The sequence below is a fragment of the Pseudomonas sp. Z8(2022) genome (assembly GCF_025837155.1).
Lineage (GTDB): Bacteria > Pseudomonadota > Gammaproteobacteria > Pseudomonadales > Pseudomonadaceae > Aquipseudomonas.
Genome location: NZ_CP107549.1, coordinates 170748 through 227136 on the forward strand (window position 1 = coordinate 170748; position 56389 = coordinate 227136).

The 56389-nt window shown below is 63.0% G+C and carries 50 protein-coding genes, 2 tRNA genes and 3 rRNA genes (2 of these 55 only partly in view); 26 read left to right on the plus strand and 29 right to left on the minus strand.

The genetic code is table 11. From position 1 onward, the window contains the following. A protein-coding gene (locus OEG79_RS00730) for a bile acid:sodium symporter family protein (protein WP_264146994.1) crosses the window boundary here: on the minus strand, positions 1 to 961 show its 5' portion. It extends 35 nt beyond the left edge of the window; 961 of the gene's 996 nt are visible here — the first part of the coding sequence; the start codon lies at positions 959 to 961; its stop codon lies off the left edge, out of view. A gap of 81 nt (positions 962 to 1042) precedes the next feature. Here OEG79_RS00730 and OEG79_RS00735 point away from each other — a divergent pair, with 81 nt between their 5' ends. Further along, positions 1043 to 1834, plus strand: coding sequence for an AraC family transcriptional regulator (locus tag OEG79_RS00735; RefSeq protein WP_264146995.1), 792 nt, complete (start codon positions 1043 to 1045; stop codon positions 1832 to 1834). Positions 1835 to 1857: 23 nt separating this feature from the next. On the opposite strand, the gene OEG79_RS00740 is transcribed toward OEG79_RS00735, so the two are convergent. Genes OEG79_RS00740 through prlC form a run of 3 tightly spaced genes read right to left on the minus strand, consistent with a single transcriptional unit; the run spans position 1858 to position 5281 of the window. Next, a complete protein-coding gene (locus tag OEG79_RS00740; protein ID WP_264146996.1) occupies positions 1858 to 2922 on the minus strand; it encodes a hypothetical protein in 1065 nt (354 codons plus the stop codon). Between the two features lie 26 nt (positions 2923 to 2948). Then, positions 2949 to 3236 (minus strand): YheV family putative zinc ribbon protein, encoded by a 288-nt coding sequence (locus OEG79_RS00745; RefSeq protein ID WP_264146997.1) that lies wholly within the window; start codon positions 3234 to 3236, stop codon positions 2949 to 2951. Next, complete coding sequence (gene prlC / locus OEG79_RS00750; RefSeq protein WP_264146998.1) at positions 3233 to 5281, minus strand: oligopeptidase A; 2049 nt, start codon at positions 5279 to 5281, stop codon at positions 3233 to 3235. The genes OEG79_RS00745 and prlC overlap by 4 nt, the downstream gene beginning before the upstream one ends. A gap of 133 nt (positions 5282 to 5414) precedes the next feature. On the opposite strand from prlC, the gene OEG79_RS00755 reads away from it, so the two are divergent. Both OEG79_RS00755 and OEG79_RS00760 read left to right on the plus strand, forming a co-directional pair. Continuing rightward, complete coding sequence (locus OEG79_RS00755) at positions 5415 to 5960, plus strand: gamma carbonic anhydrase family protein (RefSeq protein ID WP_264146999.1); 546 nt, start codon at positions 5415 to 5417, stop codon at positions 5958 to 5960. Between the two features lie 149 nt (positions 5961 to 6109). After that, positions 6110 to 6763: an HAD family hydrolase gene (locus OEG79_RS00760; RefSeq protein ID WP_264147000.1), complete on the plus strand. Its 654-nt coding sequence runs from the start codon at positions 6110 to 6112 to the stop codon at positions 6761 to 6763. Positions 6764 to 6772: 9 nt separating this feature from the next. On the opposite strand, the gene OEG79_RS00765 is transcribed toward OEG79_RS00760, so the two are convergent. Both OEG79_RS00765 and OEG79_RS00770 read right to left on the minus strand, forming a co-directional pair. Further along, positions 6773 to 7003: a DUF1161 domain-containing protein gene (locus OEG79_RS00765; protein WP_264147001.1), complete on the minus strand. Its 231-nt coding sequence runs from the start codon at positions 7001 to 7003 to the stop codon at positions 6773 to 6775. A gap of 63 nt (positions 7004 to 7066) precedes the next feature. Further along, positions 7067 to 8128 (minus strand): aminopeptidase, encoded by a 1062-nt coding sequence (locus OEG79_RS00770; RefSeq protein ID WP_264147002.1) that lies wholly within the window; start codon positions 8126 to 8128, stop codon positions 7067 to 7069. A gap of 104 nt (positions 8129 to 8232) precedes the next feature. Between OEG79_RS00770 and OEG79_RS00775 the strand changes: the two genes are divergently transcribed. Then, the gene (locus OEG79_RS00775) at positions 8233 to 8655 is read left to right on the plus strand and encodes a hypothetical protein (protein WP_264147003.1); all 423 of its coding nucleotides are present in this window, start codon (positions 8233 to 8235) and stop codon (positions 8653 to 8655) included. Positions 8656 to 8709: 54 nt separating this feature from the next. Here the strand turns inward: OEG79_RS00775 and OEG79_RS00780 are convergent, their stop codons facing one another. The 5 genes from OEG79_RS00780 to OEG79_RS00800 form a co-directional block, all read right to left on the minus strand. Further along, positions 8710 to 9135, minus strand: a complete 426-nt coding sequence (locus OEG79_RS00780; protein WP_264147004.1) for an OsmC family protein — start codon at positions 9133 to 9135, stop codon at positions 8710 to 8712. Between the two features lie 83 nt (positions 9136 to 9218). Beyond that, on the minus strand, positions 9219 to 10220 hold the full coding sequence (locus tag OEG79_RS00785; RefSeq protein ID WP_264147005.1) for an LLM class flavin-dependent oxidoreductase: 1002 nt from the start codon (positions 10218 to 10220) through the stop codon (positions 9219 to 9221). A 115-nt stretch (positions 10221 to 10335) separates the two neighbouring features. Further along, positions 10336 to 12576: a putative bifunctional diguanylate cyclase/phosphodiesterase gene (locus OEG79_RS00790; RefSeq protein ID WP_264147006.1), complete on the minus strand. Its 2241-nt coding sequence runs from the start codon at positions 12574 to 12576 to the stop codon at positions 10336 to 10338. A 144-nt stretch (positions 12577 to 12720) separates the two neighbouring features. Further along, on the minus strand, positions 12721 to 13038 hold the full coding sequence (locus tag OEG79_RS00795) for a hypothetical protein (protein WP_264147007.1): 318 nt from the start codon (positions 13036 to 13038) through the stop codon (positions 12721 to 12723). A gap of 112 nt (positions 13039 to 13150) precedes the next feature. Further along, a complete protein-coding gene (locus OEG79_RS00800) occupies positions 13151 to 14179 on the minus strand; it encodes an AraC family transcriptional regulator (RefSeq protein ID WP_264147008.1) in 1029 nt (342 codons plus the stop codon). 168 nt (positions 14180 to 14347) lie between these two features. Here OEG79_RS00800 and OEG79_RS00805 point away from each other — a divergent pair, with 168 nt between their 5' ends. The 3 genes from OEG79_RS00805 to OEG79_RS00815 all read left to right on the plus strand — a co-directional run bounded on the left by OEG79_RS00805 (position 14348) and on the right by OEG79_RS00815 (position 19631). Continuing rightward, positions 14348 to 15319 carry a TAXI family TRAP transporter solute-binding subunit gene (locus tag OEG79_RS00805; RefSeq protein ID WP_264147009.1) on the plus strand — a complete coding sequence of 324 codons (972 nt, stop codon included), beginning with the start codon at positions 14348 to 14350 and terminating at the stop codon, positions 15317 to 15319. A 127-nt stretch (positions 15320 to 15446) separates the two neighbouring features. After that, entirely contained in the window at positions 15447 to 18005 is a 2559-nt protein-coding gene (locus OEG79_RS00810) for a TRAP transporter permease (RefSeq protein ID WP_264147010.1), read from the plus strand. A 117-nt stretch (positions 18006 to 18122) separates the two neighbouring features. Then, complete coding sequence (locus OEG79_RS00815) at positions 18123 to 19631, plus strand: NCS2 family permease (protein ID WP_264147011.1); 1509 nt, start codon at positions 18123 to 18125, stop codon at positions 19629 to 19631. A 1-nt stretch (position 19632) separates the two neighbouring features. Here OEG79_RS00815 and OEG79_RS00820 read toward each other — a convergent pair whose 3' ends face one another. Both OEG79_RS00820 and OEG79_RS00825 read right to left on the minus strand, forming a co-directional pair. Next, a complete protein-coding gene (locus tag OEG79_RS00820; protein WP_264148763.1) occupies positions 19633 to 21273 on the minus strand; it encodes a Na/Pi cotransporter family protein in 1641 nt (546 codons plus the stop codon). A gap of 85 nt (positions 21274 to 21358) precedes the next feature. Continuing rightward, a complete protein-coding gene (locus OEG79_RS00825; RefSeq protein WP_264147012.1) occupies positions 21359 to 22489 on the minus strand; it encodes a PilT/PilU family type 4a pilus ATPase in 1131 nt (376 codons plus the stop codon). 191 nt (positions 22490 to 22680) lie between these two features. Between OEG79_RS00825 and OEG79_RS00830 the strand changes: the two genes are divergently transcribed. Beyond that, positions 22681 to 23418: a substrate-binding periplasmic protein gene (locus OEG79_RS00830; protein WP_264147013.1), complete on the plus strand. Its 738-nt coding sequence runs from the start codon at positions 22681 to 22683 to the stop codon at positions 23416 to 23418. A 14-nt stretch (positions 23419 to 23432) separates the two neighbouring features. Here OEG79_RS00830 and OEG79_RS00835 read toward each other — a convergent pair whose 3' ends face one another. The 9 genes from OEG79_RS00835 to OEG79_RS00875 form a co-directional block, all read right to left on the minus strand. Beyond that, the gene (locus OEG79_RS00835) at positions 23433 to 24299 is read right to left on the minus strand and encodes an AEC family transporter (protein WP_264148764.1); all 867 of its coding nucleotides are present in this window, start codon (positions 24297 to 24299) and stop codon (positions 23433 to 23435) included. A gap of 168 nt (positions 24300 to 24467) precedes the next feature. After that, a complete protein-coding gene (locus tag OEG79_RS00840; protein WP_264147014.1) occupies positions 24468 to 26423 on the minus strand; it encodes a DUF4105 domain-containing protein in 1956 nt (651 codons plus the stop codon). Continuing rightward, positions 26420 to 26740, minus strand: a complete 321-nt coding sequence (locus tag OEG79_RS00845) for a DUF2388 domain-containing protein (protein WP_264147015.1) — start codon at positions 26738 to 26740, stop codon at positions 26420 to 26422. The genes OEG79_RS00840 and OEG79_RS00845 overlap by 4 nt, the downstream gene beginning before the upstream one ends. Positions 26741 to 26874: 134 nt before the next feature. Then, positions 26875 to 27198: a DUF2388 domain-containing protein gene (locus OEG79_RS00850; RefSeq protein WP_264147016.1), complete on the minus strand. Its 324-nt coding sequence runs from the start codon at positions 27196 to 27198 to the stop codon at positions 26875 to 26877. Positions 27199 to 27534: 336 nt separating this feature from the next. Further along, entirely contained in the window at positions 27535 to 27750 is a 216-nt protein-coding gene (locus OEG79_RS00855; RefSeq protein ID WP_264147017.1) for a DUF1127 domain-containing protein, read from the minus strand. Positions 27751 to 28110: 360 nt separating this feature from the next. After that, positions 28111 to 29547, minus strand: a complete 1437-nt coding sequence (locus tag OEG79_RS00860; RefSeq protein WP_264147018.1) for an NAD(P)(+) transhydrogenase (Re/Si-specific) subunit beta — start codon at positions 29545 to 29547, stop codon at positions 28111 to 28113. Between the two features lie 2 nt (positions 29548 to 29549). Continuing rightward, complete coding sequence (locus OEG79_RS00865; RefSeq protein WP_016490057.1) at positions 29550 to 29864, minus strand: NAD(P) transhydrogenase subunit alpha; 315 nt, start codon at positions 29862 to 29864, stop codon at positions 29550 to 29552. An 11-nt stretch (positions 29865 to 29875) separates the two neighbouring features. Continuing rightward, positions 29876 to 30997, minus strand: coding sequence for a Re/Si-specific NAD(P)(+) transhydrogenase subunit alpha (locus OEG79_RS00870; RefSeq protein ID WP_264147019.1), 1122 nt, complete (start codon positions 30995 to 30997; stop codon positions 29876 to 29878). A 467-nt stretch (positions 30998 to 31464) separates the two neighbouring features. Continuing rightward, positions 31465 to 32361 (minus strand): LysR family transcriptional regulator, encoded by an 897-nt coding sequence (locus OEG79_RS00875; RefSeq protein ID WP_264147020.1) that lies wholly within the window; start codon positions 32359 to 32361, stop codon positions 31465 to 31467. Between the two features lie 181 nt (positions 32362 to 32542). Between OEG79_RS00875 and OEG79_RS00880 the strand changes: the two genes are divergently transcribed. From OEG79_RS00880 to OEG79_RS00915, 8 genes are all read left to right on the plus strand, one after another. Then, the gene (locus OEG79_RS00880) at positions 32543 to 33721 is read left to right on the plus strand and encodes an acyl-CoA dehydrogenase (protein WP_264147021.1); all 1179 of its coding nucleotides are present in this window, start codon (positions 32543 to 32545) and stop codon (positions 33719 to 33721) included. A gap of 56 nt (positions 33722 to 33777) precedes the next feature. Continuing rightward, a complete protein-coding gene (locus tag OEG79_RS00885; protein ID WP_264147022.1) occupies positions 33778 to 35001 on the plus strand; it encodes a CaiB/BaiF CoA transferase family protein in 1224 nt (407 codons plus the stop codon). A 528-nt stretch (positions 35002 to 35529) separates the two neighbouring features. Continuing rightward, positions 35530 to 37065: ribosomal RNA gene (locus OEG79_RS00890) — 16S ribosomal RNA — on the plus strand. Between the two features lie 88 nt (positions 37066 to 37153). Then, positions 37154 to 37230, plus strand: a tRNA-Ile gene (locus OEG79_RS00895). Positions 37231 to 37250: 20 nt separating this feature from the next. Then, positions 37251 to 37326, plus strand: a tRNA-Ala gene (locus tag OEG79_RS00900). Positions 37327 to 37566: 240 nt separating this feature from the next. After that, positions 37567 to 40459, plus strand: a 23S ribosomal RNA gene (locus OEG79_RS00905). 137 nt (positions 40460 to 40596) lie between these two features. Continuing rightward, positions 40597 to 40712 (plus strand): 5S ribosomal RNA (gene rrf, locus OEG79_RS00910). Together the 16S, 23S and 5S rRNA genes with 2 tRNA genes alongside form the textbook arrangement of a ribosomal RNA operon. Before the next feature lie 412 nt (positions 40713 to 41124). After that, positions 41125 to 41466 (plus strand): PilZ domain-containing protein, encoded by a 342-nt coding sequence (locus tag OEG79_RS00915; RefSeq protein WP_264147023.1) that lies wholly within the window; start codon positions 41125 to 41127, stop codon positions 41464 to 41466. A 91-nt stretch (positions 41467 to 41557) separates the two neighbouring features. On the opposite strand, the gene flhA is transcribed toward OEG79_RS00915, so the two are convergent. From flhA to OEG79_RS00950, 7 genes are read right to left on the minus strand one after another with little or no spacing between them, the layout of a single operon-like run. Continuing rightward, entirely contained in the window at positions 41558 to 43654 is a 2097-nt protein-coding gene (gene flhA, locus OEG79_RS00920; protein ID WP_264147024.1) for a flagellar biosynthesis protein FlhA, read from the minus strand. A 3-nt stretch (positions 43655 to 43657) separates the two neighbouring features. Then, positions 43658 to 44791 (minus strand): flagellar biosynthesis protein FlhB, encoded by a 1134-nt coding sequence (flhB, locus tag OEG79_RS00925; RefSeq protein WP_264147025.1) that lies wholly within the window; start codon positions 44789 to 44791, stop codon positions 43658 to 43660. After that, positions 44784 to 45578 carry a flagellar biosynthetic protein FliR gene (gene fliR, locus OEG79_RS00930; RefSeq protein WP_264147026.1) on the minus strand — a complete coding sequence of 265 codons (795 nt, stop codon included), beginning with the start codon at positions 45576 to 45578 and terminating at the stop codon, positions 44784 to 44786. Before fliR ends, flhB begins: the two co-directional genes overlap by 8 nt. A 3-nt stretch (positions 45579 to 45581) precedes the next feature. Next, positions 45582 to 45854 (minus strand): flagellar biosynthetic protein FliQ, encoded by a 273-nt coding sequence (locus OEG79_RS00935; RefSeq protein ID WP_037051071.1) that lies wholly within the window; start codon positions 45852 to 45854, stop codon positions 45582 to 45584. Positions 45855 to 45866: 12 nt separating this feature from the next. After that, positions 45867 to 46619 carry a flagellar type III secretion system pore protein FliP gene (gene fliP / locus OEG79_RS00940; RefSeq protein ID WP_264147027.1) on the minus strand — a complete coding sequence of 251 codons (753 nt, stop codon included), beginning with the start codon at positions 46617 to 46619 and terminating at the stop codon, positions 45867 to 45869. After that, a complete protein-coding gene (gene fliN, locus OEG79_RS00945) occupies positions 46619 to 46990 on the minus strand; it encodes a flagellar motor switch protein FliN (protein ID WP_264147028.1) in 372 nt (123 codons plus the stop codon). The genes fliP and fliN overlap by 1 nt, the downstream gene beginning before the upstream one ends. Beyond that, positions 46987 to 47826 (minus strand): FliM/FliN family flagellar motor switch protein, encoded by an 840-nt coding sequence (locus OEG79_RS00950; protein WP_264147029.1) that lies wholly within the window; start codon positions 47824 to 47826, stop codon positions 46987 to 46989. Before OEG79_RS00950 ends, fliN begins: the two co-directional genes overlap by 4 nt. Before the next feature lie 479 nt (positions 47827 to 48305). Here OEG79_RS00950 and OEG79_RS00955 point away from each other — a divergent pair, with 479 nt between their 5' ends. From OEG79_RS00955 to OEG79_RS01000, 10 genes are all read left to right on the plus strand, one after another. Further along, complete coding sequence (locus tag OEG79_RS00955; RefSeq protein WP_264147030.1) at positions 48306 to 49715, plus strand: sigma-54 interaction domain-containing protein; 1410 nt, start codon at positions 48306 to 48308, stop codon at positions 49713 to 49715. Between the two features lie 12 nt (positions 49716 to 49727). Beyond that, a complete protein-coding gene (gene fliE / locus OEG79_RS00960) occupies positions 49728 to 50063 on the plus strand; it encodes a flagellar hook-basal body complex protein FliE (protein WP_264147031.1) in 336 nt (111 codons plus the stop codon). A gap of 19 nt (positions 50064 to 50082) precedes the next feature. After that, a complete protein-coding gene (gene fliF / locus OEG79_RS00965) occupies positions 50083 to 51774 on the plus strand; it encodes a flagellar basal-body MS-ring/collar protein FliF (RefSeq protein ID WP_264147032.1) in 1692 nt (563 codons plus the stop codon). Continuing rightward, a complete protein-coding gene (locus OEG79_RS00970) occupies positions 51749 to 52813 on the plus strand; it encodes a FliG C-terminal domain-containing protein (protein ID WP_264147033.1) in 1065 nt (354 codons plus the stop codon). Before fliF ends, OEG79_RS00970 begins: the two co-directional genes overlap by 26 nt. Position 52814: 1 nt before the next feature. Further along, positions 52815 to 53507: a flagellar assembly protein FliH gene (gene fliH / locus OEG79_RS00975; protein WP_264147034.1), complete on the plus strand. Its 693-nt coding sequence runs from the start codon at positions 52815 to 52817 to the stop codon at positions 53505 to 53507. Positions 53508 to 53523: 16 nt separating this feature from the next. Beyond that, on the plus strand, positions 53524 to 54840 hold the full coding sequence (gene fliI, locus OEG79_RS00980) for a flagellar protein export ATPase FliI (protein ID WP_264147035.1): 1317 nt from the start codon (positions 53524 to 53526) through the stop codon (positions 54838 to 54840). Beyond that, positions 54837 to 55262, plus strand: a complete 426-nt coding sequence (locus tag OEG79_RS00985; RefSeq protein ID WP_264147036.1) for a flagellar FliJ family protein — start codon at positions 54837 to 54839, stop codon at positions 55260 to 55262. The genes fliI and OEG79_RS00985 overlap by 4 nt, the downstream gene beginning before the upstream one ends. Positions 55263 to 55338: 76 nt before the next feature. Further along, positions 55339 to 55617, plus strand: coding sequence for a flagellar biosynthesis anti-sigma factor FlgM (gene flgM, locus OEG79_RS00990; protein ID WP_264147037.1), 279 nt, complete (start codon positions 55339 to 55341; stop codon positions 55615 to 55617). Next, positions 55614 to 56060, plus strand: coding sequence for a flagellar protein FlgN (locus tag OEG79_RS00995; protein ID WP_264147038.1), 447 nt, complete (start codon positions 55614 to 55616; stop codon positions 56058 to 56060). Before flgM ends, OEG79_RS00995 begins: the two co-directional genes overlap by 4 nt. 78 nt (positions 56061 to 56138) lie before the next feature. Continuing rightward, positions 56139 to 56389: the beginning of a chorismate--pyruvate lyase family protein gene (locus tag OEG79_RS01000; RefSeq protein ID WP_264147039.1), read on the plus strand. Its footprint extends 301 nt past the window's final position; 251 of the gene's 552 nt are visible here — the first part of the coding sequence; the start codon lies at positions 56139 to 56141; its stop codon lies beyond the right edge, outside the window.

Here is a 56389-nt window from a genome sequence, read left to right on the forward strand (position 1 = left end):
CCGGGCGACGCGAATAACGCTGCGCCAGCACCGCGCAGACCATCAGCTGAATCTGATGGAACAGCATCAGCGGCAGGATCAGTACGCCGATGGCGCCGCCGGCGAACAGCACCTGGGCCATGGGCACGCCGGTGGCCAGGCTCTTCTTCGAGCCGCAGAAGATGATGGTGATACGGTCTTCCAGATTGAAACCCAGCCACTTGCCGAGCAGGTGAGTGGACAGCAGTGTGAGGGTCAGCAACACGCAGCAGGCAGCAATCACCAGCAGCAGGGTGGTCATCGGCACCTGCTGCCACAGACCGCCAATCACTGCGGCGCTGAAGGCGGTGTAGACCACCAGCAGGATCGAACTCTGATCGACGTATTTCAGCCAGCTCTTGTTCCTGTTGACCCAGCCGCCGATCCAGCGCTGGGCGATCTGGCCAAGAACGAACGGCAACAGCAGCTGCAGGCTGATCTTGCCGATGGCATCGAGGGTCGAACCATTGTCGCCGTGCACGCCCATCAGCAAGGCCACCAGCAGCGGGGTGACGAAGATGCCGAGCAGGCTGGAGGCCGCCGCGCTGCAGATCGCTGCCGGGATGTTGCCGCGTGCCAGCGAGGTGAAGGCGATGGCCGACTGCACCGTGGCCGGCAGGGCGCACAGGTAGAGCATGCCCAGATACAGCTCCTTGCCCAGCAATGGCTCCAGCGCCGGCTTGAGCGCCAGGCCGAGCAGAGGGAAGAGAATGAAGGTGCAAGCGAATACCAGCAGGTGCAGGCGCCAGTGCCCAGCGCCGGCGAGGATCGCCTGGCGTGACAGCTTGGCGCCGTGCATGAAAAACAGCAGGGCGATGGCCAGATTGGTGATCCACTCGAAGATCGTCGCGATCTGGCCGCTGGCAGGCAGCAGCGTGGCGGCGAGTACCACGGCGATCAGGGTCATGGTGAAGGCATCGGGCAACAGGCGGCGCAGAAACATGGCGAATCTCGGGCTTGCGGTACGGGAAGGCGCCAGGCTATCGTCAGCAAAGATTTCCGGCTAACGCCAAAGAGCCAGCAAGTGTCGCCAAACAGACATCCCGCCACGGTCTACCGCAGCCTGCCCGAACTGGCGAGCCTGCCCAGGCCGCTCTACGGCCGCGTCGAGTCGCTGACCAACCGCGCGCTGACCTTTCGCCACACCCATCCCTGGGTGCAGTTGTCCTATGCCATTGCCGGAGTGCTCGAGGTGCAGACCGCCGGTGCGCGTTTCGTCGCCCCGCCGCAGCGTGCGGTATGGGTGCCGGCTGGCGTCGAGCACCGCGTATTCAGCTCGCCGCGCACCGAGATGCGCAGCCTGTACATCGATGGCAGCGCGGTAGCCTGGGGGCCGGATGCATGTCGGGTGCTGGCGGTCAGTCCATTGCTGCGCGAGCTGATCCGCCGCTTCAGCGATCTGCCAGCCGAGTACGACGAGCAGGGCGCGCCGGGCAGATTGGCGACGGTGCTGCTGGATGAACTGCGCGCCGCGCCGGAAGTGGCGCTGGTGCTGCCGCTGCCGCAGGACGCGCGGCTGCGCGAGGTGTGCCGGGGGCTGGAGGATGCCAACCTGCGCCAGCTCGGCCTGGGTGAATGGGGCCAGCGCCTGGGCGTTTCGGAAAAGACCCTGAGTCGGCTGTTCCTGCGCGAGACGGGCTTGAGCTTTCGTGCCTGGCGCCAGCGCCAGCGCCTGCTCGATGCGCTGACGCCACTGGAGCAGGGCGAGCGTGTCACCGATGTGGCGCTGGCATGCGGCTATGACTCGCTATCGGCCTTTATCGCCGCCTTTCGTCGCCAGTTCGGCGCAACGCCCGGGGAGTTCTTTCGCGAGTAGCGTGCAACCGTGGACTGAGCGGGTCAGCGAAGTTCCACGGCCAGCGCCTTGCCGCCTTCCTGTTGCCAGGTGCCGATCAGCGAGCCGTCTGGCTGCAGGTGCAGGTCGAAAACGGCCGGAGTGTCGCCGCCTTCGAGCAGGCGCACCCGGTCGGCGCTGACGTTCTGCGCGCTCAGTTCGATTTGCCGGGCGTATCGGTCGTAGAAGTAGCTGCTGGAGGCATAGACGTTGCCCCCGAGTACCAGGCTGATGGCATAGCGGCTATCGATCTTGCCGTGATAGGCGCCACCGGCGCGCAGATCGGCTGGGTACTGGCAGTCGCTGCGTTGTTCCAGCAGCAGGCAGCGGCCGTAGGGGCTGAAATCATAGGCCAGTTGCGCATAGGGGATGGCGTTGCGGTATTCGCCGAGATCGTCCAGGGCACGCACGACGTGTGCCGCGCAGCCCTCGGCAATCAGGGCGAGAGCATTGCCGCGCAATTCCACGCGGTTGTACTGCAGGTCGGCGCTGTGCCGTCGGGGCAGGCAATCCTTGTACATCTCGCGCTGAGTTTCGAGGCGCTCGTCGTGTTCGTCCAGCTCGGCCGTGGCGTCGACCGGAGGTGGTAGTTCGGCAAGAAATGCCTCGATGCGCTTGCCGCGCTCAAGGCCCACGCTTTCGCCCAGCCGTTGCAGGCCGGCCGCCGTGAACAACTGTTCGAGAGCGATGGGACGGCCGCTGCTCAGGTCGAACGGGTAGGTAAAGGTGCCGGTACTGGTATAGGCGCCTGTGTACTCGCCGGTCACGCTCAGGGACAGGTAGCCAGGCCCCCGGCCATCGATCATGTAGTCGATGTTGTTGGTCCCCCGGATTTCGCCGTCCTTGGGCCAGATGCGTTCGAACGGTGAACGCTCGAAGCGTCCTGGCAGGCCGTTCAGTACGACCGCGTGCAGGTAGGTATTGATACGCCCGATGGCAGCGCTGTCGCCCTTGAACAGGGGGAAGCGATACGTCTCCCATTCGCTGCGTTTGGCTTCCAGGTTTTCGACGCGCAACTCGGCTGCCACCGGCAATGCGGCGCTGAGCAGCAACAGGGAAAGAAAACGCATACGGCCCTCCATGGCCAGAAGTGGGGTTATTCGCTGGGTTTTTTCAGCTTGGGATTGGGGAAGAACTGTACCGCCTGCACATTGGGATTGGCGGCCTTGGGTTTAAGGCCGCTGACGTTGACCCGTGTCGGCAGCTCCCTGGGCACCGAGTTGCCGCGTGCGTCGAGGGTGTCGGCATAGCCACACTTGACGCATTCGCGGTGCGGCACGCCGTCGACGTTCCACATCTTGATGCTGTCGGTTTCGCTGCACGCCGGGCATACGGCGCCGGCGATGAAGCGTTTCGGTGTGCTGTTCACAGGATCATCGCTCATGCTGCCTCCTGACTCAGGCCGAGGTGGCGTAACAGGGCGTCGATGCTCGGCTCACGACCACGGAAGTCTACGAACAGCATCATCGGCTCCTGCGAGCCGCCGCGGGCGAGGATGGCCTCGCGGAACGCGCGGCCGGTGTCGGCGTTGAACACGCCTTCTTCCTCGAATTTCGAGAAGGCATCGGCGCTCAGCACCTCGGCCCATTTGTAGCTGTAGTAACCGGCCGCATAGCCACCGGCGAAGATATGCGCGAAGCCGTTGGCGAAGCGGTTGTAGGCTGGCGGGCGCAGCACCGAGACCTCGTCGCGCACGCTTTCGAGCACATCCAGCACACTGCGGCCGTCGCCGTGGGTGGCATGCAGTTCGAAGTCGAACAGGGAGAATTCCAGCTGGCGCACCATCATCAGGCCGGACTGGAAGTTCTTCGCGGCCAGCATCTTGTCCAGCATGGCCTGCGGCAGCGCTTCGCCCGTCTCGTAGTGACCGGAGATCAGCGCCAGGCCTTCCGGCTCCCAGCACCAGTTCTCCATGAACTGGCTGGGCAGCTCGACGGCGTCCCAGGCCACACCGTTGATGCCGGAGGCGCCGGCGTGCTCGACGCGGGTCAGCAGGTGATGCAGACCATGGCCGAACTCGTGGAACAGGGTGGTGACCTCGTCGTGGGTGAGCAGCGCCGGCTTGCCGCCTACCGGCGGGGTGAAGTTGCACACCAGGTTGGCTACCGGGGCGATCAGCTTGCCCTGAACGTCGCGGCGCTTGTCGCGCGCGCCGTCCATCCAGGCGCCGCCGCGCTTGTTGGCGCGGGCGTAGAGGTCGAAGAAGAAGCGGCCGACGTGCTGGCCGTTCTCCTGAATCTCGAACAGGCGTACGTCCGGGTGCCAGGTGTCGAAGTCCTTCAGCTCGCGAATCTCGATGCCATAGAGCTTCTGCACGATGGCGAACAGGCCGGTCAGTACCTTGTCGATGGGGAACCAGGCGCGAACCTCTTCCTGGGAAATGCTGTAGCGCTGCTGACGCAGTTTCTCGCTGTAGTAGCCGACATCCCAACTTTGCAGGTCATCCAGGCCCTGCTCGGCGGCAAAGGCTTTCAGCTCGGCCAGGTCCTGCTCGGCGAAGGGTTTGCTGCGCACGGCGAGGTCGCGCAGGAAGCTCAGCACCTGATCGGTGCTTTCGGCCATCTTGCTGGCCAGGCTCAGCTCGCTGTAGTTGGCGAAACCGAGCAGGCGCGCCAGCTCCTGGCGCAGGTCGAGGATTTCGGCCATCAGCGGGCCGTTGTCGTTCTGTCCGGCGTTCGGCCCCTGGTCGGAGGCGCGGGTGCAGTAGGCGGCGTAGACCTCTTCACGCAGGGCGCGGTCGTCGGCGTAGGTCATCACCGCGTAGTAGCTGGGGAATTCCAGGGTGATCAGCCAGCCGTCCAGGCCCTTGGCCTCGGCCGCCTGCTTCATCTGCGCCTTGGCCGAGTCGGTCAGGCCGGCCAGGCGCGCTTCGTCGCTGATGTGCCTGGTCCAGGCCTGGGTGGCGTCGAGCAGCTGGTTGGAAAACTTGCTGGTCAGCTCCGACAGGCGCATCTGGATCTCGCCGTAGCGCTTCTGCTGCTCGGTCGGCAGATCGATGCCGGAGAGACGGAAATCGCGCAGCGCGTGTTCGAGAATGGTCTTCTGCGCCACGTCGAAATCGGCGGCCGCCGGGCTCTTGGCCAGTTGGTCATAGGCCTCGAACAGCGGCTTGTTCTGGCCCATTTCGGTCCAGTATTCCGACAGCTTGGGCAGGCAGGCCTCGTAGGCGGCGCGCAGCTCGGGGCTGTTGCACACGGCGTTGAGGTGGCTGACCGGGCTCCAGGCACGGCCCAGGCGCGCGCCCAGTTCGTCCAGTGCCAGCACCAGGCCGTCCCAGCTCGGATTGGCCTGCTGCTGCTCGAGCAGCTCGGCGATGGCGGCGCGGCTGTCCGCGAGGATCTGGTCGACGGCGGGCTCAACGTGTTCCGGTTTGATCTGCGAGTAGGGCGGCAGATCGAAGTCTTGCAGCAGGGGGTTGTTCGCGGTCACGACGAGGCACCTGTAACGAAGGGAGATTGGGCTGAGACGCCGGATCGGCACAAACGATCCCGGCGCGATAACAACCGACATGGGGGCCATCTTAATTACAATCAAGTTTTCCCGCAGCTCAGGAGTCTCTATCGTGGCCATTCGCAGTTACCAGCAACACCGCCCTCAATTGGGCGCGCGTGCCTTCGTTGACGCCTCCGCAGTGGTCATCGGCGACGTGGTACTGGGTGATGACAGCTCGGTCTGGCCGATGACCGTGATCCGCGGCGACATGCACCGCATCCGCATCGGCGCGCGCACCAGCGTGCAGGACGGCAGCGTGCTGCACATCACCCACGCCGGACCCTTCAACCCGGAAGGCTATCCGCTGATCATCGGTGACGATGTTACCGTCGGGCACAAGGTCACCCTGCACGGCTGCACCCTGGGCAACCGCATCCTGGTCGGCATGGGCAGCATCGTCATGGACGGCGCGGTGGTCGAGGACGAGGTGATCATCGGCGCCGGCTCCCTGGTGCCGCCGGGCAAGCGCCTGGAAAGTGGCTACCTGTACGTCGGCAGCCCGGTAAAACAGGCACGGGCACTGACCGACAAGGAGCGCAGCTTCTTCAGCTACACGGCCGGCAACTACGTGAAACTCAAGGATCTGCATCTGGTCGAGGGCTATGCCGACGTCTGACTGTCAGCAAGGGGCTTGATGGCGCCTTTTTCAATTCTGGGGCGAAGCCGCTGCGCCAGTTACGGCCGGCCTCTGTCGCATCGGCCGTGAAGCTGCCGGCCAGGAGGGGTATCCTTCGTCCCCGTTGTGTTCAACCACGGGCTCCTGCTATGCACCATAGCGTCATTCTCTTCGACCTCGACGGCACACTCACCGACCCGCGTGAGGGCATCACCCGTTCGGTGCAGTATGCGCTGGCCAAGCTGGGCATCGATGAGCCCGATCTGACCGCGCTGGAGCATTTCATTGGCCCGCCGCTGCTGCAGTGTTTCATGGCGACCTATGCGCTGGACGAGGCTACCGGCTGGCAGGCGGTCAATCATTATCGCGAGCGCTTCCGGGTAACCGGCCTGTACGAGAATCGCGTGTTCGAGGGTGTCGAGGCGCTGCTCGGGGCGCTGGTGGCGCAGGGGCGTACGCTGTATATCGCGACCAGCAAACCGACGGTATTTGCCGAGGAAATCGCCCGGCACTTCGGTTTCAACCGCTACTTCAAGCGCATCTATGGCAGCGAGCTGGACGGCACCCGTACCAACAAGGTGGAGCTGCTGGCGCATCTGCTGGAGTCGGAGAAATTGCAGCCGGATTCGGCGCTGATGATCGGCGATCGCAAGCACGACCTGATCGGCGCACGCAGCAATGGCATGCAGGCGGTAGCGGTGGGTTACGGTTTCGGTAGCCGCGAGGAATTGCTCGGCGAGGCGCCGGCCTTTCATTTCGAGACGCTGGAGGAGATGCGCCGGGCATTTCTGCCCGGCGTCTAGTGCGGTGTATCAGTCGTTGCGCTGATAGATGATCTTCCTGGTGCCGCCGTCGCAGCTGCCGACGACCATGCTCTGATCCTGAACTTCGTCGGTGGGCACGATTTCCAGGGTGTAGCTGGGCACGTTGTTGGCCTGAATCTTCACTTCGATTTCCTGCTTGAGTTCCTCGCAGGGCTTGGGCGCAGCCAGTGCGCCGCCGGCCAGGAGCATCAGGGCCAGGGCGGGAATCAGTCGTTGCATCGCTTGTACCTCCGGTGTTGGGCGAAACCTGAGTAGCTTGGACTGGCATTTTGCCCGGCAGTTCTAGTTGCCCTGCATCAGGCTTTCCAACCGGCTCAGGCGATCGGCTTCCGGCAGCCGACCGAGCGCGGCCACGGCAGCGTAGAACGCCTGCCAGTCACTTCCCTCCCGCCTGAACAGTGCCGCGAACGCCGGCACCCATTGATCGTAGAGCCCGAAGGGCAGCAGCTTGGCGTTGTTCAGCGGGCCTTCGATCCAGGCGTCATAGCGGCCCTGGCCGCCCCATTGGCGCTGGCGCAGGGTGCGGTAGTCGCGGCGCAGGCGCTCGAACTCGGCCTGCTTGGCTGAGCGCATGGCGTGCTCCGGCAGGTTGCTGGCATAGAGCTGCTGCAGGCGCTCGCGGCTGGCCAGCACCAGTTCGACGAACTGCTGGCGCTGGCGGTCGTCGCCGGCCGGCGCGGTTTCCCCGCGTGCGGCATGCCACTGACGCAGGCCTTCGCGCTCGACGAAGGTGGCGAAGGATTCGTTGAAGGCGGTATCGCCCGGCAGGTAGTACTGCTGGTGCGCCAGCTCGTGGAAGATCACCGCGATGAAGCGCTCGTCACTCCAGCGCAGCATGGTGTTGAGCAGCGGATCGTCGAACCAGCCCAGCGTCGAATAGGCCTCCACGCCGCCGATGTAGGTATCCAGGCCTTGCTGGCGCAGCAATGCGGCAGCGCCGCGTGCTCGGCCCTGTTGGTAGTAGCCGCGATAGGCGACGCAGCCGGCGACGGGAAAGCAGTGCAGTTCCGGGTCGAGGGAGAACTCCGGTGTGGCGAACACGTTCCACACCACGAAGGGGCGACCGAGGTCGGCGTACAGCCGGTAGCTGCGATTCTCAGGGAGGTGCAATTGCGTGCTGGCGAAGTCCCGCGCCTGCTGGCTCAGCGCCAGGCGTCTGGCCAGATCGGCATCGGTGGCAGGGTCTTCGAGCAGCTGTGTGATTGGCTGGCGAGCACTCAGCAACTGCCACTGGCCCTGGCCGAGATGGGCGTAGTAATCCATCGTCGAACAGCCGCCCAGCAGCAGAACGAGCAGGGGAACCGCAAAGCGGCGCAGCAGGTCGACAGGGCAGGCGTTGGGCATCTCGCCACGCTAGCCTATCGCGTGGCTTGTCTCCAGCCTTTTGCGCCTCGGTTTTGCCCGCCTGCCGGTGTAGGCTGGTATTCGAATCCCTGTCGGAGGCCGCCATGCGTGCCCTGTTTCTCGCTCCCGCCCTGATGCTGCTCGGGGCCTGCGCTTCGCCCCTGCCCACGCCTGACCCGCAGCAGGCCTGGGTCGAGCTGTACTCCACGGCTGATAGCCTGCTGATGGCGGACCGCCTGGATCGCAAACGCTGGCCTGATGGCCGCTACTTTCAGGTGACGCCCGGCCGGCACGAGCTGCAAACGCGCTTTCAGTTCGAGGTGCGCGGCGGCGGGGGGCTGGGCATGATGAGCGAGCCGCTGCGCATGACCTGCGAGATTCGTCTGCGTTATGACGACTTCGCGGCGGGACAGCGTTATCGCATCGAGGCGCGCCAGCAGCTGATGAAGGCGCAGGCCTGGCTCTATGACGAGCAGAGAAACGTGCTCGTGTGGGGTGAGGTGTTGCGCTGCGGGACGACCATCTAGGCACCAAATGCACGGCGCACCCCACGCGATGTCGGGTGCGTCGCAGCCGTCGCCTCAGTTTTCCAGCACCGCTTCCAGGGTGATCGTGGCGTTGAGCACCTTCGACACCGGGCAGCCGGTCTTGGCGGTTTCCACGGCCTTCTCGAAGGCGGCGCGGTCGGCGCCGGGGATCTTCGCCCGCAGCGACAGATGCACCGCACTGATCTCGAAACCACCCTCGACCTTGTCCAGAGTCACTTGCGCCTGGGTGTCGATGCTCTCGGCGGTCATTCCGGCCTCGCCCAGCTCCTTGGACAGGGCCATGGAGAAACAGCCGGCATGGGCTGCGCCGATCAGCTCTTCGGGGTTGGTGCCGGGCTTGTCCTCGAAGCGGGTATTGAAGCCGTAAGGGGAGTCCTTGAGCACGCCGCTCTGGGTGGAGATGGTGCCCTTGCCGTCCTTGATGCCGCCCTGCCAGTGGGCCGAAGCTGTCTTCTTCATATGCGTCTCCCATTGAATCAACGAGGCTGCCGGGCTGGCAGCCTGTTCTGATTCAGAGGGTTGTCACGCCGACAAGTTCGCCCTCAGTTGCGCTGCAACTCGGCAAGGATGTCGAAGGCATGCAGGCGGTCGGCGAAGTCATACAGATCGCAGGTGAAGATCAGTTCGTCCGCCTCGGTTTGTTCCAGCAGCTGCTCGAGACGCTGGCGTACGGTCTCTGGCCCGCCGATGGCGGCCAGGCCGAGAAACTCGCTGACGGCCTGGCGTTCATGAGGCAGCCACAGACCTTCCATGCTGGGTACGGGCGGGCGCTGCACCAGGCTCTGGCCGCGGACCAGTGCGAGAATGCGCTGGAACGCCGAGGTGGCCAGATACTGCGCCTGCTCGTCGCTGTCGGCCGCCAGCAGCGGTACGCCGAGCATCACATAGGGCTTGTCCAGCACCTCCGAGGGACGGAAGTGATTGCGGTAGATGCGGATCGCCTCGTGCATATAGCGCGGTGCGAAGTGCGAGGCGAAGGCGTAGGGCAGCCCCTTCATTCCAGCGAGCCGTGCGCTGAACAGGCTGGAGCCGAGCAGCCAGATCGGCACGTTGGTGCCGGTGCCGGGCATGGCGATCACCCGCTGGTTTTCCTGGCGTGGGCCGAGGTAGGCCTGCAGTTCCTCGACGTCATTGGGGAAGTCGTCGGCGCTACCATCGCGGCTGCGGCGCAGGGCGTGGGCGGTGTACTGGTCGGCACCGGGCGCGCGCCCAAGGCCCAGCTCGATTCGCCCTGGATAAAGGGTGGCGAGGGTGCCGAACTGTTCGGCGATCACCAGTGGGGCATGGTTGGGCAGCATCACGCCGCCGGCGCCGAGGCGGATCGTCGAGGTGCCGGCGGCGAGGTAGCCGATCAGCACGGAGGTGGCGGAACTGGCGATGCCGTCCATGTTGTGGTGCTCGGCAACCCAGAAGCGCTCGAAACCGAGGCTTTCGACGTGTCGTGCCAGTGCCAGCGAATTGTGCAGGGCCTGGGCGGCGTCGCCGTCATCGCGGATCGGCGCCAGGTCGAGGGTGGAGAGCTTGATGGAGGCCAGTCGGCTCATGGGGAGTCTCCTCATTGCATGGCCGGCTACTCTAACCCCATGGGTCGCGGCGACGCACGCGATGCGCAGACATAGTCTTCATCGATGCGAATAATTCGCCGGCCCGAGCAGCACCTCATGCCGGCACGTCTTCCGTGCGCAACTGGCACCAGAGACCATCGAAGCAGTCCTCGCCGCTGAGCAGGCGTTGCAATCCGTGCGGAGCGCGCGGCCGGCTGAACCAGTAACCCTGGGCGTAGTGACAGCCTTCGCTGTTGAGAAAATCGAGCTGCGCCTGTTTCTCCACGCCTTCGGCCACCACTGCCAGGCCCAGGCTGTGGCCAAGGCCGATGATCGCCCGGCTGATGGCCAGCGACTCGCTGTCCTGCGGAGCGCTGGTGATGAAGCTCTTGTCCACCTTGATGATGTGCAATGGAAAGCGCTTGAGGTAGCCAAGCGACGAGTAACCCGTACCGAAGTCGTCGAGTGCCAGCTGGATGCCGAGGCTGGCCAGCTCGCGCAGGCAGGCCAGGTTCTGGGCGCTGTCGGCCATCAGCTGGCTTTCGGTGATTTCCAGCACCAGGCTCGATGGCGGCAAACCGCTGTGCTGGAGGATGTCGGCGACCCGCGCGGCGAAGTCGCTCTGCTGCAACTGTCGGCTGGACAGGTTGACCGAGCAGCGCAGGTGCGGCTGCCCGCCCAGTTGCCAGGCGCGCACCTGGCTGCAGGCCTGCTGCAGGACCCAGTCACCGACGGCAAGGATCTCACCGGACTCCTCCAGGCACGGGATGAACTCCAGCGGCGATATCTCGCGCCCCTGATGGTGCCAGCGCAGCAAGGCCTCCACCCCTATCAGGCGTGGCTGATTGTCCTCCAGCTGGCAGATCGGCTGGTACACCAGGCGCAGTTCGCCGCGGGCGTTGGCCTGGGCCAGGGCGCTTTGCAGTTCCAGCTGGCGTTGCGCCTGCTGCTGCAGTTCATTGCTGTAGCGGGCGAACTGCGCCTTGCCCGCACTCTTGGCGCGGTACAGGGCCAGGTCGGCGGCCTGCAACGGATCGAGTGGCTGGTCGCTCTCCTGCAAGCCGGCAATGCCGATGCTGGCGCTGACCGACAAGGTCTGCTCCGGCAGCCGCAGCGGCATGTGCAGGCTGTCGAGCATGCGTTGGGCGACCCGTTCGGCGTCGCTCATGCAGGCCAGGTCGTCGAGCAGCGCGACGAACTCGTCGCCGCCGAAGCGCACCAGGTGATCTCCCGGGCGCAGGCAGTGACGCAGGCGCTCGGCCACCTCCACCAGCACGCGGTCGCCGGTCTGGTGGCCGAGGCTGTCGTTGATCAGCTTGAAGCGATCGAGGTCGATGAACAGCAGGGCAGACTCGCGTGCCCCCGGGCGCTGCCGGCGCTGCACGGCCTGCTGCAGCAGCTCGCCGAGGCGTGCGCGGTTGGCCAGGCCGGTCAGCGGATCGTGGCGCGCGGCATGGTGCAGTTGCTCTTCGGCGGCGCGACGCTGGCTGATGTCGCTCTGCGAGCCGGCCATGCGTCGCAGGCCGCTGCTGCAGGTATCGGCGACACCGCGTACCAGCACCCAGAGGTAGCTGCCGTCGCGGCGGCGGATGCGGTATTCGTGGTTGAGAAAGGGCGTGAGCCCCTGCAGGTGGTTGTCGATGGCCTGGCGCAGGCCGGGCAGGTCGTCACTGTGGACGCGGCTGAACCAGCTCTGGCTGGTGGGCGAAAGACTGTCACGGTCGAGGTCGAGCATGCGGATCCAGCGCTCGGAGAGGTACAGCTGATCCTGCTCCAGCTGCCACTCCCAGAGCCCGTCGTTGGCACCGCGCATGGCCCGTGCATAGCGTGCCTCGCTGTCCTGTAACGCCTTGCGCTGGGCGGCGCCGTAGCTGTCCAGAGCCAGGCCGATGTCGAAGAACATCTTCTTGATCAGGCTGGAGAAACAGTCGCTGGCCGCCGAGGAGCCGAGCAGTTCACCGAGCAGACGGTCCAGATACAGGCGATAGGCACCGAGATACCACTTCAGGTCGACTCCCACCCGCTGGTGGACCCAGCCGATACGCAGCCGTTCCAGCACGTAGGCCTCGTCCAGCGGGCTGTGCCAGAGGCTGTGGTAATAGCCGGTCTGGCGCTGCTTGAGGCGTTCGATGACGGCCCTGTTGCCGAGAATGGCCGCAGGTGTCGGGTAATCGGCCAGTTCCTGATAGAGGGTGTCGACGAAGTGCTGGTTGGCGTGTTCGACTCGCTGTGCGCACTGCGCCAGGCGCTCGTGGTCGGCCTGGCTCCAGTCGAGAAAGCGCAGGCGCTGGCGCAGCTCTTCCAGATCTGGAGCGATGTGTTGGAGCAGGTCCTGGAATTCTTGTTCGTTGCCCATTTCGATCTCGTGCTTTATTCAGCGCAAAAAAAAGCGCCGCTGGCCGCGCTTCCTCGAAGGAAGGCGGCCAGCGGCGCTCTGTCTTGCAGGCCCTGTGTCCTGCCCGGCAAAGCCGGTCTCCGCAAGGGGCGGAACCTACTGCGTTTAGCTTTTACCGCATTGCCCCAGCGCGGACAACTCCTCACGCAGCTGGCTCAGGCGCTTGCGCAGCTCGGCCAGTTGCCCCGACTTGAAGGCGTGCCGGGTGCGTTCCAGAACCTCGATGGCGTCGTCAAGACTGCTTTGCACATCACCGAGGCTGCCCTGCGGCAAACGCTGCAGCCAGCGACACAGCGGTTGCTGCTGGCAGCTGTCGAGGCTGTCGATGACCTGGCAATGAGGTGCCTGCTGGCGCAGCAGATGGGCGATCTGCCGGCTGGACGCCGGGTCCGGCAGGCTTAGCAGCAGGTGGGTACGAGGCATGACGATCGCGCTATGTGTCAAAAGGCCATCAATGCTAGTGCGCGACCGCTGGTGATTTATTGACCGGGATCAGTCCGGGCCGCAGTCAGCCATCGTCAGATGACCGATACGACTAGCTTGCGTCCTGTCGGGCGCGGTATTCGCCCGGAGTCAGGCCCGTCCACTGGCGGAAGGCGCGGAAGAACACGCTGGGTTCGGAGTAGCCGAGCAGCAGGGCGATTTCCGCCGCGGGCAGGCGTCCATCACGCAGGTGCTGTTCGGCCAGTTGCCGGCGCGTGTCGGTCAGCAGTTGCTGGTAACTGCTGTCCTCCTCGGCCAGGCGTCGCTGCAGGGTGCGTTCGCTGAGGTTGAGCGCTCGCGCCAGTTCGGCGCGATCCGGTTCGCCATGTGCCAGCTGTTCGCCGAGCAGGCCGATGACCCGGGCGCTGAGGCTGGCACTGGGCAGGCGGGCGAGCAGGGTTTCGGCATGCTGGCGCAGCAGTTGCTGCAACGGCGGGTTGGCCTGGATCAGCGGCAGCTGGCACAGCGCACGCGGCAGGACGATGGCGTATTCGTCGCTGGCGAACTGCAGCGGGCAGGCGAACACCTCCTGATAGGGCGCAAGATCGGCCGGTTGCGCATGACGGAACTGCGCGCCGAGCAGGTGGAAGCCGTTCACCAGAGGGGCGGTCATCTGCACCCAGCAGGCCATCATCGCCAGTACGCGGATGCGTGTTGCCGGATGCTGGGGATGCAGCGGGCGATACAGCACCGCCAGGCGGTCGTCACGCTCTTCCACCTGGAGTTCGCCGCCTTCGCCGCCAAGGCGCTGGTAGCGCAGCGCGGCGTTCAGTGCATCCTTCAGCGTGGCACTGCTCTGCAGCAGGTAGCTGAGTACGCTGAAGGGGCCGGGGGTCAGATTGCGGCCGAGGAGCAGGCCGGGCTCCGGATGCTGCAGGCGTGCATCCAGCTCGTGCCACAAGGCCTCCTGAGCCGCGAAGGGAATGCGCGCATCGGGGTCGGCCAGCTGTTCGTCACGCAGCCCGCAGGCGTTCAGCAGGGCCTGGCGATCGAGGTCGAGACGAGTGGCAGCATGCAGCACCGCCTGGGTCAGGCTGGCGCTGACCGAGGCCTGTGCGGATTCGTGAGAGGCGTTGGACATTCGTCGATTTTGCCCAATGTCGGGTATGGGCGATAGCCCGCGCCTCACACAAGCCGTTACGACCGATCGGTCAACAAGGCGTGCATATTCGCCCTGAGCGGTTAGACTCCCACCCGGACGTCGCTCACAAGGCGCGCTCGCTCAAACAACAGAAAAAGGAGATATCCCATGAAAGGCAAATCCTTGGCATGGGTCCTGTCCGCCGCGCTCGCGGGCACTGCCCTGAGTGGCATGGCACAGGCCGAAGAAAAATTCGTGACCATCGGCACCGGCGGCCAGACCGGCGTCTATTACGTGGCCGGTCAGTCCATCTGCCGCTTCCTCAACCGCGGCTCGGCCGAGCACGGCATCAAGTGCAACGCCCCGGCCAGCGGCGGCGGCGTGGCCAACGTGAATGGCATTCGCAGCGGCGAATTCAACTTCGGCATCATGCAGTCCGACCACCAGTTCAAGGCCCTCAACGGCGCCGCGCCGTTCGAAGCCGAAGGTGCGATGAGCGATATCCGCGCGGTGTTCTCGCTGCAGAGCGAAGTGTTCACCATCCTCGCCCGCCGCAGCGCCAATATCAGCGGCTTCGACGATCTCAAGGGCAAGCGCGTCAACATCGGCAACCCGGGTTCTGGTCAGCGCGACACCCTGGAAGAGATCATGGCCGTCAAGGGCTGGAATCGTTCCGCCTTCGCCCTGGCCGCCGAGCTGAAACCGGCCGAGCAGGCCAGCGCGCTGAGCGACAACAACATCGACGCCATGACCTACTTCGTCGGTCATCCCAACGGCGCGATCCAGGAAGCCACCACCACCGTCGACGCCGTTCTGGTGCCGGTGACCGGCGCCGAGATCGACCAGCTGCTGGCCGAGAAGAGCTACTACACCAAGGCCGACATCCCTGGCGGCCTGTACAAGGGCAACGACCAGCCGACCCCGTCCATCGGCGGCAAGGCCGTGCTGTCCACCAGCGCCAAGGCCGACCCGGAAATGGTCTACCAGCTGGTCAAGTCGGTGTTCGACAACATCGAGCGCTTCAAGCGCCTGCACCCGGCGTTTGCCGACCTGAAGGAAGCCGACATGATCAAGGTCGGCCTGACTGCCCCGCTGCACGAGGGCGCCGAGCGTTACTACAAGGAACGCGGCTGGCTGTAAGCCTCGGGCCCTGGCGGCCGACCGTCGCCAGGCGCATCGCTCGATTCGCTTCTAGTGTTAGACAAACCCGCAGGCGCAGGTCTGCGGGTTTTGCCGTTTTCCGATTACTCGAATGCAGGTTCGCCCCATGCATGACAAGCAACTTTCCACCGAGGAACTGATCGCCCAGGATGTCGGCGCGCGCCTGCCCGTCGGCGCCATGGCCCAGGTGATCACCGGCCTTGCCCTGCTCTGGTCGCTGTTCCAGCTGTGGATCGCCTCGCCACTGCCGTTCATCTTCGGCGTTGGCGTATTCAACGATACCCAGACCCGCGCCATTCACCTGGCGTTCGCCCTGCTGCTGGCCTTTCTCGCCTACCCGGCGTTCAAGAAGTCTCCGCGCGACCACGTGCCGCTGCTGGATATCGGCCTCGGTCTGGTGGCTGCCGCCACTGCCGCCTATCTGTTCATCTTCTACCAGCAACTGGCGCTGCGCCCCGGCAGCCTGACCACGGGTGACCTGGTCACCGCCTGCATCGGCATCCCGCTGCTGCTGGAGGCCACGCGTCGCGCGCTCGGCCCGCCGTTGGCGATCATCGCCCTGATGTTTCTCGTCTACAGCCTGGCCGGCCCCTATATGCCGGGGATATTGGCGCACCGTGGGGTCAGCTTCAACGCGCTGGCCAACCATCAGTGGATCACCACCGAAGGCGTGTTCGGTATCGCCCTGGGGGTTTCCACCAGCTTCGTGTTCCTCTTCGTACTGTTCGGCGCGCTGCTCGAGCGGGCCGGCGCCGGGCACTACTTCATCCAGCTGGCGTTCAGCCTGCTCGGTCACTTCCGCGGTGGCCCGGCCAAGGCGGCGGTGCTGGCCTCCGGCCTGACCGGGATGATCTCCGGCTCGTCGATCGCCAACGTGGTCACCACCGGCACCTTCACCATTCCGATGATGAAGCGCACCGGCTTCTCCTCGGAGAAGGCCGGCGCGGTGGAGGTGGCGGCCTCGGTCAACGGCCAGATCATGCCGCCGGTGATGGGGGCTGCGGCCTTCCTGATGGTCGAGTACATCGGCATGCCCTATGTCGAGATCATCAAGCACGCCTTCCTGCCCGCCGCGATTTCCTACATCGCGCTGCTCTACATCGTGCACCTGGAGGCGCTCAAGCTCGGCATGCAGCCCATCGGCGGCCACCAGCCCAAGCCCTGGCTACGCCGCCTGACCGGCTTCGCCTTCGGTGCGGCGCTGATCAGCGGCCTGTCGCTGGCGGTGTACTACGGCCTCGGCTGGCTCAAGCCGGCGCTCGGCGAGTATGCCCTGCCGGGGATCGGCGCGATCCTCGCCGTGGTCTACCTGGGCCTGCTCAAGGTGGCCGCCAGCGTGCCGGTACTGCCGCCGGAAGACCCCAATGCGCCGCTGGAGGAATTGCCGCAGACCCGCGCCGTGCTGCTGTCCGGCCTGCACTTCCTGCTGCCGGTGGTGGTGCTGGTCTGGTGCCTGATGATCGAGCGCCTGTCTCCCGGCCTGTCGGCCTTCTGGGGCAGCGTGATGCTGATCATCATCCTGCTCACCCAGCGCCCGTTGCTGAGCTGGATGCGCCACGATGGCAGCCATGACCATGGCACTTTCATCGACGGCGTGATCGACCTGCGCGAAGGCCTGATCGCCGGTGCGCGCAACATGATCGGCATCGGTATCGCCACGGCGGCGGCGGGCATCATCGTCGGCGCGGTGTCGCAGACCGGCGTGGGCCTGGTGCTGGCCGATCTGGTCGAGCTGCTGTCGATGGGCAACCTGCTGCTGATGTTGGTGCTGGTGGCGGTGTTCAGCCTGATTCTCGGCATGGGCCTGCCGACCACCGCCAACTACATCGTGGTGTCCAGCCTGCTGGCGCCGGTGGTGGTGGCGCTGGGGCAGCAGAGCGGGTTGATCGTGCCGCTGATCGCGGTGCATCTGTTCGTCTTCTACTTCGGCATCATGGCCGACGTGACGCCGCCGGTGGGGCTGGCCTCGTTCGCCGCGGCGGCGGTGTCCAAGGGCGACCCGATCAAGACCGGTATCGTGGCGTTCTTCTACAGCCTGCGTACCGCCGCGCTGCCGTTTTTGTTCATCTTCAACACCGACCTGCTGCTGATCGATGTCGACTTCTGGCATGGCGTGCTCATCTTCATCGTGGCGACGGTGGCGATGCTGATCTTCGCCGCCGGCACCCAGGGCTTCTTCCTGGTGCGCAGCCGCTGGTACGAGAGCCTGCTGCTGCTGCTGGTGGCCTTCACCCTGTTCCGTCCGGGCTTCTGGATGGACATGCTGCACGATCCCTACCAGGAGGTGGCGCCGGCCGAGATGGCGCAGGCGCTCGATGGCGTGGAAGATGGCAGCTCGCTGCGCCTGCGCATCCTCGGCGAAAACGCCGTGGGCGATCCGCGCGAGTTCACCGTGCTGCTGCCGGTGCCGGCCGGCGCCTCGGGCGAGGAGCGCCTGGAGAAGCTTGGCCTGAACCTCTACGAAGAGGGCGACAGGGTACTGGTCGACAGCGTCACCTTCGGCAGCCTGGCTGCCGACGCCGGCCTGGAGTTCGACCAGCAGATCCTCAGCGTGCGGGCACCGACCGACCGCTGGCTGAAGGAGCTGATGTGGCTTCCGGGCCTGGCGCTGTTCGGCCTGATCGTGCTGCTGCAGCGCCGCCGCCAGGCGGCGCAAGGCGCCTAGCGCACGCTGGCAAGCGACGACAAGGCAGCTTCGGCTGCCTTGTTCGTTTATGCCCTGGCGGCGGGTTGCTAGACTCGCCGGCCTGACCGTTCAGACAACAACAAGGACTCAGCCAGCATGTCGACGCCGCGCGTGCATTACCCCTGGTACAAGAAGGAAGACACCGACGCCTTTTTCGCCCTGTTCCAGAACAACATCGCCAACTTCGTGATCATCGCCATCAGCATGCTCGGCATGGGCTTTCCCGCCGAGATCGTGTTCGGCCAGGTGCTGCCCGGCGCGGCGGTGGCGGTGATGGTCGGCAACTTCTACTACGCCTGGAGCGCCGCGCGCCTGGCGCGCAAGGAGAACCGCGCGGATGTCACCGCGCTGTCCTACGGCATCAGCACGCCGGTGATGTTCGTCTTCCTGTTCGGCGTGCTGCTGCCGGCGAAGAACCTCACCGGCGACGCCGAGATGGCCTGGAAGGTGGCGGTGGCCGCCTGCTTCATCAGTGGCCTGATCGAAGCGGCCTGCGGCCTGTTCGGCGGCTGGATGCAGCGCCACCTGCCGCGCCCGGCGTTGCTTGGCGCGGTGGCCGGCGTGGCGCTGACCTTCATCGCCGGCGAGATGCTGTTCAAGGCGCTGGAGATCCCGATGATCGGCCTGCTGGTGCTGGCCATCACCATCGTCGGCCTGGTGGCGCGGGTGAGCATGCCGTTTCGCCTGCCGGCCTCGCTGTTCGCCATCGTCATCGGCACCGCCATGGCCTACATGATCGGCGCCACCGACGACAGCAAGTTCAGCGATGCCTTCACCCACCTGGGTTTCTATCCGCTGCTGCCGAACCTGGCCTGGTTCGAGGGCATGGGCCTGCTGTTCACCAGCCTGCTGGCGCTGGTGACGGTGATCCTGCCGATCACCCTGTACAACGCCATCGAGACGATCAACAACGTCGAGGCCATGAGCGCGGTCGGCGACCGCTACAATGTCGGTGAGTGCCAGGCGGTGGATGGCTTCGGCACGGTGCTCGGCGCCGTGTTCGGCGGAGTGTTCCCGACCACCGTGTATATCGCCACCGTGGGCTCGAAGTGGATGGGCGCCGGGCGCGGCTACAGCCTGCTCAACGGCGCGGTATACGGCCTGGCGACCATGTTCGGCCTGATCGCCTTCATCGCCGCACTGATCCCGGTGTCGGTGGTGGCGCCGATTCTGGTGTTCGTCGGCATGTCGATGATCGCCACGGCGTTCAACAGCAACCACGCGCGCTACTACCCGGCGGTGGCGCTGGCGATGCTGCCGTACTTCGCCAACTACCTGATGACCCGTTTCAACCGCGGCGCCGCCGAGGTGGTCGAGGGCATTTCCAGCGCCATCGGCGCGCTGGGGCAGGGCGCCATGTTCAGCGCCATCCTGCTCGGGGCCATGTGCGTGGCGGTGATCGACCGGCAGTTCCGCCAGGCCACCGTCTTCGCCCTGGTGGCGGCCGGCATGGCCTTCGTCGGCCTGATGCACGCACCGAAGCTGGCCTGGTACGCGGCGCCGGACTTCGTCCACGGCTATCTGCTGATGGCGCTGTTCTTCGCCTGGTATGCCTGGCGCGGCGTGGCGCCGGCCGCGCCGCAGCGCCTGGGCGGCGCGGACTGAGTCACTCGCCGCCGTCGAGCTTGAGGGCGCCGGTCTCGCCGTCCTCCAGCACCACGTAGGCGCTGGCGCAGAGCAGCGAGTTGAGCCGCTTCATGTCGGCGATCAGCTCCAGGTGCAGGGAGCTGGTCTCGATGCTCTGCACCACCTGGCGCTGCAGGCGGCCGATATGCGCATGGGCCAGGCGCCGCTCCTGGGCGCGGAAGCGGCGCTTCTCGCGCAGCAGCTGGCTGGCGCTGGCGTGGTCGGCGCTGAGGAACACGTTTAGCCCCAGGCGCAGGTTGGCCGTCAGCTGTCCATGCAGGCTGCTCAGTTCCTCCAGTCCCTTCTCGGAGAAGGCCCGGCGTTGCGCGGTCTTCTCGTTCTGGATCTTGCCGAGCATGCGCTCGATCAGCTCGCCGGCCTGCTCCAGGTTCACCGCCAGTTCGAGAATCTCCGCCCAGCGCCGGCTCTCGTGGTCGCTCAGCGCCTCACGCGGGATCTGCGCGAGGTACAGCTTGACCGCGTGGCACAGGCTGGCGACATCGTCATTGAGGCTGCGCAGCTCCTTGTTCAAGGCCGGCTGGTTCTGTGCCAGCGCCGGTAGCAGACGGCCGAGCATCGCCTCGATCTTGTCGCCCACGCGCAGGGTTTCGCGCACCGCGTTGGCCAGCGCCAGGCTGGGCGTGGCCAGGGCCGTCGGGTCCAGGTGGCGCGGGCGGGCGATGCCGGCGTCGTCGGCGCGGTCCGGCAGCAGCCAGTTGCAGAAGCGCGCCATCAAGCCGACGCTGGGCAGCATCAGCACGGCGCGCAGGCTGTTGTAGAGCAGGTGGAAGAAGATCACCAGCTCCGCCGGCCGCCAGTGCAGGCTGTCCAGCCAGTCGGCCAGCGGCTGCAGCACGGGCAGCACCAGCAGCAGGCCGATCAGCTTGTAGATCAGGCTGCCCAGCGCCACGCGGCGCCCGGCCGGGTTCTGCAGGCTGCTGGTGAGAAAGGCCAGCAGGCCGCTGCCGATGTTGGCGCCGATCACCAGGCCGATGGCCACCGGCAGGCTGATCAGCCCGGCGCCGGCCAGGGTCGCGGTGAGCAGCACCGCCGCCAGGCTGGAGTAGGTGAGCAGGGCGAACAGCGCGCCGACCAGGGCGTCGAGCAGCAGGTCGCCAGTCAAGGATGCGAACAGCACGCGAATGCCGCGCGCCTCGGTGATCGGCGTGGCGGCGGCGACGATCAGCTCCAGCGCCAGCAGCATCAGCCCGAGGCCGATGGCCACGCGGCCGAGCTGGCCGGCGCGGGTCTGGCGCCGCGAAAGAAAGAAGATCACCCCGAGAAAGATCAGCAGCGGGCTCAGCCAGCTCAGGTCGAGGGTAAGCACGCGCGCCATCAGCGCGGTACCGACGTCGGCACCGAGCATGATCGCCAGGCCTGGCGCCAGCGCCATCAGCCCCTGGGCGACGAAGGAAGTGACCAGCAGAGCGGTGGCGTTGCTGCTCTGCACCAGGGCCGTGACGCCGATGCCGGCGACGAAAGCCAGCGGCCGACGGCCGATGTTGTGGCTGAGCACCTTGCGCAGTTGTGATCCGAACACGCGCAGGATGCCGGTACGTACGATGTGTGTGCCCCAGACCAACAGGGCAATGGCTGACAGCAAATGCAGCAGGGTCAGAATGGATCGGCCCCCTGAAAGACGGCCGATTGGACGTTATGGTTCGGCCTGATGGGTGAGCATCGGCCGAAACCGTTCAGAAATCCAGTTAGCCGTCGCGCAGCACCTTGAGTTCGGCTTCATCGGCGGAGAAACCTCGCTCGAGCTTGAACTTGAGGCTGAGGTCGGTACGCGAGTCGGCGAACTTGAGCGCTTCGGCCAGAGTGATGCGTCCGGCTTCGAGCAGGGCGAACAGGTGTTGATCGAAGGTCTGCAGGCCCTGTTCGGAAGCCCGCGCAGTGGCCTCGCGCAGCTCCTCCAGTTCATCCCGCTGGATCAGGTCGCGGATATAGGGCGTGCCCAGCATCAGCTCCACCGCCGCCACGCGCTTCTGTTCGATGCCGGGCACCAGGCGCTGGCCGACCACCGCGAGCAGGTTGTGCGCGACGTCGGCCAGCACCTGCTTGCGGGCGTCGTCGGGGAAGAAGCGGGCGATACGTTCGATGGCGTGGCTGCTGCTTGTGGCATGCAGGGTGGCGACGCACAGATGGCCGGTTTCGGCATAGTGCAGGGCATGCTGCATGGTCGGGGCGTCGCGGATCTCGCCGAGCATGATCACGTCCGGCGCCTCGCGCAGCACGTTGCGCAGGGCGTCGTCGAAACTGTGGGTGTCGAGGCCGACCTCGCGCTGGTCGATGATCGAGCGCTGATGGCTGTGGAGAAACTCGATGGGGTCTTCGATGCAGACGATATGCCCGCTCTTGTGGCGATTGCGGAAATCCAGCATCGCCGCCAGCGTGGTGGACTTGCCCGAGCCGGCCGCGCCGGTGACCAGGATCAGCCCGCGGTCCTGCATGGCCAGTTTCTCCAGCAGCCTGGGTAGCCCAAGTGCCTCGAAGCTGGGGATCTCACTCTTGATCAGGCGTACCACCATGGCCACTTCGCCACGCTGGTAGTAGACGTTGACCCGATAACGGCCGGCACCCTGCAGGCTGACGGCCAGGTTCATCTCCAGGTCGCGTTCGAATTCGGCGATCTGCTTCTGGGTCATCAGCTGATAGGCCAGTTGCTGCACTTCCCCGGCTTTCATGATGCGCTGGCCGACCGGCTGGCTATGGCCTTCGACCTTCATGTGCGGCGGTGCGCCGACGCTGAAGAACAGATCCGAGCCGGCATGTTGGTGCATCAGCTGCAGGTAGGGGAAAACATCTGGCTGGTCGTTGGCACTGGTGTCGTTCATCGGCTTGCCGCAGGTGGTTCGTGATGTCGCAAGAATAGCTGGCGTCTAGCCAATGCTGTTGTCTCGCATCAAGAGATCGGGGCAAATGGTCGCCCCTTTGCTCTATCGCACTGGACAGCCTCGCTCGGGGGGACAAGAGTCAATGTTCAGGGACGCGAAGGCGTTTGCAAGCCAGTGAAGGGAGATTGAAGGTGGGACTTTGGGGAGTCGCTCTGCTGGGCTTGCTGCTGTGTGTCTCGGTGCGCGCCGAAGTGCTGCACCTGGCCACCGGCGACGATTATGCGCCCTTCACCGGTACCGCCCTGCCCGGTCAGGGCATGCTTACCCAGGTGGTGCGTGCGGCGCTGGCGGAGCAGGGCATGGCGATGACGCTGGACTGGCTGCCCTGGAACCGTGGTTACCTGAAAACCAGGCTCGGCGAGTACGATGCCACCTTTCCTTACGTCCGCTCGGCCGAGCGTGAGGCGGAGTTTCTCTATTCGGCCCCCATCTACCAGGCCGAGCAGTACCTCTTCAGCCGCGCGGAAGACGCCCTCGAAGTCGCTGATCTGACGGTCAAGGCTGGCCGCCGGCTCTGTCATCCGCTGGGCTGGCAGCCTGCGACTATGGTCCAGCAGCTGATCGACGACGGCATACTGGTCCGTCATTCTCCGCTGGGGCTGCGCGAGTGCGCGCAGCTATTGCTGTTGCAGCGTGACGATCTGTTCATTGCCGATCTGCAACTGGGCAACAGCGCCCTGCGTTCCACTGGCGCCGAGCCGAGCGCATTTCATCGTTCGCAGACTGCGTTTCGCGGCAATACGCTGCACTTCATCGTGCCGCGACAGCATCCGCGCGCGGCGGAACTGATCGAGCGCTTCAATCGCGGTCTCGAGGCGCTCAAGGCGCGCGGTGACTATCAGCGGCTGATCGAGCGCTACGTGGAGTAGCGCCTCGCCGCGAGTCAGGCCAGCAACATCATGATCGCTACCAGGCTACCCGCGGCCAGCAGCGTCTGCAGGGTGATGATGCCCGCCATCAGTTGACTGTCGCCGCCAAGCTGGCGGGTTAGCACGTAGGCGGTAGGGGCCGTGGGCAGGGCGAAGAACAGCACCAGAACTGCGGTTTCCATGGCCGGTAGCGCCAGAGTCCAGGCTACGCCCCAGGCCAGTAACGGCATCGCCAGCAGGCGCAATGCGCTGTTGCTGGTCAGTGCAGGAATTTCTCCACCCAGTTGTTCCGGCTTGAGTGCCGCACCGACGCAGAGCAGGCCCAGTGGCAGGCTGGCTGCGGCGAGCAGGCTGAGCAGGCGATCAGTGCCGCCCGGCAGGCCGATGCCCGTCAGGTTGAACAGTGCGCCACCGACGCAGGCGAGAATCAGCGGGTTCTTCAGGATCGGCAGCAGCAGGCTGCGTGCGCTGACACCGCGCTCGGCTGTGAGCGACCATACCGACAGCACGTTCACCGTCGGCACCATCAGGGCCAGCATCAGCGCGGCGAGCGTCAGGCCTTCCTGACCGAACAGGCTGCCGACCGCAGCCAGACCCAGGTAGGTGTTGAAGCGCAGGATGCCCTGGGTAAAGGCGCCAAAACGCCCCGCCGGCCAGCCGCGCAGGCGACGGACCAGCAGCAGCGCCAGCCAGGCGATGCCCAGGCCGAGCAGTACCGCCAGCGCCAGGCGCGGCAGCGCCGGGTTGTTCAGCGGTGCACGGGCCAGGCTGGAGAACAGCAGCGCAGGGAACAGGATGAAATAGTTGAGGCGCTCGGCGCCCGGCCAGAAAGCCTCGCTCGGGAACTCACGCAGGCGCAGCCAGTAGCCGGCAACGATCATGGCGAACAGAGGCCACAAGGCCAGCAACAGGTCTATCACGGGAACCCCCGGTGGTGGTGAGCGCTTATCTTGGTCAGCAGCGCCGGGCAATGCAAGGCGAAGGGGGCGCAAGATCGACGCGCATATGCCGGGGCAGAGTCGGAAAGACTATTGCCTGGGCTCCCGAGGCTAGGGCAGTTCCAGCCCGCCGTTGGCCTTGTGCAGCGCACGCAGGTGCTCGCCCAGCGCGACCAGGTTGGCCTCGTTGGCCTGCAGTTCGGCCAGGCGCTCGGGTTGCAGCAGCTTGCGTACCTCGCCATCGAGTTCGTCGCTGAGCTGGCGCAACTGCTGCTGCCGCTCGCGGCTGCGATCTTCCAGCCCCTGCCATTCGCTGCCTTGCGGCAGGCCGTAGCCGCCGTCGAGCAACTCAGCCGGGCGGCTGAGAAAGCCGCTGTTGGCGAGGATCTGCTCCAGCGCGGCGCCGGCCTTGTTCAGGCTCGGGTCACCGGCGGCGCGACCGGTGAGGTAGCGGCGTTTCAGTTCATCCTGGGCCAGCAGCAATTGCCGGCGCAACGCCGCCTGTTCCAGTAGCAAGAGGGCTGCGCTGGCGCGCAGATCGGCCTTGGCGAACCATTGGCTGCGAACCTGTGCGGGTTGTTCCAGCCAGGTTTCGACGCTGTTCTGGGTGATTGGCAGACGCTCGCGCAGAACGCGGAACATCGCCTGGTAGCGTTCGCGGAAGGAGTCGAAGCGATAACCCAGGCGCAGCGCCTCGCGCGGGTCGGCGAGCACGCTGGTGTCAGCCAGGCCGCGGGCATCCATCAGCTCCAGCAGGCCATTGGGCAGGATGCTGTCCAGTGCATGCAGGCGCGGGTTGGCGGTGCCGCTGCGCAGCAACTTGAGGGTTTCCACCGCGCAGTTGTTGGAAACGAAGTAGTAATCGCCGTCATAGCTCCAGTGCTGCTCGGCAGCGCGTACCACCAGCTGTTCGACCTCATCGCGCGACAGGCGCAGCGGCACCGAGGCCAGGCTGCGCAGTTCGACCTTGGTGTATTCGTCGATCACCTGCTCCAGCGGCAGGACGAACAGGCGCGAGGGATAGACGCCGGTCAGACCGTCCCAGCTCGATAGCTGCACATCGCCGACGAAGGCACGGTAGGAGAGCACCAAGTGATGGTCGAGATCCAGGCGGCAGTCCGGGCCGCGCGGCCGGTCAGGTGCGCAGACCACCAGACGCAACATGCTGTGGCCCCAGCGGCTCATCCAGGCATCGTTGGCCTCGGCGAGCAGGTAATCGACTTCGTAAACACGCTCGGGATCGAGCCGGCCCAGGGGCTGAACGGCAAAATCACGTCCGGCGTTGAGGTAGGGGTAGTCGCTGGCGCAGGGCTCACTGGGCGGCGTCCAGTCGAAGTGTTCGCGCAAGTAGCGCGCCAGTGAGGGGCGGCGGCAGGCGTAGCTGGGGTCGAGCAGAAAGTATTCGAGGTTGACCGCGACGAACTCCAGCGGATTGCTCAGTTCGTAGCTGTCCGGGCTGCGTGCGACCTGACCATTGTCCAGGTCGCGCGCGCCGCGCTGGCCGACTCGCTGCTGCCAGCCGGCCAGATCCAGCAGGCGTGGGTCGTCGCTGAGGGTGAAGCGTCGTTCGGTCTGGCCACGGCAGTCGTCGGGCAGCCCGACCAGACCCAGCACGTTGGCGCGTTGTCGACAGTGGCTGATATGGCGGCGCTCGGCTGCAGACCAGAGGCGGGCACGATCGTAGAGGTGGGTCAGCTCATGCAGCAGCGTGGCCAGCAGTTCCTGGCGCTGTGTACCGTGCGGGCGACCTGTCGGGTTGCGTGCCGCCGAGCCATCGACCAGAGCGGGCAGCAGTCCGGCATTCAGTTCGATACCGCTGAATCGCCCGACCTGGCCGTAAACCTCCGCGGGCAGCCCCCTGCGCCAGCTGACCTTTACCTCGCGATCCAGACGCTGAACGAAGCGAGGTGGCAAGGCGGCCAACGCCTCGTCCAGCAGGTTTTGGCTCGCCTGGCGCTGCGCTGCATCCAGAGCGCTGTCGTCCAGCGTCAGACGCAACTGCGCCTGGGTGGCGCCTGCGGTCAGTGCCAGCAGTGCACCGCAGCACCAGGCGAGAAGGTGGGTCACAGAGCGAGAATGGCTTCGGCCAGTTGCAGATCGCTGGCCGCCTGCGCTTCGGGCAGTTGCTGACGAATGGTCTGCAGTGCCGCTTCCAGTTGCGCGCCGCGAATCTTGCCGGCGCTGGCGACGAAGCTGGCAGCGTCGTCACGCGCCTGTACCACGGCCTTCATATCGCGCAGCGACGTGGTGGTGTCGGATGTGAAGTTGATGCTGCGATCCAGTGCGCGTACCACGATGTTGCTGGTGGCAACCACGGTTTGCGCCTGGGCGATACCGCTGAACAGGGCGCAAGCGGTGAAGGCAATGGCGAACGAACGACGCATGATAATAGGCTCCGAGAACGGCAGACGGACGGTTTGACGTAGACAGGCCGGCGCGGTTCCCCCGCGCCAGGCAGGTGGCGAAGTTTACGGGGTGCGGCGCCAGCGGTCAGCAGCGCGTCACGTGTACAGGGTTTTCACAGTGTGAGGATGGCCCTGGCCAGTGCGAGGTCATCGGCCTTGGCCAGTTCGGCGTCGTGGCCACGAATCTGCAGCAGGGCGGCTTCGAGCAGGGCGCTGCGAATGGCGCCGTCGCTGGCAACGAAGCTGGCGGCATCCTCGCGGGCTGCGCGCAACTGTTTCATGTCGCGCAACGAGCTGGTTGCGTCCGAGGTCGTCTCGGCGCTGCCGGCCAGGGCGCTGCCCAGGGTATCGGTTGTTGCGACCAGGCTGCTGGCGCAGGCGCTGCCCGCCAGCCCGAGCGATAACAGGGCTGCAACCAGGGATTTGTTCAGATGCATTGGGATAACTCCGGTGGGGCGGGTCGATGTTCTGCCTGCTCGCGAAGCTTAGCCCAACGTCCCGGGCAGCTCCATTGCAGGCCGGGGTATTGAGAGGTGTTGACAACGCGATCCATGGCCTTCTGCCGATGATGGAGAGATGGCAGTGTCTGGCCTGGCGGGCGCCAGGAGAGGGCTGATGGAAGCGGAGGGAATTGTGCAGGGCAGCAGAGGCGTTTGGGAAACTGTACCGCTCGCATGAACGATGACTGCCCCAGATAAAACGAAAGCCCCACCGCAGCAGAGACGGTGGAGCTCTCAGAAGATCCCGATTAGGGGATGGAGCAAAGCAGGGTGTTAGCGCCAGAACGGCTTACGCAGTTCGACGTAGCGCTGATTTTCGGTGATGCCGGCGTCGGCGAGCAGGCGGGCATCCAGTCGAGCCAGTTGACGACGGCTGACGATGCGACGCCGCCACATTGCGAGGGTGGCAAGCACACGGAGCGGCCAGGCGGATTTGTCGCTGGCAACGCTGTGAGTTTGAAGCAGGGCGGAACTGAGGGTACGTTCCATGGTGGTCATCCTTCCGCTTGTGGCGGGACTGGTGTTTGCTTTCGATGAGCAAATTATCCCGAGCGCTGCCGGGACTCAGTAGTCACAGCTGGATGAAATTGTTGTGCTATTAGATAGGTTGCTTTGTAACTGTTCGGTCAGGAATCGATGGAACTGTACTGGCCATAAGTGGAAAAACTGGGTGCAACCGTTTTATGCGAGATTTTTAACTGGGTGCAACCCGGTTTGTTTGGTTTTTAGAGCGGTACAGTTTGGAATTGATCGGCTGTAATAGCTGACCTGAAAATCAGATTCTTCTCCCTGTGCCATAAATGAGAAACCCGGCACGTGGCCGGGTTTCCTGTCTGGCTGGTCAGGCTTTTATTCCACTGCCTTGACCATGTCCTCGATGACCTTCTTGGCGTCGCCGAAGACCATCATGGTCTTGTCCATATAGAACAGTTCGTTGTCCAGGCCGGCGTAGCCGCTGGCCATCGAGCGCTTGTTGACGATCACGGTCTTGGCCTTGTACGCCTCGAGGATCGGCATGCCGGCGATCGGCGACTTCGGATCGTTCTTCGCGGCCGGGTTGACCACGTCGTTGGCGCCGAGCACCAGCACCACGTCGGTCTGGCCGAACTCGGAGTTGATGTCCTCCATTTCGAACACCTGCTCGTACGGTACCTCGGCCTCGGCCAGCAGCACGTTCATATGGCCCGGCATACGACCGGCCACCGGGTGGATCGCGTACTTCACGGTCACGCCACGGTGGGTCAGCTTTTCCGCCAGCTCCATCAGTGCGTGCTGGGCACGGGCTACTGCCAGACCGTAACCGGGCACGATGACCACGGTGTCGGCGTTGGTCAGGAGGAAGGCGGCGTCGTCGGAAGAGCCGGACTTCACGCTGCGCTGCTCCTGGCTGCCGCCGGCGGCACCCGCGTCGGCATCGGCGCCGAAGCCACCGAGGATGACGTTGAAGAACGAGCGGTTCATCGCCTTGCACATGATGTACGAGAGGATGGCGCCCGAAGAGCCCACCAGCGAACCGGCGACGATCAGCATCGAGTTGTTCAGCGAGAAGCCGATACCGGCGGCCGCCCAGCCCGAATAGGAGTTGAGCATCGAGACCACCACCGGCATGTCGGCACCGCCGATGGGGATGATGATCAGCACACCGATGACGAAGGCCAGGGCTACCAGTGCGGCGAAGGCGGTGATGTCGCCGGTGAAGGTGTAGTACAGGCCGAGGCCGAGAATCGCCAGGCCGATCACCAGGTTGACCAGATGCTGGCCCTTGAACACCACAGGTGCGCCCTGGAACAGGCGGAACTTGTACTTGCCCGACAGCTTGCCGAAGGCGATCACCGAACCGGAGAAGGTGATGGCGCCGATGGCTGCGCCGAGGAACAGCTCCAGGCGGTTACCGGCCGGAATCGGATCGAGCATGCTGGCGACGATGCCCAGCGACTGCGGCTCGACCACCGCGGCGATGGCGATGAACACGGCGGCCAGGCCGATCATGCTGTGCATGAAGGCGACCAGCTCCGGCATCTTGGTCATCTCGACGCGCTTGGCCATGATGGTGCCAACGCTGCCGCCGACCAGCAGGCCGACGATGACGAAGCCCAGGCCCTGAATGGCCAGCTCGCTGCCCAGCTTGTGGATCAGGCCTACGGTGGTCAGTACGGCGATGGCCATGCCGACCATGCCGAACAGGTTGCCGCGCCGCGACGTGGTCGGGTGCGACAGGCCCTTGAGCGCCTGGATGAAGCACACCGAGGCGACGAGGTAGAGAACAGTGATCAGGTTCATGCTCATGGTCAGTGCTTCTCCGCCTGCGCTTTCGGCGCCTTCTTCTTGAACATTTCCAGCATGCGTCGGGTGACCAGGAAACCACCGAACACGTTGACCGCGGCCAGTGCCACGGCCAGGGTGCCCATGGCCTTGCCCAGCGGGGTGACGGTCAGCGCGGCGGCCAGCATGGCGCCGACGATGACGATGGCGGAAATCGCGTTGGTCACGGCCATCAGCGGCGTGTGCAGGGCCGGGGTGACGTTCCACACCACGTGGTAGCCGACATAGATGGCCAGCACGAAGATGATCAGGTTGTAGATGCCGTCGGAAATCAGATCCATGTCCCTACTCCTTAGCCGTTCTTGCGCACGACTTCGCCGGCGTTGCACATCAGGCAGGCCGCGACGATGTCGTCTTCGAGGTTGAGCTGGAACTGGCCTTCCTTGTCGATCACGAGCTTGAGGAAGTCCAGCAGGTTGCGTGCGTAAAGCGCGGAAGCATCCGCCGGCACCAGTGCGGCCAGGTTGGTGTGGCCGACGATGGTCACGCCGTGCTTGACCACCACCTGATCCGCCTCGGTCAGCGGGCAGTTGCCGCCCTGGGCGGCCGCCAGGTCGATGACCACCGAGCCCGGCTTCATTTCCGCAACGGTGGCCTCGTGCAGCAGCGTCGGCGCCTTGCGGCCCGGGATCAGCGCAGTGGTGATGACGATATCGGCCTGCTTGGCGCGCTCGTGCACGGCCTTGGCCTGGCGCTCCATCCACGAGGCCGGCATCGGCCGGGCATAGCCGCCAACGCCCTGTGCGCATTCGCGCTCTTCATCGGTCTCGAACGGCACGTCGACGAACTTGGCGCCGAGCGACTCGATCTGCTCCTTCACCGCCGGACGCACGTCGGAGGCCTCGATCACCGCACCCAGGCGCTTGGCGGTGGCGATGGCCTGCAGACCCGCAACACCTGCACCAAGGATCAGGATGCGCGCGGCCTTTACGGTGCCGGCAGCGGTCATCAGCATCGGCATGAAGCGCGGGTAGTGGTGCGCAGCCAGCAACACGGCCTTGTAGCCGGCGATGTTGGCCTGCGAACTCAGCACGTCCAGGCTCTGCGCACGGGAGGTACGCGGCGCGGCCTCCAGAGCGAAGGCGGTAATGCCACGGGCGTTCATGCGCGCGATGGTCTCGTTGCAGAACGGGTTGAGCATGCCCACCAACACGGCGCCGGCCTTCATGTGGGCAAGCTCGGCTTCGGTTGGTGCGACCACCTTCAGCACGAGGTCGGCGCCGAATGCGTCGGACTCATTGCCAATGGTCGCGCCAGCGGCCTGGTAAGCGCTGTCCGGAATGCTGGCGCTGATGCCGGCTCCAGCCTGTACGGTTACCTGATGACCTTGGCCGACCAGCTTCTTGATGGTCTCTGGGGTCGCGGCAACCCGCGTCTCCCCGGCATGGGTTTCGAGAGGAACACCGATGTGCACTTCTAATCTCCTGCGTGATCTTTTTGGTGAACCGGTGCACTGCGCTGGCACGCCGGCGATTGGGGATCAGCACATAACCCGCCGGAAGCGGCGAGCGCGGCGATTGTGCAATCGAACGTAACCCCTTACAAGAAGTTATGGAGCAAAAAAAATGGATTACTACAAGTAATAGGTCCATGAGGGATTTTTATATGGCGCGCAGGCCGCGCCATTCCTGATCAGACGCAGATCTGACAAGCCTTGCGCAGTCTTTCTACCATTCAGAAAGCGAATGACCGTTGGTCGCATTGGCCATTGTGTGAAAAGTGGCGAACACCACCGTTCAAAATAGTGGAATAGCCCGAAAGTACTGGCCTCGGTGCGAATGGATTCAAATATGGTCTTGTAGTGTGACTGATTTACCGCTACTCGTATTGCATTCGGTCGTGTTCGTCGATGTTGAGTGAATCAGGGTCGCTGCACGAGAATTATTCCTGCCGATAGCTGGCGGCCTGTGCGAGCAGCCAGTCGCGGAAGGCTTTGAGTGCCGAGGATTCAGCCTTGCGCTCGGGCACCATCAGGTAATAGGCGCGATCGTTGTTGGGCACGCTCCGATCGAGCGCGATGACCAGGCTGCCATCCTTCAATTCGCGCTGAATCAGAAATGGCGGGATGAGGGCGACACCCATTTCATGCTGCGCCGCCTGGGCCAACATGGAGAACAGCTCCAGTCGTGGGCCGGTCATGTCGCGGGCCACGCTCATGCCCTGGGCGGCAAACCACTGGCGCCAGGCGTAGGGGCGAGTGGTCTGCTGCAGTAAGGGCAGCGCAGCGATGCGCTCGGCATTCACCGGGGCGTCGCCGAGCAGCGCCGGGCTGCAGACCGGCAGCAGGTGTTCATGCATCAGGAAGTGCGCCTGTGTACCCGACCACTCGGCATCCCCGTAATAGATGGCGGCGTCGAAGTGGGTGTCGGCAAACAGGAATGGGCGCGTGCGGTTGGTCAGGTGGACCGTCACCTCCGGGTGCAGTTGTTGGAAGGCACGCAGGCGTGGCAGCAGCCACTGGGTGCCGAAGGTCGGGACCACGGCCAGCTCGATGCTGGTAGTACCCCGGTTACCCATCAGTGCCAGGGTGTCGCGCTCCACTGCATCGAGCTGCGCCGCGACCTTGCGGGCGTAGGCAATGCCGGCCTCGGTCAGCACTACGCCGCGTCTTGAGCGGCGAAACAGTTCGACATTGAGAAAGCTTTCCAGCCCGCCGATCTGCCGGCAGATCGCGCTCTGCGTAAGGCTCAGCTCCTCTGCAGCCTTGGTGAAACTCTGATGGCGAGCGGCCGACTCGAAGGCGACCAGTGCGGCAGTGCTGGGAATCTTGCGACGCATTTATGCGAAAGCCTCACTCATAAGCGACTTATTTGGCTGATTAAGCTATCTCGAAGTGAGTAAAAAGCACAGGACTGTGCGAAATCTGCGTTTGTCGTTCACGCCGAGCCGGCCTAGGATCAATGCCATTCAGGGTCGGCAGAAGCCGGCCGCTCACTTCACTGCTTCGAGGTTTCTCGCGATGGCCAAGGCAAGCTTCAACTGGATCGACCCGCTGCTGCTGGATCAGCAACTGACTGAAGAAGAGCGCATGGTGCGTGACAGTGCGCAGCAGTTTGCCAATGACAAGCTGGCTCCGCGCGTGCTGGAAGCTTTCCGCCATGAGCAGACCGACCCGAAGATCTTCCGCGAGATGGGCGAAACCGGCCTGCTCGGTGCGACCATTCCTGAAGCATACGGCGGCAGTGGTCTGAACTACGTTTGCTACGGTCTGATTGCCCGTGAGGTGGAGCGTATCGACTCCGGCTACCGTTCGATGATGAGCGTGCAGTCTTCTCTGGTGATGGTGCCAATCAACGAATTCGGCAATGAGGCGACCAAGCAGAAGTACCTGCCCAAGCTGGCCAGTGGCGAATACATCGGTTGCTTCGGTCTGACCGAGCCGAACCACGGTTCCGATCCGGGCTCCATGGTGACGCGCGCCAAGAAGGTCGAGGGCGGCTACCGCCTGACCGGCAGCAAGATGTGGATCACCAACAGCCCGATCGCCGACGTCTTCGTGGTCTGGGCCAAGGACGATGTTGGCGAGATTCGCGGTTTTGTGCTGGAAAAGGGCTGGGAAGGACTTTCCGCCCCGGCCATCCATGGCAAGGTCGGCCTGCGCGCCTCGATCACCGGCGAGATCGTCATGGACAACGTATTCTGCCCGGAAGAGAACGCCTTCCCGGATGTGCGCGGCCTGCGTGGTCCGTTCACCTGTCTGAACTCCGCTCGCTATGGCATCAGCTGGGGTGCGCTGGGCGCCGCCGAGTTCTGCTGGCATACCGCGCGCCAGTACGTGCTGGACCGCAACCAGTTCGGCCGGCCGCTGGCGGCCAATCAGCTGATCCAGAAGAAACTGGCCGACATGCAGACCGAGATCACCCTGGCGCTGCAAGGCTGCCTGCGCCTCGGCCGTATGAAGGACGAAGGCACCGCCGCCGTGGAAATCACCTCGATCATGAAGCGCAACAGCTGCGGCAAGGCGCTGGATATCGCACGCATGGCGCGTGACATGCTGGGTGGCAATGGCATCAGCGACGAGTTCGGCATCGCCCGCCATCTGGTTAACCTCGAAGTGGTCAACACTTATGAGGGCACGCATGACGTGCATGCGCTGATCCTCGGTCGTGCGCAGACCGGCATTCAGGCGTTCTTCTAACGCACGCAGCCCTCAACGATCCCCGGTGCGCGTGGCGCACCCTACGGAGAAGTCTCATGTCCGGTGCTCTGTCTCATATCCGCGTGCTCGATCTGTCGCGCGTACTGGCCGGCCCCTGGTGCGGGCAGATCCTGGGCGACCTCGGCGCCGAGGTGATCAAGGTCGAGCGTCCGGGCAGTGGAGATGACACCCGGCATTGGGGCCCTCCTTATATAAAGGACGCTGAGGGCAATGATTCGCGTGAGGCGGCCTACTTTCAGAGCGCCAATCGCAACAAGCAGTCGCTGACTCTGGATTTCACCAAGCCCGAGGGGCAGCGCCTGGTGCGTGAGCTGGTCGCACAGTGCGATGTGTTGCTGGAGAACTTCAAGGTCGGCGGGTTGGCAGCCTACGGACTGGATTATGAATCGCTGAAAGCGATCAACCCGCGGCTGATCTACTGCTCCATCACCGGATTCGGTCAGACCGGCCCCTATGCCAGGCGTGCCGGCTACGACTTCATGATCCAGGGGCTCGGTGGTCTGATGAGTCTGACCGGGCGTCCGGAGGGTGAAGAGGGCGCCGGTCCGATGAAGGTGGGGGTGGCATTGACCGATATCCTCACCGGTCTTTATGCCACCGTAGGCGTGTTGGCGGCGTTGAATCAGCGCGATCAGTCGGGTATCGGCCAGCATATAGATGTGGCGTTGCTCGATGTACAGGTCGCCTGCCTGGCCAACCAGGCCATGAACTATCTGTCTACCGGTGTATCGCCCAAGCGTCTGGGTAATGCACACCCCAACATCGTCCCCTATCAGGACTTCCCCAGCGCTGATGGCAACTTCATCCTGGCGGTGGGTAACGACGGTCAGTTCCGCAAGTTCTGTGAGGTCGCGGGTATTGCGCAGCTTGCAGATGATCCGCGCTTTGCCAGCAACAAGGCGCGGGTGGCGCATCGTGCCGAACTGATTCCGCTGCTGCGCCAGGCCACGGTGTTCAAGACCACGGCCCAGTGGATCGAATTGCTGGAGAAGGCCGGCGTGCCCTGCGGCCCTATCAACGACCTGGAGCAGGTATTCGCCGATCCGCAGGTCAAGGCCCGTGGTCTGCGCCTGGAATTGCCCAATGCCATGGGTAGCTCCACACCGCAGGTAGCCAGCCCGCTGCGCCTTTCGGTCACGCCGGTGGACTATCGCTCGGCGCCCCCTTTGCTGGGCCAGCATACCGAGTCGCTGCTGCAGGGGCTGCTCGGCCTGAACGAGGAACAGGTAACTGCGCTGCGCGAGGCCGGGGTGGTCTGAGTCGAATCTGCTGTTTAGGGCTGCAAGCACAGCGACTTCGACTTGTTCTGACCGTTCGCTCAGATATTTTTGGTTTTTTCCGCTTTTGGGGTTTACAGGCGTCCGGGGTGATGTAGAATGCGCGCCTCGCTGAGACGAACAGGGTTCGACGAGGCGCTAAGTTGTTGAAATAGAAAGAAATTTCTTAAAAACAACTTGACGAAGTAAAGAGATGCTGTAGAATGCGCGCCTCACCGAAGCGGAAGAAATGAAGCCGAGGTTGTTGCAAGTCGTTGAGTAGAAAGAAAAAATTCTTCGAAAAACAGCTTGACAGATTGAGAGGCTGCTGTAGAATGCGCGGCCTCGGTTGAGACGAAAGGCTTGACCAACTGCTCTTTAACAACTGAATCAAGCAATTCGTGTGGGTGCTTGTGAGGTAAGACTGATAGTCGACTGATTATCAGCATCACAAGTAACACTCGTGAATTCGAGAGTTTATTTGCGATTGCTGAGCCAAGTTTAGGGTTTTCTCAAAACCCAAGCAGTATTGAACTGAAGAGTTTGATCATGGCTCAGATTGAACGCTGGCGGCAGGCCTAACACATGCAAGTCGAGCGGATGAAGGGAGCTTGCTCCTGGATTTAGCGGCGGACGGGTGAGTAATGCCTAGGAATCTGCCTGGTAGTGGGGGATAACGTTCCGAAAGGAACGCTAATACCGCGTACGTCCTACGGGAGAAAGCAGGGGACCTTCGGGCCTTGCGCTATCAGATGAGCCTAGGTCGGATTAGCTAGTTGGTGAGGTAATGGCTCACCAAGGCGACGATCCGTAACTGGTCTGAGAGGATGATCAGTCACACTGGAACTGAGACACGGTCCAGACTCCTACGGGAGGCAGCAGTGGGGAATATTGGACAATGGGCGAAAGCCTGATCCAGCCATGCCGCGTGTGTGAAGAAGGTCTTCGGATTGTAAAGCACTTTAAGTTGGGAGGAAGGGTTGTACGTTAATACCGTGCAATTTTGACGTTACCGACAGAATAAGCACCGGCTAACTTCGTGCCAGCAGCCGCGGTAATACGAAGGGTGCAAGCGTTAATCGGAATTACTGGGCGTAAAGCGCGCGTAGGTGGTTCAGTAAGTTGGAAGTGAAATCCCCGGGCTCAACCTGGGAACTGCTTTCAAAACTGCTGAGCTAGAGTACGGTAGAGGGTAGTGGAATTTCCTGTGTAGCGGTGAAATGCGTAGATATAGGAAGGAACACCAGTGGCGAAGGCGACTACCTGGACTGATACTGACACTGAGGTGCGAAAGCGTGGGGAGCAAACAGGATTAGATACCCTGGTAGTCCACGCCGTAAACGATGTCAACTAGCCGTTGGGATCCTTGAGATCTTAGTGGCGCAGCTAACGCATTAAGTTGACCGCCTGGGGAGTACGGCCGCAAGGTTAAAACTCAAATGAATTGACGGGGGCCCGCACAAGCGGTGGAGCATGTGGTTTAATTCGAAGCAACGCGAAGAACCTTACCTGGCCTTGACATGCTGAGAACTTTCCAGAGATGGATTGGTGCCTTCGGGAGCTCAGACACAGGTGCTGCATGGCTGTCGTCAGCTCGTGTCGTGAGATGTTGGGTTAAGTCCCGTAACGAGCGCAACCCTTGTCCTTAGTTACCAGCACCTCGGGTGGGCACTCTAAGGAGACTGCCGGTGACAAACCGGAGGAAGGTGGGGATGACGTCAAGTCATCATGGCCCTTACGGCCAGGGCTACACACGTGCTACAATGGTCGGTACAAAGGGTTGCCAAGCCGCGAGGTGGAGCTAATCCCATAAAACCGATCGTAGTCCGGATCGCAGTCTGCAACTCGACTGCGTGAAGTCGGAATCGCTAGTAATCGTGAATCAGAATGTCACGGTGAATACGTTCCCGGGCCTTGTACACACCGCCCGTCACACCATGGGAGTGGGTTGCTCCAGAAGTAGCTAGTCTAACCTTCGGGGGGACGGTTACCACGGAGTGATTCATGACTGGGGTGAAGTCGTAACAAGGTAGCCGTAGGGGAACCTGCGGCTGGATCACCTCCTTAATCGAAGACATCAGCTTCTTCATAAGTTCCCACACGAATTGCTTGATTCACTGTAGAAGACGATGCTGTAACGCGGCGACCCTGTTATAGGTCTGTAGCTCAGTTGGTTAGAGCGCACCCCTGATAAGGGTGAGGTCGGCAGTTCAAATCTGCCCAGACCTACCAATTCAGGTGCAGATGCTTACGGGGCCATAGCTCAGCTGGGAGAGCGCCTGCTTTGCACGCAGGAGGTCAGCGGTTCGATCCCGCTTGGCTCCACCATTACAGCATGATCGTAGAGAGTTCAGAAATGAGCGCTTCAGGGTTGCCTGTTGAGTGCTGATTTCTGGTCTTTTGACCGGTACTCGTTCTTTAAAAATTTGGATATGTGATAGAAGTGACTAACGACGTGTTTCACTGCACGTTGTTAATCAAGGCAAAATTTGTAGTTCTCAAGACGCAAATTTTCGGCGAATGTCGTCTTCACGATTGAGACAGTAACCAGATTGCTTGGGGTTATATGGTCAAGTGAAGAAGCGCATACGGTGGATGCCTTGGCAGTCAGAGGCGATGAAAGACGTGGTAGCCTGCGAAAAGCTTTGGGGAGTCGGCAAACAGACTGTGATCCAGAGATCTCTGAATGGGGGAACCCACCTAGGATAACCTAGGTATCTTGTACTGAATCCATAGGTGCAAGAGGCGAACCAGGGGAACTGAAACATCTAAGTACCCTGAGGAAAAGAAATCAACCGAGATTCCCTAAGTAGTGGCGAGCGAACGGGGACTAGCCCTTAAGTTGATTTGAGTGTAGTGGAAGGCTCTGGAAAGTGCCGCCGTAGTGGGTGATAGCCCCGTACACGAAACGCTCTTATCAATGAAATCGAGTAGGACGGGGCACGAGAAACCTTGTCTGAACATGGGGGGACCATCCTCCAAGGCTAAATACTACTGACTGACCGATAGTGAACCAGTACCGTGAGGGAAAGGCGAAAAGAACCCCGGAGAGGGGAGTGAAATAGAACCTGAAACCGTATGCGTACAAGCAGTGGGAGCCCACTTTGTTGGGTGACTGCGTACCTTTTGTATAATGGGTCAGCGACTTATATTCAGTGGCGAGCTTAACCGAATAGGGGAGGCGTAGCGAAAGCGAGTCTTAATAGGGCGCTTTAGTCGCTGGGTATAGACCCGAAACCGGGCGATCTATCCATGGGCAGGTTGAAGGTTAGGTAACACTGACTGGAGGACCGAACCGACTACCGTTGAAAAGTTAGCGGATGACCTGTGGATCGGAGTGAAAGGCTAATCAAGCTCGGAGATAGCTGGTTCTCCTCGAAAGCTATTTAGGTAGCGCCTCGTGTATCACTGCTGGGGGTAGAGCACTGTTTCGGCTAGGGGGTCATCCCGACTTACCAAACCGATGCAAACTCCGAATACCAGCAAGTGTCAGCACGGGAGACACACGGCGGGTGCTAACGTCCGTCGTGAAAAGGGAAACAACCCAGACCGTCAGCTAAGGTCCCAAAGTTATGGTTAAGTGGGAAACGATGTGGGAAGGCTTAGACAGCTAGGAGGTTGGCTTAGAAGCAGCCATCCTTTAAAGAAAGCGTAATAGCTCACTAGTCGAGTCGGCCTGCGCGGAAGATGTAACGGGGCTCAAACCATACACCGAAGCTACGGGTTCACACTTTGTGTGAGCGGTAGAGGAGCGTTCTGTAAGCCTGTGAAGGTGAGTTGAGAAGCTTGCTGGAGGTATCAGAAGTGCGAATGCTGACATGAGTAACGACAATGCGAGTGAAAAACTCGCACGCCGAAAGACCAAGGTTTCCTGCGCAACGTTAATCGACGCAGGGTTAGTCGGCCCCTAAGGCGAGGCAGAAATGCGTAGTCGATGGGAAACGGGTTAATATTCCCGTACTTCTAGTTACTGCGATGGAGGGACGGAGAAGGCTAGGCCAGCACGGCGTTGGTTGTCCGTGTTTAAGGTTGTAGGCTGGTTTCTTAGGTAAATCCGGGAGATCAAGGCCGAGAGCTGATGACGAGCGTTCTTTTAGAATGCGAAGTGGTTGATGCCATGCTTCCAGGAAAAGCTTCTAAGCTTCAGGTAACTAGGAACCGTACCCCAAACCGACACAGGTGGTTAGGTAGAGAATACCAAGGCGCTTGAGAGAACTCGGGTGAAGGAACTAGGCAAAATGGCACCGTAACTTCGGGAGAAGGTGCGCCGGTGAGGGTGAAGTATTTACTACGTAAGCCCATGCCGGTCGAAGATACCAGGCCGCTGCGACTGTTTATTAAAAACACAGCACTCTGCAAACACGAAAGTGGACGTATAGGGTGTGACGCCTGCCCGGTGCCGGAAGGTTAATTGATGGGGTTAGCGCAAGCGAAGCTCTTGATCGAAGCCCCGGTAAACGGCGGCCGTAACTATAACGGTCCTAAGGTAGCGAAATTCCTTGTCGGGTAAGTTCCGACCTGCACGAATGGCGTAACGATGGCGGCGCTGTCTCCACCCGAGACTCAGTGAAATTGAAATCGCTGTGAAGATGCAGTGTATCCGCGGCTAGACGGAAAGACCCCGTGAACCTTTACTATAGCTTTGCACTGGACTTTGAGCTTGCTTGTGTAGGATAGGTGGGAGGCTTTGAAGTGGGGACGCCAGTTCTCATGGAGCCATCCTTGAAATACCACCCTGGCAACCTTGAGGTTCTAACTCTGGTCCGTCATCCGGATCGAGGACAGTGTATGGTGGGTAGTTTGACTGGGGCGGTCTCCTCCCAAAGAGTAACGGAGGAGTACGAAGGTGCGCTCAGACCGGTCGGAAATCGGTCGTAGAGTATAAAGGCAAAAGCGCGCTTGACTGCGAGACAGACACGTCGAGCAGGTACGAAAGTAGGTCTTAGTGATCCGGTGGTTCTGTATGGAAGGGCCATCGCTCAACGGATAAAAGGTACTCCGGGGATAACAGGCTGATACCGCCCAAGAGTTCATATCGACGGCGGTGTTTGGCACCTCGATGTCGGCTCATCACATCCTGGGGCTGAAGCCGGTCCCAAGGGTATGGCTGTTCGCCATTTAAAGTGGTACGCGAGCTGGGTTTAGAACGTCGTGAGACAGTTCGGTCCCTATCTGCCGTGGACGTTTGAGATTTGAGAGGGGCTGACCTTAGTACGAGAGGACCGGGTTGGACGAACCTCTGGTGTTCCGGTTGTCACGCCAGTGGCATTGCCGGGTAGCTATGTTCGGAAGAGATAACCGCTGAAAGCATCTAAGCGGGAAACTTGCCTCAAGATGAGATCTCACTGGAGCCTTGAGCTCCCTAAAGGGCCGTCGAAGACTACGACGTTGATAGGTTGGGTGTGTAAGCGCTGTGAGGCGTTGAGCTAACCAATACTAATTGCCCGTGAGGCTTGACCATATAACACCCAAACAATCTGCCCTCAAAGCAGAGGGTGTCGATGGTGAAGTCGACAGAAAGCCGAAAATTTGCGAGAGCTACAAGCCTCTATCACGTATCCAAGGGATAGCGTCCATGACGACATCCCAACCGAATTGCTTGACGACCATAGAGCGTTGGAACCACCTGATCCCATCCCGAACTCAGAAGTGAAACGACGCATCGCCGATGGTAGTGTGGTGCTTCACCATGTGAGAGTAGGTCATCGTCAAGCTCCTATACGAAACCCCAGATCTCCAAAGAGGTCTGGGGTTTCTTCTTTTCCGCGCCGAAAAAACCGGCGCATGCAGCACTGTCTACGGAGAGGCGCGTTGCCAGGCGTCAACGAAAAGGCCACCGCGAGGGTGGCCTTTTGCGTCTCTGGGCGCGGTCAGTCGCCGCGTTATTCGCAGCCACTGGTGCAGTTTCGTGGATGCGTACGCGGGACAACGCCGGGGCCATTTGGGGTGCAACGTCACTTGGGGCATGATGTCTCGAATCTGAGCTTAACTCTTCGCACATCATGGTCGCCTTGGTGTGTTGAGTCACAGGCTATCAATGCGTGATTTAGCTTCGAATGATCCCGATTGATAACACATGATTCTCGCGATCCCAGCAGACCTGGCGAGCACTAAGGCATTCTCCCTATGCGTCAATCGAGTCGTATCACCTTCCGTTCCACCTTCCGCATCAAGATCAGCGATCGGGAAAGCGACGCTCTGATCGGTTATGCCGGCGATGTTTCCGAATGTGGAATGAAGCTGCTGACCGATGCCCCGGTAGAGCCGGGAGCCGAGCTGAAGCTGCGCGTGCGTATGCGTGACCGCCAGGGTGAAATGCGTCAGGTGGATGTGAACATGACTTGTCAGTGGTCGCAGGAGAATACCCGTACGGGCTTTTTCGAGGCAGGGCTGGCCTTGCAAGGCGACTCGGCCGAGTACGTCCGGCTGATCGAGAGCATGCGCAAGGTGCGTGAGGAGAAGGTTTAGGTCGGGCTTACGCGGTGTTGCAGTAATAGTGCGTAGCTGCTGCTGATGTGACGCGGTGGATGCCGCCGTGCATCCACCTTCGCCGTTTCAATCAGCCAAGGGTGCCGAGGATATTCACGCCTACCCGGTCCGGAATCTCGTTCTGAGAAAGCACGTGCAGGCCGGGGCTGAAGACCCGCGCGTAACGGGCCAGCAGCGGGCGCAGCTGCGGCATTACGGTGAGGATCGGCGGGTGGCCGTCCTTGCGCAGTTTCTCCTTTACCACCGGCATGGTGTTCTGCAGCTGGTTGAGCAGGCTCGGCTCTACCGGAATGTTGTCCAGGCTCACCGGGCCCGCCTGCTGCGCAATGGCCAGGGCGTTGAGCAGGGTGTTCTCCAGCGCATTTTCGAGTATGAACACCGACAGCTCCTGACGCTCGCCGGCGATCATGCCGACAATGCTGCGCCGTAGCGCGTACCGTACGTCAGACGCCAACAGTACCGGGTCCTTGGTCGATTCACTGGCCTCCAGCAGTGTGGTGGCGATGGTGACGATATCCTTGAGCGGTACCTGTTCCTGCAGCAGCTGACGATAGACACGATGTTGCTGGGTATAGCTGAGCTGGTTCTTCAGGCTTTCCGCCAGCTTCGGCGCCTGAACCTGCAGGCGTTGCATCAGATGGTCGACGTCATCGTGCTTGAACACATCCGGCAGATGCTCGCGGATCACCTTGTTCAGGTGGGTGGCGATCACGCTGGCACAGTCGATCACCTGGTAACCGAGGTTCAACGCGCGGGCCTTGTCCTCCGGCTGAATCCATACCACCTGCATGCGGTAGGCCGGGTCGACGCCGAGGATGCCGTCGATCTCGCCATAAAGCTCCGGTGAGGGGATGGCCATCAGACGGTCGGCGTGCAGTTCGGCGCCGTCGATCTTCTCACCGTTGATCTGGATGCTGTACTGCGAGGCCTTCAGGCGCAGGCTGTCGCGGATATGTACTTCCGGCAGGAGGAAGCCCAGGCTCTCCGATAGCGTCTGCCGCACGCCGCGCACGCGCTGAGTCAGCGGGGCGCCGGCCGCTTCGTTGACCAGGCCGACCAGCTTGTAGCCGAGTGAAACGGACAGACGCTCGACCAGCGGGATGTCCTCCCAGGCGAGGTTCTGCGCGCGCTCCTGCTCCATGGCTTTGCCCAGTGCCTGGACTTCCTGAAGGCTGGCTGCCTCGTCTGGTGGTGCATTGCGCGAGACTGCCCAGCCGACCAGTCCAGCCAGTGTGGCAAAACCAAAGAAGGCCAGGTGCGGCATGCCCGGCACCAGACCGAGCACGACGAGAATGCCGGCGACGGTATACAGCAGCGACGGGGTACCGAGCATCTGCTTGCGCACCTGCTGGGTAATCTCGGCCGACTCGTTGACCCGGGTAACGATGATCGCCGCCGCGGTGGCCAGCAGCAGCGCCGGAATCTGCGCCACCAGGCCGTCACCGATGGTCAGCAGGGCGTACTGGCGGAAGGCGTCGCCGGCGCTCATGTCGTGGGCGAACACACCGATGGCGAAGCCGCCGAACAGGCTGACCAGCAGGATCAGGATGCCGGCCACGGCGTCGCCGCGGACGAACTTCGAGGCCCCATCCATGGCGCCGTAGAAGTCGGCTTCCTTGGCCACGTCCTGGCGACGCTGCTTGGCTTCTTCCGGACCGATCAGGCCGGCGTTGAGGTCGGCGTCGATGGCCATCTGCTTGCCGGGCAGGGCGTCCAGGGTGAAGCGCGCGCTGACCTCGGAGATCCGTTCGCCACCTTTGGTGATCACGATGAAGTTGACGATCATCAGGATCACGAACACCACCATCCCGACGATGAAGTTACCGCCGATTACCACCTCGCCGAACGCCTCGATCACCTTGCCCGCGGCACCGGTGCCGGTGTGGCCTTCGAGCAGCACCACGCGGGTGGAGGCGACGTTCAGGCACAGGCGCAACAGGGTGGTGATCAGGATCACCGTCGGGAACAGGGAGAAGTCAAGCGGGCTCTTGGCTGAAATGCTGACCAGCAGAATCAGCACCGCCAGGCTGATGTTGAAGGTGAACAGCACGTCCAGCACAAGCGGTGGCAGGGGCAGGATGACCATCGCCAGGACCGAGAGGATCAGGATCGGGATACCGATACGGCCGCTGCGGAAGGTGGGCGCGAGTTGCTGCAGTAGGTTCATGGATCAGCCCCTGTTGGCCAAGCTGTCGGGAATCGGAAGGTTGCTCGCCAGTTGTGGCTTGCTTCTGCGGCCCTGACGCCAGGCCTTGAGCTGCAGGATGTAGGTCAGCACGTGGGCGACCGCGGTATACAACGGTGCCGGTATCTGCTGGTTGATCTGGGTGGTGAAGTAGATGGCGCGTGCCAGTGGCGGAATCTCGACCACTTCGAGTTCATGCTTGGCAGCCATCTGACGCATGTACAGCGCGGTCTCGTCGACGCCCTTGGCCAGTACGAACGGGGCGGCGGCCTTCTTGGTGTCGTACTTGAGCGCCACGGCGTAGTGCGTCGGGTTGGTGATCACCACGTCGGCGCTCTTGATCACCTTGCTGATCTGCCGCTGCAGCATCTGTCGCTGCAGCTGCTTGATGCGCGCCTTGACCTCGGGACGGCCTTCCTGGTTCTTGTGCTCTTCCTTGCGCTCCTGCTTGGTCATGCGCATCTTCTTGAGGAAGAAGTAACGCTGCAGCGGGATGTCGATGAAGGAGAACAGCACGAAGATCAGCATCAGACACAAGGTCAGATTGAAGATCAGATTGAACGCTGCCGAGATGGCCTCGAGCACGCTGCTGCGCTGCAGGGCGATCAGATCCGGGAGAGCCGCGCGCACCAGTACGTAGCCGACGCCGAGCAGCACCAGAACCTTGAGCACCGACTTGAGCAGCTCGCTCCAGTTCTGCGCCGAGAAGATTCGGCCAAGGCCGGTAATCGGGTTGAGCTTGCTGAATTTTGGCGCGAAGTTCTTCGAGGAGAACACCCAGCCGCCCGGCACCAGTGACAGGACCACCACCAGAAGCGAAGTGAGCAGCAGCGGTGCGAGCATCTTGATGAACACCAGCATGTTGTAGCCAAGCAGGGTGTCGAGATCATCCAGGCCGATCTCGCTATGGCCGAACTGGATATAGGACAGACGGAAGCTGTCGCTGAGCCCTTCGAAGAAAAGCCCGGCGCTGAACTTGAGGATGAACAGCGTGGCGATCAGCGAGATGGTGGTCGACAGGTCCTTGGAGCGCGCGACCTGGCCATCATCCTTGCTCTTCTTCAGCTTGTGCGCGGAGGCCTCTTCGGTTTTTTCCTGACCGCTGTTCTGCTCAGACATCGCCGCCCTCCCGCAGAATCACACCGATGCCGTTGAGCAGCTCGCGGGTCAGGTGCAGGTAGCTGTCAGGCAGGTTCGGCAGGGTCAGGTAGATGCACAGCAGCCCCATCAGAATGCTGATGGGAAAGCCCAGGGAAAACAGGTTCATGGCCGGCGAAATGCGGTTGAGCAGGCCGAAGCAGAATTGCACCAGGGTCAGGCAGAACACGATGGGAAGGGTTACCAGCACTGCCGCCGCCAGTACCCAGGAGAAGGACTGAATCAGGCTCTGTGCACCCATCATGTGGATGCCGCTGCCCACCGGCCAGAACAGGAAACTCTGGTACAGCACGCTGACAGTGACCAGGTGGCCGTCGATGGCGAAGAACAGCAGCACCAGCAGGATGAAGTACAGCTGGTAGATGATCGATGACGACGACACACCGTTCACCGGGTCGTTGTAGCGCGCCATGCTCATGCCCATCTGCGTCGATACCACCTCGCCCACCAGCATGAAAATGGTGAACACCAGCTGCAGGGTCAGGCCAAGCAGTACGCCGAAGGCAATCTGCTCCAGCGCGGTCATCAGGCCTTTCAGTGATAGCGGGTCGATCTGTGGCATGTCCGGCAGTGCCGCACCCAGGGCGACCGTCAGGGCCAGGGCAAGGAGGATGCGCACGCGCACCGACACCGCCTTGTGGTTGAACAGTGGTGCCATGCTGAGCAGTGCCACGATGCGGCAGAACGGCCACCAATAGGCCTGCAGGCTGGTCAGGTACTGGCTGGCATGCAGCACGGGTTCGGACATGCGTCAGCCCACCAGGTGGCCGGCCTGCTTGAAGGTTTCGATGAACAGATCACCCAGGGTGCGCAGGATCCAGTGGCCGGCGAACACCAGCATGGCCAGGGTGATCAGCAGGCGCGGCAGGAAGCTGAGCATCTGCTCGTTGATCTGCGTGGCCGCCTGGAAAATGCTCACCAGTAGGCCGCCGAGCAGGCTCGGCACCACCAGCACGCAGACGATCAGACCGGTGATGTAGACCGCATGGGCCACCAGTTCGGCGGCGTGTTCGGGCGTGAGCATCGCAAGGCCTCGCTAATAGGGCTGAATGCTGGTGGTGAGCGTGCCGACCAGCAGCGTCCAGCCGTCCACCAGGACGAACACCATCAGCTTGAATGGCAGCGAGATCATCATCGGCGAGAGCATCATCATGCCCATCGCCATGAGCACGCTGGCCACCACCAGGTCGATCACCAGAAACGGCACGAAGATCATGAAACCGAGCTGGAAGGCGGTCTTCAGCTCGCTCAGGACGAAAGCCGGCAGCAGCAGGGAAAAGTCCAGCTCGGCCAGATCCTCGGGCATTTCCTCCCCGGCCAGGGCTACCAGGGTTTCCAGCGAGTTCTTGCTGGTCTGCGCCAGCATGAACTGGCTGATGATGCGCTTGCCCTCGCCGAGACCCTGTTCGAGGCTGATCTGGTCCGCCTCGAAGGGGACGTAGGCTTCGGTGTACATCTCCTGCCAGACCGGGCGCATCACCAGCAGGGTCAGGCACAGGGCGATGCCGATCATTACCGGGTTGGGCGGGCTCTGCTGCAGGCCGATGGCCTGGCGCAGAATCGCCAGAACGATGATGAAGCGGGTGAAGCAGGTCATCATCATCAGCATGGCCGGGAGGAAGCCCAGCAGCGTCATGATCAGCAGGATCTGCAGCTTGACGCTCAGGGTCTGGCCGTCTTCGGTGTCGTTGAAGTTGAACAGGGTGATGTCACCGCCGGCCGCCTGAGCCAGCAGCGGGCAGCACAGGGCCGCCAGCAGCAGACCGTTTTGCAGCAGCCGACGCAACATCACACGCCCAGCCCGCTGAGGCCGCTGCCGGACAGCTCGACGATGCGCAGGCCGTAGTTGCCGTTCATCACCACCACTTCGGCCTTGGCGAACAGGGCGCCGTTGACCTTCACGTCGAGCGGCTCGCCGGCCAGCTTGTCGAGAGCGATCACGCTGCCGGCGTCGACATCCATCAGCTCCTTGAGCGTGATCTCGGTGGAGGCCACTTCCAGGGTGACGTTTACCGGGATCTTGCCGAAGAAGCTCAGGTCCTGCTGTGGCAGGGCGGCCGGTGCCTGCTCGGGCATGGCGTCGCTGACGGACTCGTCGAGGGTGAGGCCGGCGTCGTTGATCAGGCTGTCGAAATCGTTGTCGGAAATGGGGCTGCTCATGGGGTCTTCACGCTCTCAAGAGAAGTCAGGAACAAGGAGCCGTCGTCTTCGAAGATGGCGCCGCGAAACAGCTTCTGCTGGTTGATCTGTACTTCGCAGCGCTCCAGCAGGCGCATCGGCAGGATGTCGCCGGGGCGCAGGGCCAGGACCTGCGACAGCGGCATCTGCAGGCTGGCCACCACGCAGTCCAGGCGAACCGGCAACTGACGGATCTGGTTGAGCGAATTGCCGCTCTGGGTGGCTGCTGCCGGCGGTGTCAGGCGGCTGGTCAGTTCATCGACCAGCTGGGTGTCCAGATAGATGAAGATCGATGCCTGGCTGCCGGTGATGTGGCTGATGAAGTTGAACTCCGCCACGTACTCCCAGACGGCCTCTTCATAGGTGTTGTCGTACGGTTCGAGCTTGCCGAAGGTCTGGCCGGCGAGGATCGAGCGGGCGAACAGCTGGGTGACATCCAGACCCAGGCGCGTGCGCATGCGCTGTTCCGATGTGCTCACCGGCGGCGCTTCATGGTTCGGCAGGCAGGTGCCGCCGTAGTAACACTCCAGCGCCTCGGTCAGCAGGGCGCGATCCATGGCGAAGCCGACCTTGCCCAAGGTCGAGCGATAGAGACACTCGGCTTCTTTATTGATCTCTTCATGAACATCGACCCGAAGCAGTTCGAGATTGATTCGATAGTTGCGAAGAAAGTAGTCGCTGATGATCCGCGGATACTTGGCGGATATCTCGCGAATATAGTTAGGAATCTTGTGGTAGTGCCGGCCAAGTTTCTGCGGTTTCAACCGGGTCAGACTGTCGGCGGGCACGCCATGAAGGACTTTTTTAATCCTGGTCATGTTGTGGGCTGTATTCCTGGTTGTAACTGCGAGTGCACCCGCGAGCAATTCGAAGGGCGTGCAGAGGACGTTTTGATGAGCCGGCTGGCCGCGGCAGCGTCGCCTTGGCCATGGCGTCTGAATCATCCGGGCACAGCGCTGCCGCCCAGTGATGACGAGGCGGAGTCTAGGCGGAGGGAGGGCGGGAAATTAAATCAATAGATATCAAATGCTGTCTTTGATAGCGGCTTGCCAGCATTGATAGGAAATAACAGCAAGTAATTCGGTGATTTTTTGTGCGCTTGTTAACGTCCGCGGCGTAATCCGTCGCACATATATATGTCACGCCGACAAGTACTGCCGAAGTTGACCCATAAGGGCGACGGAAAGTTTCGAAAGATTAAGGGGCCATGTGAAAAAAATCTGTCATCTGCTTGGCAGTTTTGAACACCGGGTCAAATGCCGCCGTCGGGCTCATGAAGGACAACGGGTGATTTACCTTGAAGCATTCAACTCAAACGGTAAGTTACGCCTGCGATGAGCTGTTCGATGAACAGCTGGGGCAGCAACATATAGTGGTGATCGGCCAGGCCGATGCGGCCAGCGAGCGCCTGCTCACTGGTGGCCTGCAGCGTCAGGGCTTTCCTGTGCGTCGCTTTGCCAGTTGCCTGGAGCTTGACCCGGCCGCGCTGAAAGGTGCCAGCATGGTGCTGGTGTTCGTCAGCAGCCTGGCCGGCAATACGCTTTATGCGCAGGTAGGCGCCATTCTGCGTCAGGCGGGCCGTGTCGGCGTGGTGCCGGTGGTGGAATATGCCGACCAGGAGAAAGCCGCCGCGCTGCTGGAACTGGGTTGCGTCGATTATCTGCTGGCGCCTTTCAGCGAAGCTCAGCTCAACGCACTGCTGCGTCGTCAGGAATCGGCCAGCTCCGGCGAAGAGGGCTTCGTTTCCTGCTCGCAGGCCGGTCGCCGCCTGCTGGCCATGGCCCAGCGCGTAGCCATGACCCGCGCGCCGATCCTGATCACCGGCGAGACCGGCACCGGCAAGGAATTGATGGCGCGCTACATTCACCGCTTCTCCGCGCAGGACGAGGCGCCGTTCATTGCCGTGAACTGTGCGGCGATCCCCGAGCAGATGCTCGAATCCATCCTCTTCGGTCATGAGAAAGGCGCCTTCACCGGGGCCGTGAACGCTCAGCCGGGCAAGTTCGAACTGGCCAACGGCGGCACGCTGCTGCTCGACGAGATCGGTGAGCTGCCGCTGGGGCTGCAGGCCAAGCTGTTGCGTGTGCTGCAGGAGCAGCGCGTCGAGCGCCTCGGCGGGCGCCGGGAAATAGCACTGGACGTGCGCATCATCGCCGCCACCAACCGTGATCTGCAGCAGGAAGTGGCCGAAGGGCGTTTCCGTGCCGACCTGATGTTTCGCCTCGATGTGCTGCCCTTGCACATCAGCCCGCTGCGGGAGCGCAAGGAAGACGTACTGGCCCTGGCCCGTCGCTTCATCCGCCAGTACGCGCCGCAGGACGCGCGCCACGAACTGCTGACCGAAGATGCCTGTCGCGCTCTGCTGGCGCATGACTGGCCGGGCAATGTGCGTGAGCTGGAGAACTGCCTGCAGCGTGCGCTGATTCTGCGCAACGGTCTGTACATCCAGGCCCAGGATCTGGGCCTGAGCGTGCCTGTCAGCAGCGCGCCCGAGCTTGCCCCCCGTCTGCAGCCGCAAGCGCTCGAAGGCGGCAAGGCAGCCCTGCGCGCGAGCGGCAAATGGGCCGAGTACCAGCATGTGATCGACACCATCCGCCGTTTCGGCGGGCACAAGACCAAGGCCGCCGAAAGCCTCGGCATGACCCCACGCGCACTGCGCTACCGCCTTAACGCCATGCGTGAGCAGGGCGTGCAGATTCCCGTCTAGGAGAAGCAACGGATGAACTCGATTAGCCAGGTACAGCAGGACCTGCTGGGCCGCATGGAGCAGATGAAGAACCTCGGTGAAGCTGCGCCGATCAAGCCGGCGCAGGCGTTCGCCGGGCAGTCTGGCGAGGGTGGTTTCGCCGCCGCCTTCGACAATGCGGTACGCGCGGTGGATGCGCAGCAGCATCGCTCCGGCGAGCTCATGGCAGCCGTCGACAGTGGGCAGAGCGACGACCTGGTGGGCGCGATGATCGAGAGCCAGAAAGCCAGCGTTTCGTTCAGTGCCCTGATGCAGGTGCGCAACAAGCTGTCCAGCGCATTCGACGACATCATGAAGATGCCGCTGTAAGCGGATCGGGGACTGACGCGTGCTGCAGACCATAAGAAGCAAGCTGCCCGAAACCGGGTTGAAACTCGATCCACGCCTGACGCTGATCGGCCTCGCGGTGATCGCCGCGTTGCTGGCGGTGGGCGTGGTGTTCTATCTCTGGCGTGACCAGGGCTCTTTCCGCCCGTTGTACGGAACCGGTGAGGCCTATCCGGCTGCCGAGGTGATGCAGGTGCTCGATGGCGACGCGATCAGCTATCGCCTGCACCCGCAAAGTGGCCAGGTGCTGGTGCGCGAGGATCAGCTGGGCCGTGCGCGCATGTTGCTGGCGGCCAAGGGCGTGCAGGTCAAGGTGCCGGCCGGCTACGAGCTGTTCGACAAGGACGAGCCGCTGGGCACCAGTCAGTTCGTTCAGGATGTTCGCCTCAAGCGCAGCCTGGAGGGCGAGCTGGCACGTACCGTGATGGCGCTCAAGGGCGTGGAAGGTGCCCGCGTGCACCTGGCGTTGCAGGAAAGCAGTTCCTTCGTGGTTGGCAAGCGCGAACCGGGCAAGGCTTCGGTGATGTTGCAGCTGGCGCCCGGCTACAAGCTGGCGCCGGAGCAGGTCAGCGCCATCGTCAACCTGGTGGCCGGCAGCGTGCCCCAGCTCGAGGCCGGCAACGTGCAGGTGGTCGATCAGCACGGCGTGCTGCTGTCGCGTGGTATCGACGTGCTCGGCGGGCCGGTGCAGAACTGGCAGGTGGTGGACGACTACCAGAGCAAGGCCGTGGCCAATGCCGAAGCGGTGCTGGCGCCGGTTCTCGGTGGCGGCAACTACCGCATCAGCGTTTCCGCCGATATCGATTTCAGCCAGAAGGAAGAAACCTTCCAGGCCTATGGCGAGAGCCCGCGTCTGCGCAACGAAGTGCTGCGTGACGAAAGCGTGCTCGACCAGCTGGCGCTCGGCGTGCCCGGCTCGCTGGCCAACCGCCCGCCGCAACCGGCCCCGGCGGCCAATCAGGCGGCCAATCAGCAGGGACAGGAGGGCGCTCAGGGCGACAACGCCAATCAGGCGGCGACCTCGCTGCGCAAGGAATCCAACCGTCAGCTCGATTACGACCAGAGCATTACTCACGTCAAGCACGCGCCTTTCAGCCTGCGTCAGCAGAGCATCGCCGTGGTGCTCAATGCCGCGGTGGCGCCGGAGGGTGGCTGGACGCCCGAGGCGCGTGCCGAGCTGGAAGCGATGGTCAAGAGCGCCGTGGGCTTCAACCAGGCGCGCGGCGATCTGCTGACGCTGAGCGTCTTTCCCTTTACCGACGGCGGTTTCGCCGGTGCCGGTGAGGAACTGCTGCCCTGGTGGGAAAACGCCAAGGTGCATGACCTGGCCAAGCTCGGCGTGTTCGCCCTGATCAGCCTGCTGCTGTTGCTGATGGTGGTGCGCCCGGCAGTGCGCAGCCTGAGCCAGCGTCACCAGCCGGGGCTGCCGGCGGCCGAGGGCGATGATCAGCTTGCCCTGCATGCCGAGCGTGCGGCCGAGCGTCTGCTGGCTCGCGTCGGCGACGAGGCGCCGGGCGCCACCGTGCTCGGCGAACTCAGCCCTCTGTCGGAGATTCGCCTGCCGGCGCCCGGCTCGGGCCTGGAACTACAGATCGAACACCTGCAGATGTTGGCCAAGAACGATCCCGAGCGCGTCTCGGAAGTCATCAAACAGTGGATAGGGCGCAATGAACGAGACCTCAACCCAGCCTGACGGCCGCGGTGGTTCCACCGCCAAGGAAATGCGCCTGCGCGTGCAGAAGCGTTCGCTGAGTTCTTCCGAGCAGGCCGCGATCCTCATGCTGAGCATGGGTGACGAGATTTCCGCCGGCGTGCTCAAGCACTTCTCGCGTGAGGAAATCGTCAGCATCAGCCAGGCCATGGCGCGTCTGTCCAACGTCAAGCAGCCGATGGTCTCCGACGTCATCGGTCGCTTCTTCGAGGACTACAAGGAGCAGAGCAGCATCAAGGGCGCCTCGCGCAGCTACCTCGACGGCATGCTCAGCAAGGCGCTGGGCAGCGAGATCACCCGTTCGCTGCTCGACAGCATCTACGGCGAGGAAATCCGCGCCAAGATGGCCAAGATGGAGTGGCTCGATCCGAAGCAGTTCGCTGCGCTGATCGCCAAGGAGCACGCGCAGATGCAGGCGGTGTTCCTCGCCTTCCTGCCGCCGGGCATGGCCAGCGAGGTGCTCGAGTGCATGCCCAAGGAGCGCCAGGACGAGCTGCTCTACCGCATCGCCAACCTCAGCGAAGTGAACAGCGACGTCATCGCCGAGCTGGAGCAACTGATCGAACGCAGTCTGGCGGTGCTCAGCACCCAGGGTTCGCAGGTACGCGGCATCAAGCAGGCGGCGGACATCATGAACCGCTTCAAGGGCGACCGGACGCAGATGTTCGAGCTGCTGCGCGCTCATGACGACCAGCTGGTCGAGCGCATCGAAGATGAAATGTACGACTTCTTCATCCTCTCGCGGCAGAACCAGGACGTGCTGCAGGCGCTGCTCGAGGCCGTGCCGCTGGAAGAGTGGGTAGTCGCCCTCAAGGGCGCCGAGCCGGAGCTGGTGCGTGCCATCCAGGGCGCCATGCCCAAGCGCCAGGCGCAGCAGATGGAGTCGATCAACCGTCGTCAGGGGCCGGTGCCGTTGAGCCGCGTCGAGCAGGTGCGCAAGGACATCATGGCCGTGGTCCGCGAGATGTCGGCCAATGGCGAGCTGCAGGTGCAGCTTTTCCGCGAACAGACGGTGGAATGAGATGACGGTCAAGGTGATCAAGGGCGACGCCCGCCAATGGCGTGCCTACCGTTTTCCGCCGCGCAGCAGCCAGCCGGCGGCGGACTGGAGCGGCGATGCCGCCGGTCTGCAGCGGGCCATGGCCGATGGCTTTCAGCAGGGCATTGAAAAGGGCTACCAGGACGGCCTGCAGCAGGGTGAGGAAGCCGGGCGTCAGGCCGGTTTCCAGCTGGGACGCGACGAGGGCCTGAAGCTTGGGCGCGAGGAAGGCCGCAACGAAGGTCGTCGCGAGTTCGAACTGGCCGCGCAACCCTTGCAGCAGATCAGCGAGAAGCTCGAGCAGTATCTCGGCGAGCTTGAGCACAAGCGCCGTCAGGAGCTGCTGGAACTGGTCAAGAAGGTGTCGCAACAGGTGATTCGTTGCGAGCTGACGCTGCATCCGACCCAGTTGCTGGCGCTGGTCGAAGAAGCGCTGACCAGCATGCCGGGCGAACCCGAGGACGTGCAGGTACTGCTCAGCCCCGAAGAGTACGCCCGGATCAAGGCGCTGGCGCCGGAGCGCGCGGCGAGCTGGAAGCTGGTGGCCGACGAGCGCCTGGCTCTCGGTGAATGCCGCGTGGTCACACCGCAGGCCGAGGCCGATGTCGGATGCCAGCAGCGTCTCGACGCCTGCCTCGACACCCTGGCCGAGCACCTGCACCTGACCGAAGCCTGAGCGGGAGCGGACGCCGATGCTCGACTACAAACTCGACGAAGCGCTGCGCTCGCTCGACGGCGTGCAACTGGCCAAGGTGGCCGGACGTCTGGTGCGGGTTTCCGGCATGCTCCTGGAGAGCCTCGGCTGCCAGCGCAGCACCGGCCAGCGCTGCCGCGTCGAACAGGCTGACGGCAGTCTGCTGGATGCCCAGGTGGTCGGCTTCAACCGCGATATCACCTATCTGATGCCGTTCAAGAAGCCGGTCGGCCTGGCCGCCGGCTCGCGCGTATTCCCGGCCAAGGACGAGGCGCTGCTGCAGATCGACGAATCCTGGCTTGGTCGCGTGGTCAACGGCCTTGGCGAGCCGCTGGACGAGCGCGGCAAACTCTCCGGGCGCGACACGCTGCCGATAGAGCTGCCTTCGGTCAATCCGCTCAAGCGCCGTCCGGTGGAGGCCGCGCTGGATGTCGGTGTGCGAGCCATCAACGGTCTGCTGACCCTCGGCAAGGGGCAGCGCGTCGGCCTGTTTGCCGGCTCTGGGGTGGGCAAGAGCGTGCTGCTGGGGATGATCACCCGACAGACCAAGGCCGACGTGGTGGTGGTCGGGCTGATCGGCGAGCGTGGCCGCGAGGTGCAGGAATTCATTCTCCATTCCCTTGGCGAGGAAGGCCTGCGCAAGGCCGTGGTGGTGGTGGCGCCGGCCAACGAGTCGCCACTGATGCGCCTGAAGGCCACCGAGCTGTGCCACAGCATCGCCGCCTACTTCCGCGACCAGGGCCAGGATGTACTGCTGCTGGTCGATTCGCTTACCCGCTATGCCATGGCCCAGCGCGAGATCGCCCTGGCCCTGGGCGAGCCGCCGGCAACCAAGGGCTATCCGCCGTCGGTATTCGGCATGCTGCCGGAACTGGTGGAAAGTGCCGGCAACGGCGAAAGCGGCAGCGGCAGTCTCAGTGCGATCTACACCGTGCTGGCCGAGGGGGATGACCATCAGGACCCGATCGTCGACTGCGCGCGGGCCATTCTCGACGGCCACATCGTGCTGTCGCGGCGTCTGGCCGACGTCGGCCACTACCCGGCGATCGACATCTCCGCCTCGGTCAGCCGCTGCATGAGTCAGGTCGGCGAGCCCGCGCACCTGGCGGCCGCTCGCCAGTTCAAGGAGTTCTACAGCACCTATGAAAAGATCAAGGAACTGATCCCGCTGGGTGGCTATACCCCGGGCATGGACGCCAAGACCGACCGCGCCGTGCAGCTGGCGCCCAGCCTCGAACGTTTCCTGCGCCAGGAAGTCGGTGCCAGCGCCGAGCTGGGCGCCAGCGTCGCGACCCTGCAGAGCATCATCAAATGAAAGAACAGATAGAAGTCCTCGGCCGCCTGGCCAGCCTGCGCGGTAACAAGGTGCAGCAGATGCTCGGCCGCGTCAGCTACCAGCAGAACCTTTGCCAGCGCTACCGCAACAACATCGCCGGCCTCAGCCGTCTGTGCGGTTTCACCGTGGCCATGACCACGCCGCTGCAGCGCGACAACCAGCAGCGCTACAAGGCGACCCTGTACAAGATGGTCGAGCTGCAGCGGCGCGAGCTGGCGCTGGCCGAGGAGAATCTGGCACGCATTCAGCGCGAGCTGCTCACGGCGATGCGCAGCGAGAAGGTCATCACCCAGTTTCTCGAGGGCAAGATGGGTGAATGGCAGGATCTGCTTGCCCGTCAGGAACAGAAGATTCAGGATGGTCTGGCCGCGCAGGCCTGGTGGCGCACGCAGGTTGGCTAATTTTTTCGACCTGTTTAATTTCTTGTCGCGCCTGGTCGCTCTAAGGCCATAACACCACGCGAGTTGGATTCGAATCATGGAAATCAGCAGGCATCTCAAGCCCAGTCTCAACCTGCCCAGTGACGCACCGGTGCAGGTGCAGAGCGCCCGCCCGCAGCCAGGCGGCAATGCCCGCACCGCTGGCAGCCAGGAGCCGCGCCTGGAGCAACTGCAAGACGCCCTGCGCAACCTGCCGGACGTCGATCTGGACAAGGTTGCTCAGCTCAAGGCCGCCCTGGCGCGCGGTGAGCTGAGCAGCGATCCGGCCGCGCTGGCCGGCAGCATGCTGACCTACCACAGCGGTAGCGATGCGTGACCACTGCGCGTGAGCAACAGCTGCTTCAGGTGGTCGAGCAGGACCTGCATCAGGACTGCGCCGACTATCTGAGGCTGCGCGGGCTGATGCAGGAGCTGTATCAGCAGTTGCTCAAGCGCGACAGCAGGCAGATTGACCTGCTCAACGAGCAGATCCTGCCACTTGTGGACCAGGCCAAGGCCCGTGCGGAGCGCCGCAGCAAGGTGCTGACCGCCTTCCGTCTCGGCAGCGGCCACGAGGCCATGAACAAGCTGCTCGGGCGTTTTCCCCCGGCCCAGCGCGGCCACCTCGAGCATACCTGGGAGCAGCTCGGCCAGTTGGCCGGTCAGTGCAAGCGCCTCAACGAGCGCAACGGCAAGCTGCTGGCCATGCACCACGAGATTCTCGAACAGCTGCTCGGCGAACCCGGTTCGGCGCAGCTGTACGCACCGCAGCCCTACTGAGTCGCCGCCCCGGCGAGCTAAAAGCCTATGCCGCACCGTGCTAGACTCGCGCGCTTCCGATCTTGGTGGTTTTTTTCCGTGCCTCACGCCGCTCTCGCTCATCCGCCGCGCTGGCTGACCCATGCCCAGCTTCATCCGCAGCCGGCTGCCGGTGTACGCGACTGGTTGTTCAACGAGGATTCGCTGACCCGCCGTCTGACCGCGCTGTCCAATGACGGCTTCTCGGTGATGCCGCTGGAGGAAGGCTGGCAGCGCCTGCGCAGCGATGAGTGCGCGCTGCTCGGTGTGGTCGATGGCAGCCAGGGCTGGGTGCGTGAGGTATACCTGCG

What these genes read in the sequence shown, in the direction of transcription:
- OEG79_RS00865 (WP_016490057.1), bottom strand. Translation starts at nt 29,864, where the DNA reads ATGGATCTGATTTCCGACGGCATCTACAACCTGATCATCTTCGTGCTG.
- OEG79_RS00790 (WP_264147006.1), bottom strand. Translation starts at nt 12,576, where the DNA reads ATGGGCAACGAACAAGAATTCCAGGACCTGCTCCAACACATCGCTCCA.
- OEG79_RS00850 (WP_264147016.1), bottom strand. Translation starts at nt 27,198, where the DNA reads ATGCATCTGAACAAATCCCTGGTTGCAGCCCTGTTATCGCTCGGGCTG.
- OEG79_RS00875 (WP_264147020.1), bottom strand. Translation starts at nt 32,361, where the DNA reads ATGCGTCGCAAGATTCCCAGCACTGCCGCACTGGTCGCCTTCGAGTCG.
- OEG79_RS00805 (WP_264147009.1), top strand. Translation starts at nt 14,348, where the DNA reads ATGAAAGGCAAATCCTTGGCATGGGTCCTGTCCGCCGCGCTCGCGGGC.
- OEG79_RS00760 (WP_264147000.1), top strand. Translation starts at nt 6,110, where the DNA reads ATGCACCATAGCGTCATTCTCTTCGACCTCGACGGCACACTCACCGAC.
- OEG79_RS00795 (WP_264147007.1), bottom strand. Translation starts at nt 13,038, where the DNA reads ATGCCTCGTACCCACCTGCTGCTAAGCCTGCCGGACCCGGCGTCCAGC.
- fliR (WP_264147026.1), bottom strand. Translation starts at nt 45,578, where the DNA reads ATGTCCGAACCCGTGCTGCATGCCAGCCAGTACCTGACCAGCCTGCAG.
- fliE (WP_264147031.1), top strand. Translation starts at nt 49,728, where the DNA reads ATGAACTCGATTAGCCAGGTACAGCAGGACCTGCTGGGCCGCATGGAG.
- OEG79_RS00815 (WP_264147011.1), top strand. Translation starts at nt 18,123, where the DNA reads ATGTCGACGCCGCGCGTGCATTACCCCTGGTACAAGAAGGAAGACACC.
- flhA (WP_264147024.1), bottom strand. Translation starts at nt 43,654, where the DNA reads ATGAACCTACTGCAGCAACTCGCGCCCACCTTCCGCAGCGGCCGTATC.
- OEG79_RS00800 (WP_264147008.1), bottom strand. Translation starts at nt 14,179, where the DNA reads ATGTCCAACGCCTCTCACGAATCCGCACAGGCCTCGGTCAGCGCCAGC.
- OEG79_RS00860 (WP_264147018.1), bottom strand. Translation starts at nt 29,547, where the DNA reads ATGAGCATGAACCTGATCACTGTTCTCTACCTCGTCGCCTCGGTGTGC.
- OEG79_RS00745 (WP_264146997.1), bottom strand. Translation starts at nt 3,236, where the DNA reads ATGAGCGATGATCCTGTGAACAGCACACCGAAACGCTTCATCGCCGGC.
- OEG79_RS00915 (WP_264147023.1), top strand. Translation starts at nt 41,125, where the DNA reads ATGCGTCAATCGAGTCGTATCACCTTCCGTTCCACCTTCCGCATCAAG.
- OEG79_RS00780 (WP_264147004.1), bottom strand. Translation starts at nt 9,135, where the DNA reads ATGAAGAAGACAGCTTCGGCCCACTGGCAGGGCGGCATCAAGGACGGC.
- OEG79_RS00740 (WP_264146996.1), bottom strand. Translation starts at nt 2,922, where the DNA reads ATGCGTTTTCTTTCCCTGTTGCTGCTCAGCGCCGCATTGCCGGTGGCA.
- fliI (WP_264147035.1), top strand. Translation starts at nt 53,524, where the DNA reads ATGCTCGACTACAAACTCGACGAAGCGCTGCGCTCGCTCGACGGCGTG.
- flgM (WP_264147037.1), top strand. Translation starts at nt 55,339, where the DNA reads ATGGAAATCAGCAGGCATCTCAAGCCCAGTCTCAACCTGCCCAGTGAC.
- OEG79_RS00935 (WP_037051071.1), bottom strand. Translation starts at nt 45,854, where the DNA reads ATGCTCACGCCCGAACACGCCGCCGAACTGGTGGCCCATGCGGTCTAC.
- flhB (WP_264147025.1), bottom strand. Translation starts at nt 44,791, where the DNA reads ATGTCTGAGCAGAACAGCGGTCAGGAAAAAACCGAAGAGGCCTCCGCG.
- OEG79_RS00785 (WP_264147005.1), bottom strand. Translation starts at nt 10,220, where the DNA reads ATGAGCCGACTGGCCTCCATCAAGCTCTCCACCCTCGACCTGGCGCCG.
- OEG79_RS00845 (WP_264147015.1), bottom strand. Translation starts at nt 26,740, where the DNA reads ATGCGTCGTTCGTTCGCCATTGCCTTCACCGCTTGCGCCCTGTTCAGC.
- OEG79_RS00770 (WP_264147002.1), bottom strand. Translation starts at nt 8,128, where the DNA reads ATGCCCAACGCCTGCCCTGTCGACCTGCTGCGCCGCTTTGCGGTTCCC.
- OEG79_RS00775 (WP_264147003.1), top strand. Translation starts at nt 8,233, where the DNA reads ATGCGTGCCCTGTTTCTCGCTCCCGCCCTGATGCTGCTCGGGGCCTGC.
- fliN (WP_264147028.1), bottom strand. Translation starts at nt 46,990, where the DNA reads ATGAGCAGCCCCATTTCCGACAACGATTTCGACAGCCTGATCAACGAC.
- OEG79_RS00835 (WP_264148764.1), bottom strand. Translation starts at nt 24,299, where the DNA reads ATGATCGTTGCCGGCTACTGGCTGCGCCTGCGTGAGTTCCCGAGCGAG.
- OEG79_RS00880 (WP_264147021.1), top strand. Translation starts at nt 32,543, where the DNA reads ATGGCCAAGGCAAGCTTCAACTGGATCGACCCGCTGCTGCTGGATCAG.
- fliP (WP_264147027.1), bottom strand. Translation starts at nt 46,619, where the DNA reads ATGTTGCGTCGGCTGCTGCAAAACGGTCTGCTGCTGGCGGCCCTGTGC.
- OEG79_RS00970 (WP_264147033.1), top strand. Translation starts at nt 51,749, where the DNA reads ATGAACGAGACCTCAACCCAGCCTGACGGCCGCGGTGGTTCCACCGCC.
- OEG79_RS00985 (WP_264147036.1), top strand. Translation starts at nt 54,837, where the DNA reads ATGAAAGAACAGATAGAAGTCCTCGGCCGCCTGGCCAGCCTGCGCGGT.
- OEG79_RS00825 (WP_264147012.1), bottom strand. Translation starts at nt 22,489, where the DNA reads ATGAACGACACCAGTGCCAACGACCAGCCAGATGTTTTCCCCTACCTG.
- OEG79_RS00885 (WP_264147022.1), top strand. Translation starts at nt 33,778, where the DNA reads ATGTCCGGTGCTCTGTCTCATATCCGCGTGCTCGATCTGTCGCGCGTA.
- fliH (WP_264147034.1), top strand. Translation starts at nt 52,815, where the DNA reads ATGACGGTCAAGGTGATCAAGGGCGACGCCCGCCAATGGCGTGCCTAC.
- OEG79_RS00810 (WP_264147010.1), top strand. Translation starts at nt 15,447, where the DNA reads ATGCATGACAAGCAACTTTCCACCGAGGAACTGATCGCCCAGGATGTC.
- OEG79_RS00765 (WP_264147001.1), bottom strand. Translation starts at nt 7,003, where the DNA reads ATGCAACGACTGATTCCCGCCCTGGCCCTGATGCTCCTGGCCGGCGGC.
- OEG79_RS00855 (WP_264147017.1), bottom strand. Translation starts at nt 27,750, where the DNA reads ATGGAACGTACCCTCAGTTCCGCCCTGCTTCAAACTCACAGCGTTGCC.
- OEG79_RS00950 (WP_264147029.1), bottom strand. Translation starts at nt 47,826, where the DNA reads ATGACCAGGATTAAAAAAGTCCTTCATGGCGTGCCCGCCGACAGTCTG.